46 protein-coding genes and 2 pseudogenes (1 of these 48 only partly in view) are annotated in these 46,196 nt (G+C 63.2%); 31 read left to right on the top strand and 17 right to left on the bottom strand.

What is annotated here, in order from left to right; genetic code table 11:
- Positions 1-141: 141 nt before the first annotated feature.
- The gene (gene pgi, locus AB5Y68_RS01075; RefSeq protein WP_039040994.1) at positions 142-1,791 is read right to left on the bottom strand and encodes a glucose-6-phosphate isomerase; all 1,650 of its coding nucleotides are present in this window, start codon (positions 1,789-1,791) and stop codon (positions 142-144) included.
- 421 nt (positions 1,792-2,212) lie between these two features.
- On the opposite strand from pgi, the gene AB5Y68_RS01070 reads away from it, so the two are divergent.
- Positions 2,213-2,401 carry a hypothetical protein gene (locus AB5Y68_RS01070; protein ID WP_029314882.1) on the top strand — a complete coding sequence of 63 codons (189 nt, stop codon included), beginning with the start codon at positions 2,213-2,215 and terminating at the stop codon, positions 2,399-2,401.
- A gap of 116 nt (positions 2,402-2,517) precedes the next feature.
- Here AB5Y68_RS01070 and AB5Y68_RS01065 read toward each other — a convergent pair whose 3' ends face one another.
- From AB5Y68_RS01065 to coaBC, 6 genes and pseudogenes are all read right to left on the bottom strand, one after another.
- On the bottom strand, positions 2,518-3,354 hold the full coding sequence (locus AB5Y68_RS01065) for a mechanosensitive ion channel domain-containing protein (RefSeq protein WP_039040993.1): 837 nt from the start codon (positions 3,352-3,354) through the stop codon (positions 2,518-2,520).
- A 173-nt stretch (positions 3,355-3,527) separates the two neighbouring features.
- A pseudogene (locus AB5Y68_RS01060) lies at positions 3,528-3,611 on the bottom strand (nucleoid occlusion factor SlmA); the annotation flags it as partial.
- 27 nt (positions 3,612-3,638) lie between these two features.
- Positions 3,639-3,740, bottom strand: a pseudogene (locus AB5Y68_RS01055) (nucleoid occlusion factor SlmA); the annotation flags it as partial.
- Positions 3,741-3,750: 10 nt separating this feature from the next.
- Positions 3,751-4,347 (bottom strand): nucleoid occlusion factor SlmA, encoded by a 597-nt coding sequence (gene slmA / locus AB5Y68_RS01050; protein ID WP_010676117.1) that lies wholly within the window; start codon positions 4,345-4,347, stop codon positions 3,751-3,753.
- Positions 4,348-4,416: 69 nt separating this feature from the next.
- Positions 4,417-4,875, bottom strand: coding sequence for a dUTP diphosphatase (gene dut / locus AB5Y68_RS01045; RefSeq protein ID WP_010676116.1), 459 nt, complete (start codon positions 4,873-4,875; stop codon positions 4,417-4,419).
- A gap of 76 nt (positions 4,876-4,951) precedes the next feature.
- Positions 4,952-6,154: a bifunctional phosphopantothenoylcysteine decarboxylase/phosphopantothenate--cysteine ligase CoaBC gene (gene coaBC, locus AB5Y68_RS01040; protein ID WP_039040992.1), complete on the bottom strand. Its 1,203-nt coding sequence runs from the start codon at positions 6,152-6,154 to the stop codon at positions 4,952-4,954.
- Positions 6,155-6,301: 147 nt separating this feature from the next.
- Between coaBC and radC the strand changes: the two genes are divergently transcribed.
- The 6 genes from radC to AB5Y68_RS01010 all read left to right on the top strand — a co-directional run bounded on the left by radC (position 6,302) and on the right by AB5Y68_RS01010 (position 9,950).
- Positions 6,302-6,976, top strand: a complete 675-nt coding sequence (gene radC / locus AB5Y68_RS01035; protein WP_039040991.1) for a DNA repair protein RadC — start codon at positions 6,302-6,304, stop codon at positions 6,974-6,976.
- Positions 6,977-7,112: 136 nt separating this feature from the next.
- Entirely contained in the window at positions 7,113-7,349 is a 237-nt protein-coding gene (rpmB, locus tag AB5Y68_RS01030) for a 50S ribosomal protein L28 (protein ID WP_005307492.1), read from the top strand.
- Positions 7,350-7,360: 11 nt separating this feature from the next.
- Positions 7,361-7,528, top strand: coding sequence for a 50S ribosomal protein L33 (gene rpmG / locus AB5Y68_RS01025; protein WP_005323752.1), 168 nt, complete (start codon positions 7,361-7,363; stop codon positions 7,526-7,528).
- Positions 7,529-7,618: 90 nt separating this feature from the next.
- Positions 7,619-8,074 carry a hypothetical protein gene (locus AB5Y68_RS01020; protein WP_039040990.1) on the top strand — a complete coding sequence of 152 codons (456 nt, stop codon included), beginning with the start codon at positions 7,619-7,621 and terminating at the stop codon, positions 8,072-8,074.
- Between the two features lie 14 nt (positions 8,075-8,088).
- Positions 8,089-8,901 (top strand): bifunctional DNA-formamidopyrimidine glycosylase/DNA-(apurinic or apyrimidinic site) lyase, encoded by an 813-nt coding sequence (gene mutM, locus AB5Y68_RS01015; protein ID WP_010676112.1) that lies wholly within the window; start codon positions 8,089-8,091, stop codon positions 8,899-8,901.
- Between the two features lie 176 nt (positions 8,902-9,077).
- Positions 9,078-9,950 carry a VirK/YbjX family protein gene (locus AB5Y68_RS01010; RefSeq protein WP_039040989.1) on the top strand — a complete coding sequence of 291 codons (873 nt, stop codon included), beginning with the start codon at positions 9,078-9,080 and terminating at the stop codon, positions 9,948-9,950.
- A 73-nt stretch (positions 9,951-10,023) separates the two neighbouring features.
- On the opposite strand, the gene coaD is transcribed toward AB5Y68_RS01010, so the two are convergent.
- Positions 10,024-10,506 carry a pantetheine-phosphate adenylyltransferase gene (coaD, locus tag AB5Y68_RS01005; RefSeq protein ID WP_039040988.1) on the bottom strand — a complete coding sequence of 161 codons (483 nt, stop codon included), beginning with the start codon at positions 10,504-10,506 and terminating at the stop codon, positions 10,024-10,026.
- Positions 10,507-10,727: 221 nt separating this feature from the next.
- Here coaD and AB5Y68_RS01000 point away from each other — a divergent pair, with 221 nt between their 5' ends.
- Entirely contained in the window at positions 10,728-11,771 is a 1,044-nt protein-coding gene (locus AB5Y68_RS01000) for a glycosyltransferase family 9 protein (protein WP_039040987.1), read from the top strand.
- 341 nt (positions 11,772-12,112) lie between these two features.
- On the opposite strand, the gene AB5Y68_RS00995 is transcribed toward AB5Y68_RS01000, so the two are convergent.
- The gene (locus tag AB5Y68_RS00995) at positions 12,113-12,889 is read right to left on the bottom strand and encodes a glycosyltransferase family 2 protein (protein ID WP_039040995.1); all 777 of its coding nucleotides are present in this window, start codon (positions 12,887-12,889) and stop codon (positions 12,113-12,115) included.
- A gap of 339 nt (positions 12,890-13,228) precedes the next feature.
- Between AB5Y68_RS00995 and waaF the strand changes: the two genes are divergently transcribed.
- The 3 genes from waaF (at position 13,229) to AB5Y68_RS00980 (ending at position 16,586) form a co-directional block, all read left to right on the top strand.
- Positions 13,229-14,326, top strand: a complete 1,098-nt coding sequence (waaF, locus tag AB5Y68_RS00990) for a lipopolysaccharide heptosyltransferase II (protein ID WP_039040986.1) — start codon at positions 13,229-13,231, stop codon at positions 14,324-14,326.
- A 1-nt stretch (position 14,327) separates the two neighbouring features.
- Entirely contained in the window at positions 14,328-15,596 is a 1,269-nt protein-coding gene (gene waaA, locus AB5Y68_RS00985; protein ID WP_368204320.1) for a lipid IV(A) 3-deoxy-D-manno-octulosonic acid transferase, read from the top strand.
- Between the two features lie 111 nt (positions 15,597-15,707).
- Complete coding sequence (locus AB5Y68_RS00980) at positions 15,708-16,586, top strand: DMT family transporter (protein WP_049636086.1); 879 nt, start codon at positions 15,708-15,710, stop codon at positions 16,584-16,586.
- Between the two features lie 183 nt (positions 16,587-16,769).
- Here AB5Y68_RS00980 and AB5Y68_RS00975 read toward each other — a convergent pair whose 3' ends face one another.
- Complete coding sequence (locus tag AB5Y68_RS00975; RefSeq protein WP_010676104.1) at positions 16,770-17,633, bottom strand: YicC/YloC family endoribonuclease; 864 nt, start codon at positions 17,631-17,633, stop codon at positions 16,770-16,772.
- Positions 17,634-17,779: 146 nt separating this feature from the next.
- Here AB5Y68_RS00975 and rph point away from each other — a divergent pair, with 146 nt between their 5' ends.
- The 9 genes from rph (at position 17,780) to AB5Y68_RS00930 (ending at position 27,358) form a co-directional block, all read left to right on the top strand.
- Positions 17,780-18,496, top strand: coding sequence for a ribonuclease PH (rph, locus tag AB5Y68_RS00970; RefSeq protein ID WP_039039692.1), 717 nt, complete (start codon positions 17,780-17,782; stop codon positions 18,494-18,496).
- Positions 18,497-18,579: 83 nt separating this feature from the next.
- A complete protein-coding gene (gene pyrE, locus AB5Y68_RS00965) occupies positions 18,580-19,233 on the top strand; it encodes an orotate phosphoribosyltransferase (RefSeq protein WP_010676102.1) in 654 nt (217 codons plus the stop codon).
- A gap of 179 nt (positions 19,234-19,412) precedes the next feature.
- Positions 19,413-21,842, top strand: coding sequence for a heavy metal translocating P-type ATPase (locus tag AB5Y68_RS00960; protein WP_039039691.1), 2,430 nt, complete (start codon positions 19,413-19,415; stop codon positions 21,840-21,842).
- Positions 21,839-22,228, top strand: coding sequence for a Cu(I)-responsive transcriptional regulator (cueR, locus tag AB5Y68_RS00955; protein WP_010676100.1), 390 nt, complete (start codon positions 21,839-21,841; stop codon positions 22,226-22,228). The genes AB5Y68_RS00960 and cueR overlap by 4 nt, the downstream gene beginning before the upstream one ends.
- A 153-nt stretch (positions 22,229-22,381) precedes the next feature.
- Positions 22,382-23,536 (top strand): diguanylate cyclase, encoded by a 1,155-nt coding sequence (locus AB5Y68_RS00950; RefSeq protein WP_039039690.1) that lies wholly within the window; start codon positions 22,382-22,384, stop codon positions 23,534-23,536.
- A gap of 30 nt (positions 23,537-23,566) precedes the next feature.
- On the top strand, positions 23,567-23,830 hold the full coding sequence (locus AB5Y68_RS00945; RefSeq protein WP_039039689.1) for a YihD family protein: 264 nt from the start codon (positions 23,567-23,569) through the stop codon (positions 23,828-23,830).
- A 197-nt stretch (positions 23,831-24,027) separates the two neighbouring features.
- Positions 24,028-25,476, top strand: coding sequence for a cytochrome c oxidase accessory protein CcoG (gene ccoG, locus AB5Y68_RS00940; protein WP_010676097.1), 1,449 nt, complete (start codon positions 24,028-24,030; stop codon positions 25,474-25,476).
- A gap of 74 nt (positions 25,477-25,550) precedes the next feature.
- On the top strand, positions 25,551-26,540 hold the full coding sequence (locus AB5Y68_RS00935; RefSeq protein ID WP_039039688.1) for a serine/threonine protein kinase: 990 nt from the start codon (positions 25,551-25,553) through the stop codon (positions 26,538-26,540).
- A gap of 209 nt (positions 26,541-26,749) precedes the next feature.
- Complete coding sequence (locus tag AB5Y68_RS00930) at positions 26,750-27,358, top strand: thiol:disulfide interchange protein DsbA/DsbL (RefSeq protein ID WP_010676095.1); 609 nt, start codon at positions 26,750-26,752, stop codon at positions 27,356-27,358.
- 74 nt (positions 27,359-27,432) lie between these two features.
- Here AB5Y68_RS00930 and pncB read toward each other — a convergent pair whose 3' ends face one another.
- Both pncB and AB5Y68_RS00920 read right to left on the bottom strand, forming a co-directional pair.
- On the bottom strand, positions 27,433-28,611 hold the full coding sequence (gene pncB / locus AB5Y68_RS00925; RefSeq protein WP_010676094.1) for a nicotinate phosphoribosyltransferase: 1,179 nt from the start codon (positions 28,609-28,611) through the stop codon (positions 27,433-27,435).
- A gap of 101 nt (positions 28,612-28,712) precedes the next feature.
- Entirely contained in the window at positions 28,713-29,348 is a 636-nt protein-coding gene (locus AB5Y68_RS00920; RefSeq protein ID WP_039039687.1) for a nicotinamidase, read from the bottom strand.
- A 74-nt stretch (positions 29,349-29,422) separates the two neighbouring features.
- On the opposite strand from AB5Y68_RS00920, the gene AB5Y68_RS00915 reads away from it, so the two are divergent.
- A complete protein-coding gene (locus tag AB5Y68_RS00915; protein WP_039039686.1) occupies positions 29,423-30,073 on the top strand; it encodes a DNA mismatch repair protein MutT in 651 nt (216 codons plus the stop codon).
- A gap of 76 nt (positions 30,074-30,149) precedes the next feature.
- The gene (locus tag AB5Y68_RS00910) at positions 30,150-30,635 is read left to right on the top strand and encodes a DUF523 domain-containing protein (protein WP_039039685.1); all 486 of its coding nucleotides are present in this window, start codon (positions 30,150-30,152) and stop codon (positions 30,633-30,635) included.
- Here AB5Y68_RS00910 and AB5Y68_RS00905 read toward each other — a convergent pair.
- The 3 genes from AB5Y68_RS00905 to AB5Y68_RS00895 all read right to left on the bottom strand — a co-directional run bounded on the left by AB5Y68_RS00905 (position 30,581) and on the right by AB5Y68_RS00895 (position 34,094).
- Positions 30,581-31,537, bottom strand: coding sequence for an acyltransferase (locus AB5Y68_RS00905; protein WP_039039684.1), 957 nt, complete (start codon positions 31,535-31,537; stop codon positions 30,581-30,583). The genes AB5Y68_RS00910 and AB5Y68_RS00905 overlap by 55 nt on opposite strands.
- 7 nt (positions 31,538-31,544) lie before the next feature.
- Complete coding sequence (locus tag AB5Y68_RS00900; RefSeq protein ID WP_039039683.1) at positions 31,545-32,444, bottom strand: acyltransferase; 900 nt, start codon at positions 32,442-32,444, stop codon at positions 31,545-31,547.
- A gap of 132 nt (positions 32,445-32,576) precedes the next feature.
- Positions 32,577-34,094 (bottom strand): YifB family Mg chelatase-like AAA ATPase, encoded by a 1,518-nt coding sequence (locus AB5Y68_RS00895; RefSeq protein WP_039039682.1) that lies wholly within the window; start codon positions 34,092-34,094, stop codon positions 32,577-32,579.
- 384 nt (positions 34,095-34,478) lie between these two features.
- On the opposite strand from AB5Y68_RS00895, the gene ilvG reads away from it, so the two are divergent.
- From ilvG to ompA, 6 genes are all read left to right on the top strand, one after another.
- The gene (ilvG, locus tag AB5Y68_RS00890; RefSeq protein ID WP_039039681.1) at positions 34,479-36,125 is read left to right on the top strand and encodes an acetolactate synthase 2 catalytic subunit; all 1,647 of its coding nucleotides are present in this window, start codon (positions 34,479-34,481) and stop codon (positions 36,123-36,125) included.
- Positions 36,122-36,379 (top strand): acetolactate synthase 2 small subunit, encoded by a 258-nt coding sequence (gene ilvM, locus AB5Y68_RS00885; RefSeq protein WP_010676086.1) that lies wholly within the window; start codon positions 36,122-36,124, stop codon positions 36,377-36,379. The genes ilvG and ilvM overlap by 4 nt, the downstream gene beginning before the upstream one ends.
- A gap of 12 nt (positions 36,380-36,391) precedes the next feature.
- Positions 36,392-37,336: a branched-chain amino acid transaminase gene (locus AB5Y68_RS00880; protein WP_039039680.1), complete on the top strand. Its 945-nt coding sequence runs from the start codon at positions 36,392-36,394 to the stop codon at positions 37,334-37,336.
- A gap of 146 nt (positions 37,337-37,482) precedes the next feature.
- Complete coding sequence (gene ilvD, locus AB5Y68_RS00875) at positions 37,483-39,324, top strand: dihydroxy-acid dehydratase (protein ID WP_039039679.1); 1,842 nt, start codon at positions 37,483-37,485, stop codon at positions 39,322-39,324.
- Between the two features lie 64 nt (positions 39,325-39,388).
- Positions 39,389-40,921 (top strand): threonine ammonia-lyase, biosynthetic, encoded by a 1,533-nt coding sequence (ilvA, locus tag AB5Y68_RS00870; protein WP_039039678.1) that lies wholly within the window; start codon positions 39,389-39,391, stop codon positions 40,919-40,921.
- Positions 40,922-41,169: 248 nt separating this feature from the next.
- The gene (ompA, locus tag AB5Y68_RS00865; RefSeq protein WP_039039677.1) at positions 41,170-42,300 is read left to right on the top strand and encodes a porin OmpA; all 1,131 of its coding nucleotides are present in this window, start codon (positions 41,170-41,172) and stop codon (positions 42,298-42,300) included.
- Positions 42,301-42,352: 52 nt separating this feature from the next.
- Here ompA and AB5Y68_RS00860 read toward each other — a convergent pair whose 3' ends face one another.
- Positions 42,353-42,748 carry an HPP family protein gene (locus AB5Y68_RS00860; RefSeq protein ID WP_039039699.1) on the bottom strand — a complete coding sequence of 132 codons (396 nt, stop codon included), beginning with the start codon at positions 42,746-42,748 and terminating at the stop codon, positions 42,353-42,355.
- Between the two features lie 150 nt (positions 42,749-42,898).
- Here AB5Y68_RS00860 and AB5Y68_RS00855 point away from each other — a divergent pair, with 150 nt between their 5' ends.
- Positions 42,899-43,438 carry a TetR/AcrR family transcriptional regulator gene (locus tag AB5Y68_RS00855; protein ID WP_039039676.1) on the top strand — a complete coding sequence of 180 codons (540 nt, stop codon included), beginning with the start codon at positions 42,899-42,901 and terminating at the stop codon, positions 43,436-43,438.
- On the opposite strand, the gene priA is transcribed toward AB5Y68_RS00855, so the two are convergent.
- Positions 43,435-45,642, bottom strand: a complete 2,208-nt coding sequence (gene priA / locus AB5Y68_RS00850) for a primosomal protein N' (protein WP_080769955.1) — start codon at positions 45,640-45,642, stop codon at positions 43,435-43,437. The two genes, AB5Y68_RS00855 and priA, sit on opposite strands and share 4 nt — an antisense overlap.
- A 147-nt stretch (positions 45,643-45,789) precedes the next feature.
- Between priA and rpmE the strand changes: the two genes are divergently transcribed.
- Both rpmE and AB5Y68_RS00840 read left to right on the top strand, forming a co-directional pair.
- Entirely contained in the window at positions 45,790-46,005 is a 216-nt protein-coding gene (gene rpmE, locus AB5Y68_RS00845) for a 50S ribosomal protein L31 (RefSeq protein WP_010676078.1), read from the top strand.
- Between the two features lie 116 nt (positions 46,006-46,121).
- Positions 46,122-46,196, top strand: the 5' end (the start) of a protein-coding gene (locus AB5Y68_RS00840) for a DUF2867 domain-containing protein (protein WP_010676077.1). Its footprint extends 1,359 nt past the window's final position; 75 of the gene's 1,434 nt are visible here — the first part of the coding sequence; its start codon is at positions 46,122-46,124; its stop codon lies off the right edge, out of view.

The following is a 46,196-nucleotide window of genomic DNA, read 5'->3' as shown; positions in this document are numbered from 1 at the left end:
GGAAGGCTGGCGTATCCATGATGAAGGTCCTTGCGGTGATGACCTACTTCCAGATTAGCCTTCCAACACATAATTGGGACAGCGCCATAAAAAAGCCCCGCTCATCGAGCGGGGCTTTTGCATTCTGGAGGGCGGGAGCAATCAGGCCTTCCAGGCTTTCCAGGTGTTGATCAGGCCGTTGGTGGAGCCGTCGTGGCTGGTGACGGCCTCATCGGTGCCCAGCTCCGGCAGGATCTTGTTGGCCAGCTGTTTGCCCAGCTCCACACCCCACTGGTCGAAGGAGAAGATGTTCCAGATTGCGCCCTGTACGAAGATCTTGTGCTCGTACATGGCGATCAGGGAGCCGAGGGTTTTCGGGGTCAGCTGCTTGAACAGGATGGAGTTGGTCGGGCGGTTGCCTTCGAACACCTTGAACGGCACCAGATCCTTGACTTGCTCCAGCGTCTTGCCGGCGGCCAGGAACTCGGCCTCCACCGCTTCCTTGCTCTTGCCGAAGGCCAGGGCTTCGGTCTGGGCGAAGAAGTTGGCCAGGAGCTTCGGATGGTGGTCACCGATGGGGTTATGGCTGATGGCCGGCGCCAGGAAGTCGCAGGGGATCAGCTTGGTGCCCTGATGGATCAGCTGGTAGAAGGCGTGCTGGCCGTTGGTGCCCGGCTCACCCCAGATGATGGGACCGGTCTGGTAGTCAACCGGATTGCCGTCGCGATCCACGTACTTGCCGTTGGACTCCATGTTGCCTTGCTGGAAGTAGGCAGGGAAGCGATGCATGTACTGATCGTACGGCAGGATAGCTTCGGACTCGGCACCATGGAAGTTGTTGTACCACAGGCCGATCAGGGCCAGCAGTACGGGCACGTTCTGCTCATAGGCGGCAGTGGCGAAGTGCATGTCCATCTCGAAGGCGCCTTGCAGCAGGGCCTCGAAGTGCTCGAAGCCGAGGGAGAGGGCGATGGGCATGCCGATGGCGGACCAGGAGGAGTAGCGGCCGCCGACCCAGTCCCAGAACTCGAACATGTTGTCGGTGTCGATGCCAAACTCGGCCACGGCCTTGCCGTTGGTCGACAGGGCGGCGAAGTGCTTGGCCACGTGAGCCTTGTCACCGGCGTGACCGAGGAACCAGTCGCGGGCGGTCAGGGCGTTGGTCATGGTCTCCTGGGTGGTGAAGGTCTTTGAGGCGACCAGGAACAGGGTGGTTTCCGGATCGATCTTCTTGAGCGTCTCGGCGATGTGGGTGCCGTCGACGTTGGAGACGAAGTGCATCTCCAGGTGATTCTTGTAGGGGCGCAGGGCCTCGGTGATCATGACGGGGCCCAGATCGGAGCCACCAATGCCGATGTTGACCACGTGCTGGATGGCCTTGCCGGTATAGCCCTTCCACTCGCCACCGATGACCTTCTCGCAGAAGCCCTTCATCTTGGCCAGTACGGCGTTCACTTCCGGCATCACGTCCTTGCCGTCAACCTCGATGGGACGGTCGGAGCGGTTGCGCAGGGCGGTGTGCAGTACGGCGCGCCCTTCGGTCATGTTGATCTTGTCGCCGTTGAACATGGCGTCGATGGCGCTGCGCAGATCGGTCTCGCCAGCCAGGTTCACCAGCAGCTTGAGGGTCTCTTCGGTGATCAGGTTCTTGGAGTAGTCGACCAGGATGTCGCCACCGAAGGTGAGGGAGAACTTGTCAAAACGCTTGGGATCCTGTGCGAACAGATCCTTGAGACGCATCTCCTTGTTGGCTGCAAAATGGGCTTCCAGTGCCTGCCAGGCCTGGGTCCGGGTTGGATTGATATTTTTCATAGGATTATCAGTCTTCCAAGTTGTGTTTGAACCTTGCAGGCAAGGCTCCCGCCAAACCTTATTATGCGAGCATTATACCGGGCACTCCGTGCGCCCCGTGTAACAGAGCATTACCAATTGTCTGCAACGAGGGAGTGTACAACCAAAACAGTGCGATTATGAGTCACCCAGTACCCCGGGATCTTGCGTTCGCGCATGCTTGTTCGGGTTGAAAAGGCTTTCATTTCAAGGGGAGCACGGCCGTGGCGCTGGAAAGCTGGCGTGACAGATAAAAGGGTATTCAACAGACGCTCATCGGACGGTTTTTTGAGCAGGCGCAAATGGCGGGCAACAGACGCTGGCTACCATATGAGCCGAATGGACGAGATCTCCCAGGGATGGCCAAGGTATGGAATCAATGGTGTGGAATGAGGAGATCGAGATGAAAGCCCTGTTATCCCTGTTTGCCCTGAGCCTGATCGCCACCGGCCTCATCGGTTTGCTGACCCTGACGCTGGCCAATGCGGCGCCGACGCTGGAGATCCGCGTGCTGGCGGTGATCGGTGCAGTGCTGGGGGGCTATGTGCTGATGCAGCCCCTGCTCAACCGGGTCGCACGTCGGCTGGGGTGAGAACACGGTGCGACCTGGTGCGCAAGACCGGCCTGTGGCCGGTTTTTTTCATGTCACAGAAGGCAGAAACGACAGTGCCAGCCCGAAGGCTGGCACTGGAGAACGCGCACCGAGGATCAATCCGCCGTCTTCTGCATGTGGACCACACGCTGGGGGAAGGGGATCTCGATGCCCTCGGCGTCGAAGGTGAGCTTCACCTTCTCGTGGAAGTCGAACCAGACACCCCAGTAATCACCGGTCTTGACCCAGGGACGCACCACGATGTTGACTGAGGAGTCGGCCAGCGCGGCAACGGCAATGGTGGCTGCCGGCTCCTTCAGGATGCGGGGCTCTTCGCTCACCAGCCGCTCCAGGATCTGTTTGGCCTTGCGCAGGTCGGAGCCGTAGCCGATGCCGAAGGTCATGTCGACGCGGCGGGTATCCATGCGCGAGTAGTTGACGATGGTGCCGTTGAGGATGGCGGAGTTCGGCACTACCACCATCTTGTTGTCACCCGAGGTGAGGGTGGTGGTGAAGAGCTGCACCGATTGCACAACGCCATTGGTGCCTGCCACCTCGATAAATTCCCCTGCCTTGATGGGGCGGAAGATGATGAGCAGGAAACCGGCGGCAAAGTTGGAGAGAGAGCCCTGCAGCGCCAGACCGATGGCCAGACCGGCGGCACCGATAATGGCGACGAAGGAGGCGGTCTGCACCCCGACCCGGCCCAGGGCGGCGATCACCACGAACACCAGGATGGTGTATTTGAGGATGCTGCCGACGAAGTGGGTGACGGTGGTGTCCAGCTTGCGGGTCTGCATCACCTTGACCACGCCACCGCTGAGAAGGTTGGCTGCAATGTAACCGACCAGCAGGGTGATCAGGGCGGCGGCGATGTTGACCGCATACTCGATGATCAGCCCCTGGTTGTTGGTCAGCCAGGTCTGTGCTTCGGTAATGATCTCGGGTTCCATAGGATGTCCTGTTGGTGTGAAGATTTATGGCAGATGAATCTAACATTTGAGCGCGACAAGCTGGGTCGCATCTGGTGCTTGTCTCTTCTTTTGTGCCACAAAAAGCAAGGGAGGCCAAGGCCTCCCGTTTTGTCACAACCCTGCTGGCGCAGGGACGCTGGGCATGTACGCACTCAGCTTTGCAGCAGCTGGCAGCGGATAAACTGCCACTGATCTTCAAACCCTGCGGTGGGTTTGATTGTGAGCTCGGAGCGGACGTGCATTGACTGATGCGGTCTGCTGGCTCAGCTTTGCAGCAGCTGGCTGCGGATAAACTGCCACTGATCTTCAAACCCGGCAGTGGGCTTGATTGTGAACTCGGAGCGGGACGTGCATTGGTTGATGCGGTCTGCTGGCTCAGCTTTGCAGCAACTGGCTGCGGATGAACTGCCACTGATCTTCAAACCCGGCGGTGGGCTTGATTTTGAACTCCGAGCGGACGAACTGGCTGATGCGGCCCTCGGTATAGGCCAGCAGCAGGTTGGCCAGCATGGTCTCGTCGAGCTGGAAGCCCTGGCCTTCCCGCAGCCGTTTCTCGCGCAGTACCTGCTTTATCTGGGTCTCCAGCTTGTCGAACAGAATGCTGATGCGATCCCGCAGCCGATCGTGTTCGCCCAGCAGGGCATCGCCATTGAGAATGCGGGTGATGCCGGGGTTGCGCTCGGCGAACACCAGCAGCAGCTGCAGTATGTGATGGCAGCGGGCCATGGTGTCCTTCTCTTCGGCCATGATCAGGTTGACCCGTGACAGCAGGGAATCCTCGATAAAGTCGATCAGCCCCTCGAACATCCTCGCCTTGCTGGGAAAATGCCGGTAGAGGGCCGCCTCGGACACGCCCACCTCGGCCGCGAGGCGTGCCGTGGTGATGCGCTGGCCCGGGCTGGTTTCCAGCATGTGGGCGAGTGCCTGCAGGATCTGATCGCGCCGACTCTGTTTCTGGTTACTGCTTGCCATGGATTCCCCTAAAAAACAATGGCTTGATTCTATTATTTGGCACGTGCCCCAGGGGGCCGTGTGGTCTTGTTATTGGCGACCAGAAGAACCAAACCCGCCTTCACCCCGTTCACTCTGATTGAATTCGTCGACCAACTGGAAGCTGGCCTGTACCACTGGCAGGATCACCAGCTGGGCGATGCGCTCGCCAGGCTGCATGGTGAAGCTGTCGTTGCCACGGTTCCAGACCGAGACCATCAACTGACCCTGGTAGTCGGAGTCGATGAGGCCGACCAGGTTGCCCAGCACGATGCCGTGCTTATGGCCGAGGCCGGAGCGGGGCAGGATGGTGGCGCACAGACCCGGATCCTGGATGTGAATGGCCAGCCCGGTCGGCACCAGCGTGGTGTCGCCCGGGGCCAGGGTCAGCGGGGCATCCAGCAGGGCGCGCAAGTCCATGCCAGCGGAGCCCGGTGTGGCGTAGGCGGGCAGCGGGAAGTCGGTGCCGATGCGGGCATCCAGGATTTTCAGTTCAATTTGTGTCGTCATGAATCTTTTTCAATTGGATCGCCTGGCGATCGGGTGGTACTGCAGGAGCCTGGGGCTCCCGGCATGTTCAATGGGCTCAGGGTCGATAATGGCGTGCAATCAGGGCGACAAGATGACGGGCGAGCGTCAGCTTATCGGCCAGGGGCAGGGCGGCTTGACCCCCTTGCCAGAAGACGGTCAGGGCGTTGTCATCGGCATTGAAGCCCTGGCCTGCACGGGACACATCGTTGGCTGCGATCATGTCCAGCCGCTTACGTCGAAGTTTGTCGAGGGCGTATTGTTCCACATCCACGGTTTCGGCGGCAAATCCGACGGTGAAGGGTTTGTCTGACAACGCCCCCACATCGGCGATGATGTCGGGGTTTTTGACCAGGGTCAGCTGCATCTGGTCGTTGTCGCCGGTCTTCTTGATCTTTTGCTCGGCCACCTGGGCGGGACGGTAGTCGGCGACGGCAGCGCAGCCGATAAAGAGGTCGCACTCACCGACCCGGCTCATCACTGCTTCGTGCATCTGCAGGGCACTCTCCACATCGATGTGGGTAACGCCGGCCGGGGTGGCCAGTGCCACCGGGCCGCTCACCAGGGTCACCTCCGCGCCCGCTTCGCGCGCGGCGCGGGCGATGGCGTAGCCCATCTTGCCGGAGCTGTGGTTGCTGATATAGCGCACCGGATCGAGCGCCTCGCGGGTCGGCCCGGCGGTGAGCAGCAGCCTGACGCCTGCCAGGAGCGGTTCGGCGGCGAGCTGCTGGCAGCAGCGTTCCACCAGTTCCAGGGGATCCAGCATCCGGCCCGGGCCCACGTCGCCGCAGGCCTGGCTGCCGGAGTCTGGCCCCCACAGCTGAATGCCGCGCTCGGCTAGGGTCTGAAGGTTGGCCTGGGTAGCGGCGTTGCGATACATCTGCTGGTTCATGGCTGGCGCCAGGGCGACAGTCGCTGGGGTGGCCAGGCAGAGGGTGGTGAGCAGCTCGTCCGCCATGCCGGCGGCCATGCGGGCCATCAGGTTGGCGCTGGCGGGGGCGATCAGCACCAGATCGGCCCACTTGGCCAGTTCGATGTGGCCCATGCCCGCCTCGGCAGCCGGGTCCAGCAGACTGTCGGCCACCGGGTGGCCTGAGACGGCTTGCAGGGTCAGCGGGGTGATGAACTCCTTGGCGGAGCGGGTCATCACCACTCGCACCTCGGCCCCCTGATCTTTCAGGCGACGTACCAGTTCGGCACTCTTGTAGGCGGCGATCCCGCCACTGACACCCAACAGGATGCGCTTATCGGCCAATCTCATCTGCTGCTTCTCTTCCGGCTCACTCTGACTGGTCGGCTAAGATAGCACAGGCAATGGGTGGCGACAGAGGCTGACATGGGGGAGTTGTGGTCGGGCTCGCGGGATTCTTTGCTATGTTTTCTCTCAATAGCCATCAGGGAGAGACAAATGAGCATCAAGGAGTGGCCGGAAGAGGAGCGCCCGAGGGAAAAGCTGCTGCGCCGAGGGGCGGCGACGCTCTCCGATGCCGAACTGCTGGCCATCTTCCTGCGCACCGGGGTCAGCGGGTTGAGTGCGGTGGATCTCTCTCGCCAGTTGTTGCAGCAGTTTGGTTCCCTGCGGGCACTGCTGGGAGCCGAGCAGCAGGATTTTTGTGGCGCTCACGGGCTGGGACCTGCCAAGTATGCCCAGTTGCAGGCGGTGCTGGAGATGGGGCGGCGCCATCTGGCCGAACAGTTGCAACGGGGAGAGGCGCTCACCTCGCCCGGGCTAACCCGGGACTTTCTGCAAGCCCAGTTGCGGGATCGGGGGCGGGAGGTGTTCGCCCTGCTGCTGCTCGACAACCAGCACAGGGTCATCCGGTTTGTCGAACTTTTTTACGGCACCCTCGACTCGGCGAGCGTCTGGCCCAGAGAAATCGTGCAGATCGCGCTCAAACATAATGCAGCCGCCGTGATTCTGGCGCATAATCACCCGTCCGGCGTGGCCGAGCCCAGTCGGGCGGACCGCCAGATCACGGATCGGATCCTGGCCGCCCTGGCCCTGGTCGATATCAGAGTGCTTGATCACCTGGTGATCGGTGATGGCATCACGGTTTCTTTCGCAGAGCGTGGTTGGTTGTGACTGGGCTCTGGCACTGTATTAGTTGATCTTTGATCACGGATGCTGTATAAAATGCCGCCTTCTGTTTGCCCCGCAATCGAAGGCCAGCGGGGCAGATATTTGCTCGAGCAATGAAGTAAGATTTGGAGAGACTGACATGTCTAGAGTATGCCAAGTAACCGGCAAGCGCCCGGCAGTTGGTAACAACCGTTCGCACGCTAACAACGCTACCAAGCGTCGTTTCCTGCCGAACCTGCACACTCACCGTTTCTGGGTTGAGAGTGAAAAACGCTTCGTGAGCCTGCGCGTATCCGCAAAAGGCATGCGTATCATCGACAAGCGCGGCGTTGAAGTGGTTCTGGCTGAACTGCGTGCCAGCGGCGTTAAGGTATAAGGAATTAGATCATGGCTAAAGGTATTCGCGATAAGATTCGCCTGAACTCCAGCGCCGGTACTGGTCACTTCTATACCACTACCAAGAACAAGCGCACCATGCCCGAAAAAATGGAGATCAAGAAATTTGATCCCGTGATTCGTCAGCATGTGATCTACAAAGAAGGCAAAATCAAGTAATTACTTGGTTTCGCTGCAAAAACCCGGCCTCGTGCCGGGTTTTTTTATGGCTGGAATTCAGTACACTGCCGATTCGAAGGGAGGCTAGCCATGTTCAAACTGAGCCGCAAAGGCTGGAACAACGTGATCATCGTGGTCGTGTTGATCGTCATTACCCTGTTGCACCGGCTGGAGCAGGCCCAGCAGGAGAACAGTGCCAAACGCGCGCGTCCGCTGTTGCCGGAGAGTGCCGTGGTGTTGACCTGGCAGGGGCCGAGCTGGCAGATAGAGCGTATCGGCCAGGGCTGGCGCAGCGCGCCGGATCTGGGGCTCGGCAGCGCCCAGCTGGCGGCCCGCATCGAGGCGTGGCAAGGCTGGCTGCTGCCCCCCGGCGAGCCCGTGCGCGGCACCCCGGTGACCCTCAAGATCTGGATCGCCGGACAGAGCGATCCGGTGGAAGTCGGGCTCTATCAGGACGACGGCAAGTTTGCCGCCCTGCTGCCCTCCTCGACCTGGCTCAGCCTGAGTCAGGCGCAATACCGTGACCTGATGCGTCCCATGCCCTGAACGAGAGATCGCCCATGCCTGAATTACCGGAAGTCGAAGTCAGCCGCCAGGGCATCTCCCCCTGGCTTACCGGCATCAAGGTGACCCGCGTGGTGGTGCGGGACGGCCGCCTGCGCTGGCCCGTGCCCGGCGAGATCCAGGAGCTGGTGGATCTCGTCATCCACCGCGTCAGCCGCCGCGCCAAATACCTGTTGCTGGAGACCGACTTCGGCACCGCCATCCTCCATCTCGGGATGTCCGGCAGCCTGCGGGTGCTGGACATCGGCACCCCGGCCGAGAAGCACGATCACGTGGATATCGAGCTGGCCAACGGCAAGCTGCTGCGGCTCAACGATCCGCGCCGTTTTGGCGCCCTGCTGTGGACCCGCGAACCGGCCGAGGCCCATGCCCTGCTCGCCAAGCTGGGGCCGGAACCCCTCACCGATGCCTTCCATGCCGATTACCTGCGGGAGCGGGCGAAGGGGCGCAGCACCGCCATCAAGCAGTTCCTGATGGACAACCACGTGGTGGTCGGGGTGGGCAACATCTACGCCAACGAGGCGCTCTATGCCGCCGGCATTCATCCCAGGCGGGCGGCAGGCAACATCAGCGCCGAGCGGCTGGGCACCCTGGTGAGCGAGATCAAGCGGGTGTTGGCCGAGGCCATTCGCCAGGGGGGCACCACCCTCAAGGATTTCACCAGCGCCGACGGCAAGCCGGGCTATTTCGTCCAGCAGCTGCAGGTTTACGGCCGTGGCGGCCAGCCCTGTTTCCACTGCCACACCCTGCTCACCGAGGTGAAGATGGGCCAGCGAACCACGGTGTTCTGCTCCCACTGCCAACGCTGAAAGCGGGATTTTTGAGCCGGAACCGGCCAAGTTGTAAGAGAGTATTTCCGGTCTGTTGAAGCGGCGTCAGCCCATGACTACTATCTCGCCAGTTCAGGCTGCGAGGTAATAAAATGACAGCTAAATCAATAGACTGGGAACATTTATCCCGGCAGGGGCACTATTGTGCCCACGATATGGCCCGCTTCCTCTATCCCGAAGACAGCGCCCGCAAGACCTTCAATCGCGGCAAGTTTTTGCTGCGCAGTCTGCTCTACCGTGCGCAGTTGAACCGGGTGTTCGAGCTGTTCCAGAGCGCCCCCCTGCGGGCGCTTCCCGCCCGCCACCCCGAGCTGCTCGACAAGCCGATGCGCCCCTATCGCTTCGCCTGCTCGACGGTGAACCAGCGGGTCAAGATGGTGGAGGATCACTACCGCCTGCTGCTGGGCCTGTACCCCGAGCTCATCGACCCGCTCTATCTGGGGGAGGGGATAGTGCTGGGCCATTATCCCGATGGCGGCTGGCGCATCGTGCTGCGTCACGACGGCACCTTCCGCAGGGAGGCGGAGCTGGCGCTCTCCATCGTCAACGCGCGGGGGAAGCGACTCTACAGCTGTGCCTTCTCCCTGGCGGGCAACGAACAGGAGCTGGCCCTGGTGATCGGGTCGGTGCAGGGGCCAGAGCCCTGTGTCGAGCAGCCCCAGGAGCAGGTGCGGGCATTGACCCGGGCGGGTCAGGGTCTGAGACCCAAGTCGCTGGTGGTGATGCTGGTGATGGCGCTGGCCGGGGCCATGGGGGCCCACCGGGTCTGTGCGGTGCGCATGAAGGCCCACATCTTCCAGGCAAGAAGGTACAGCAAGAAGAAGAAAGCCTGCCTCCAGGCGGACTACGACGAGCTGTGGCAGGAGTTTGGCGCCCTCGATCAGGACGCCAACTTCGTGCGGCTGCAACCCGTGGTGCGCAAGCCGCTGGAGGAGATCGCCTCCAAGAAGCGGGCCATGTACCGGCGCCGTTACGAGTGGCTCGATCAGTTGGAGCGGGCGATCCGCCAGCAGTTTGCCCGCAGCTAGGCGTGCAGTGCGTTGATGCAACAAGGGCTACCCGCGGGTAGCCCTTGTTCGTTTCTGCCCATCAGGGGAGGGATTAGCGCTGCTGCTTGGTGGCGATGGCCTGGGCCACCAGGGGGTCGACGAACTGGTGGATGTCACCTCCGTGCAGCGCCACCTCCTTCACCAGGGTGGAGGAGATGAAGGAGTTCTCCTCCGCCGGGGTAAGGAAGACGCTCTCCAGGGTGGGCATCAGGCGACGGTTCATGTTGGCGAGCTGGAACTCGTATTCGAAGTCGGAGACGGCGCGCAGGCCGCGGATCAGCACGTTGGCCTGCTGCTCCCTGGCAAAATCCACCAGCAGGCCGGAGAAGCCCACCACCTTGACGTTGGGCAGGTGAGCCGTCACCTGCCGGGCCAGCTGAACGCGCTCCTCGAGATCGAACAGCGGCCGTTTGCTCGGGCTGTTGGCCACCCCGACCACCACCTCGTCGAACAGTCTGGCGGCGCGGCCAATGAGATCGGTATGGCCGTTGGTGATGGGGTCGAAGGTGCCGGGATAGATTACCTTGTTGGTCATGCTGCTGATTCCTGAAACCGGAAAACTGGTCGCATTATAGGGGCTGTTGCCGGTTTGTCGCGACCGGGATGGCGCGGATTTCTGGCGCTGATCGGCGGTCGGGGTCGCACAAATCGGAGCCCCGTGGCGTCTTCGCTTGAGAATCGCCCTGCATCAGGCAAGAATACCCCCATCGCGCATCAAGCCTCCTTCGCTGGTGACAGGGAGCATAGGGATTTTTTATGAAACGTATTCTGGTAGTCCGCAATGACAAGATTGGTGACTTCATGCTGGCGTGGCCGAGCTTTGCCATGCTCAAGCGCTCCATGGAGTGTCATGTGACTGCCCTGGTTCCCGCCTACACGGCGCCCTTGGCCCGCCTCTGCCCCTGGATCGACGAGATCATCCTGGATCCGGGCGCCCGGGCCGACAAGGAGCAGCAACGCGCCCTGCTGGCGCGCATCAAGGCGGCCGCCTTCGATGCCTCCATCTGCCTCTTCTCCAACACCCGCAATGCCAAGCTGGTGTGGAAGGCGCACATTCCCTACCGGCTGGCACCAGCCACCAAGCTGGCCCAGGTGCTCTACAACCAGCGCCTGGTGCAGCGCCGCTCCCGCTCCCAGAAGCCGGAGTACGAATACAACCTGGATCTGGTGCGCCGCTTCCTCGCCGATCAGCATCAGACCGTGGTAGAGCCACAGGGCCCCTACCTCGACTTCGACCCCGAGAGCCTGCTGCAGGTGCGCGAGCAGGTCGCCGCCCGTCTCAGGCTCGACGCCAGCCGCCCCTGGCTGATGGTGCATGCGGGCAGCGGTGGCTCGGCCAACAACCTCTCCATCGAGCAGTACTCGCGCCTCATCATCAAGCTCAACCAGGCCTGTCCCGAGTTGCAGTGCGTGTTGACGGCAGGGCCGGGGGAGGAGGGGAAGGCGGAGCAGTTGGCGGCCGAACTGCTGGCCCATGGGGGCAACGGCTGGATCTATCGCTCCGACGAGGGGTTGCCGAAGTTCTGCCTGGTGATGGCCAACGCCGCCCTGTTCGTGGCGGGCAGCACGGGGCCCCTGCACATCGCCGCGGCCATGGACGTGCCGACCGTCGGTTTCTTCCCGGCACACCGTTCGGCGACGCCGCTGCGCTGGCGGCCGCTCAATGGCGAGGGGCGCCATCTGCCCTTCAGCCCGCCGGAAGACAGCGACCACCCGGAGGACATGAGCCAGCTCGATCCCAAGGCCATGGCGGCAGAGATCGCCCGCTGGGCGCCGCCCTTCTGGCGCGCCGAGCGCTGAGAGCGCACACAGAACATACAGACAGGGCCCCGCGGGGCCCTGTCTTGTATGGGGATGAGCCCTGCTGGTAGACCGGCCTACCGGGCGTGGTCCCCGACAGCCCCCTTGACGGGCCTGCCCGGGCCCCGAGCAGGGGAAACCTGTCGGTATAAGCCGGAGTCGGGTCATGTTGCCAATATCCATGCATTCGGCTTATAGCGGCCAGTTTTCGTCCGTGGCGCCCGGGTTTGCGCCGTGAGCGGCCCCGCGAGGGCTGCGCTCGCTCCATGGCAATAGGGTTTGCCCCTTGTCCCGCTGGAACAAGGGGTGAGTGATTAATGCGATGTTTGAGGCGCGATGCCCTATTTCGGCTGCTGGGGCTGCTGGCGAACCCAGAGATCGGCGTATTTGACGAAGGTGGAGTGGGCGGAGAGGATGGCCAGCAGCAGGCCCTGCTTGCCGTCGAGGAAACCGGCCTTAAGCAGGTACATCTTGAGGAAGCAGCCGACGGCGTGGACCAGCCCCTGGCCGAGGGATCCCTTCTTGCCGCGGGCGGTGCGCTGATCGGCCCATGCGCGGGCGTAGCCGGCGGATTTGACCAGGTAGTGTTCCAGATCCCGGTAGGTGTAGTGGAGGAGGTCGCCCTGCAGGTTGACGATCTTCATGTTGGCGCGCACCTCCACCTTCTCGTGTACCAGCGCCTCGTTGTAGCCGGTCAGCGCCTTGGGGTAGAGGCGCAGCACCCGATCCGGGTACCAGCCGCTGTGGCGGATGAAGCGGCCGAACACCCAGGAGAGGCGCGGGATGGAGTAGATGGTGTCGCTGGCCGGGTTGGCCATGACCTCCTGGATGGCTTCCCTGAGTTCCGGGGTGAGCCGCTCGTCCGCGTCCAGCCACAGCACCCATTCCGACTGGACATGGGACTGGGCGAGGCGGCGCTGACGGCCGAAACCGGGCCAGGTGGTGTTGACGAAGAAGCGGGCGCCAAATTCGGCGGCGATGGCCGGGGTGTCATCCTGACTGCCGGAGTCGAGAATGACGATTTCATCCGCCAGGCCTTCGAGGGAGGCGAGGCAGGCACGGAGGTTGTCGGCTTCGTTCTTGACGATCAGGACGGCCGCCAGGGTCGGTTTTTTCACAGGCAAGGGACTCTTGTTGGTGCCCGGCGGGCGGGTCATGCTCGGATTGGCGCCCATTCTAGCCTAAAACCCCGCGCGGGGCATGACCCGAGGGCCCGGTGGGCCCGCTTTTGAATGAGGGGAAAGGGGGATCTTTGCTACCCGGCAGTCGGTGGCCCAGGGCACGCCGTGTCCGGGTCGAAGAGGGCCTCAGGAGGGATGCGCGGGGGAGCAGATCCTGCCAGGTAGGCGTTTTGCGGGAGCAGACGGGTATCTTCTGTTATTTCTTCGGCCTTTCTTGGGGCATAATCTCGCCCAGTAATGATCAACAGCCGGGCCAGTCCCGAGAGAAGACGCGCGATGAAGATATTGGTGATCGGCCCCTCCTGGGTCGGCGACATGGTGATGTCCCAGAGCCTCTACAAGGCGCTCAAGAGCAACCACCCGGGCAGCGAGCTCCATGTGATGGCGCCGGCCTGGTGCGTTGCGCTGCTGGAGCGCATGCCCGAGGTGGACAAGGCCATCCCCATGCCGCTTGGCCACGGTGACTTCAAGCTGGGGGCACGCCGCCGCCTTGGCAAGCAGCTGGCCACGGAGCAGTACGATCAGGCCATCATCCAGCCCAACTCCATGAAGTCGGCCCTCATCCCCTGGTTTGCCAGGATCCCGGTGCGCACCGGCTGGAAGGGGGAGCACCGCTTCGGTCTGCTCAACGACATGCGCAGCAACAAGCAGGCCTTCCCGCTGATGGTGGAAGGCTATGTGGCTCTGGCCTACCCCAAGGGGCAGATGAAGAGTCGGGACGACATTCCCGCTATTCCCCATCCCTCCCTGCACGTGGATCTCATCAACCAGGGCAAGGCGCTGGAGCGGCTCGGCCTGAATCGTGCCCGCCCTGTGCTGGTACTCTGTCCGGGGGCCGAGTTCGGCCCGGCCAAACGCTGGCCGGAAGGGCACTACGCCGTGGTGGCGCAAAAGCACCTCGACGAGGGATGGCAGGTATGGATCTTCGGCTCGGGCAAGGACGTGGACGTGGCCAACACCATCCGCGATCGGATCAACCCCCTGTCGCGCCCCAACTGCCACGTGCTGGCGGGCAAGACCAGCCTGCACGAGGCGATCGACCTGATGGCGCTGGCCGGTCGGGTCATCGCCAACGACTCGGGCCTGATGCACGTGGCGGCCGCCCTCAACCGGCCGCTGATCGGCGTCTACGGTTCCACCTCGCCCCTCTATACCCCACCGTTGGCGGACAGGGTCGAGATCGTCCACACCGACATCGAGTGCCGCCCCTGCTTCAAGCGCACCTGCAAGTTCGGCCACCTCAAGTGCCTGATCGAACTGATGCCGGAACAGGTCATCGAGGCGGGAAATCGGCTGGAGCGTGGGGAAACGGCAGATCTGACCATAGTGCGGCAGCCGGTGGAATCCTCCGCTGCTGTACCAGGTAATAGCTAGCATGATCTACCGGTTGCTCTACAACCTGCTGATCCACTTGGGGTTGCCCCTGGCGCTGCTGGCGCTCTACAAGCCCAAAAAAGGCAAGCCCGGCTTCGGGGCACGCTGGGCCGAGCATCTGGGACGATTGCCGCCGACCGGACAGGAGGCTCCCCTCTGGATCCATGCGGTGAGCGTGGGGGAGACCCTGGCCATCACCCCCTTCATCCGCGCCCTCAAGGCCGAGCGCCCCGAGCTGCCCATCCTGCTCACCACCACCACCCGCACCGGCGCTGAACAGGCGGCTAAGCTCGGGGATCTGGTGGTGCACCGCTATGCGCCTCTCGACTATCCCTGGGCCATCTCGGCGTTTCTGAGCACCGTCAAGCCCCGTGCCCTCTGGGTGATGGAGACCGAACTGTGGCCGAACTGGCTGGCGGCCTGCGAGGCACGGCACCTGCCAGTGACCATCCTTAATGCCCGCCTCTCGGAGCGATCCTGTCAGCGCTATGGTCGCCTCCAGGGGGCCTTCGATGCCTTGAGCCGCCCATTGACCCACCTGCTGTGCCAGCATCAGGACGATGCGGATCGCTTCCATCGGCTGGGCATAGCGCGCAACCGGCTGGCGGTGACCGGATCCATCAAGTTCGACATCCAGTTTGGCGACGAGGTGCAGGCCAGGGGCCGTGCCCTGCGCCAGCAACTGGGGGAGGCACGACCTGTCTGGATCGCCGCCAGTACCCACCAGGGGGAAGACGAGCAGGTGCTGGCCGCCTTCGATCGGGTGCTCAAGGCCCATCCCTCCGCCCTGCTGATCCTGGTGCCGCGCCATCCCGAGCGTTTCGATCGGGTGGCCGAGCTGTGCGCCCCCTACGGTTGCGTGCGGCGTACGGCGGGCAGAGCGGTCGGCGAGAGGGACAAGATCTACCTGGGTGACACCATGGGCGAGCTGCCGCTGATGCTGGCGGCGGCGGATCTCGCCTTTGTCGGTGGCAGCCTGGTGCCCGTGGGCGGTCACAACCTGCTGGAACCGGCGGCGCTGGGCAAACCCTGCTTGACTGGCCCCGTCTATTTCAACTTCAGCGACATCACCCGCCAGCTGGTGGCCCAGGGGGGCGCCGCCGTGGTGGCGGATACAGAGGCGCTCGGCGACAAGGTGAACGCCTTGCTCGCCGATGTGGGCGCCCGCCGCGAGATGGGGGAGCAGGCCCGCGCCGTGGTGCTGCGCAATCAGGGGGCGCTGGCGCGCACCCTCTCCCATTGCCTCGCCAGCCTGGAAAGTGACGACTGAGGCGGGGCGGCGTGGTGGCCGCCCCGCCAGCATGTTTGCCAAACCCCGGGAGACAATCCGCGTCCCTTTCCTTTATGCTCTTCCCTTTGCCCCTGACCCTGTGATGCTCCGATGAACCGCGCTCCCCTGCTGTTGATGATACTGGTCACCCTGCTGGCCGCCGCTGGCTGGCTCTTCTCGAAAGAGGCGATTCGTGAACTGCCCACCGCCGCCTTTATCGGCAGCCGCTTCCTGCTGGCCGCCCTGCTGCTGTTGCCGCTCGCCTGGTTGCGCGAGCCGCCCCCCAGTGGCTCACAACTGCTGCGCGCCGCCGGGTGCGGCACCTTGCTCGGGGCCAGCCTGCTGTTCTGGGTTACCGCCATCAGCCAGAGCGATGCCCTCGGCAGCGGCGCCTTCATCATGAGCGTGGCCACCCTGATGGCGCCGCTCGCCGCCTGGGCCGCCTTCAAGGCCAGACCCGGCCGCCACTACTGGCTCACCCTGCCCGTCGCCGTGGCTGGCCTGCTGCTGCTCTCCAGCAGCACCCACTGGGGTGTGTCGCTCTCCCTGTTCTGGTTTCTGGCGGCGGCCGCAACCCTGGGGGTCCAGCTCGCGGTGCACCGCCACTTCGCCCAGTCCATCCCTCCTACCTGGCTCACCTGCATCCAGTTGGCGGTGACCGGACTGCTCGGCACCCTGCTCTCCCTGCTGACCGAGCAGTGGCCCGCCAGCATCGGCACTGGTATCTGGGGCTGGTTTGCGGCCAGCGTCCTGATCGCCACCACATTGCGTTACTGGCTGCTCACCCACGCCCTGAGCCGGATGACCACGGCCCACGCCGCCCTGCTGATGCTGCTCGAACCGGTCTGGACTCTTATCCTGAGCACCCTCTTCTATGACGAACCCCTGGGCCCCGCCAAGCTGGCCGGCGCCGGCCTGGTGCTGGGCGCCCTGGTGCTCTACCAGCTTCCCCTGCTGCTGCGCAGCCGAAGGCTGAAGTCACCGGTCTAGCCTGCGCGGGTGGGGGATGCATAGAAAAGAAGGAGAGGGTCTGCATGGCAGACCCTCTTTGCGTGATGGTACATGTCGGGCTCCCTTTGCTTGGGGCTGCCATCAGTCAGGCGGCTGAGCGCTGCGGGAAACGAGCATAAAAAAGCCCCCGGGTGGCGGGGGCTGGTGCATCGATGAGGGGGATCACTCGATGTTTTGGATCTGCTCGCGCATCTGCTCGATGAGCACTTTCAACTCGACGGCGGACTGGGTCACCTCGGCGTTGATCGACTTGGAGCCCAGCGTGTTCGACTCGCGGTTGAACTCTTGCATCATGAAGTCGAGACGACGGCCGCAGGCGCCGCCCTTCTTCATGATCTTGTTGGTCTCGCTGATGTGCATCTCCAGGCGATCCAGCTCTTCGGCCACGTCGATCTTCTGGGCCAGCAGCACGATCTCCTGCTCGATGCGGGCCGGGTCCAGCTCCACCTTGGCTTCGGCCAGCCGGTCGGTGAGCTTCTGGCGCTGCCACTCGATGATCTGCGGCAGGTGCTCGCGCACCTTCTTCACTTCTACCTGGATGCCGGCCAGACGCTGTTCGATCAGCGCCTTGAGGTTGGCCCCTTCGCTGGCGCGGGAGGCGAGGAAGTCTTCCATGGTCAGGTCGAAGCCGGCCATCAGCTCGGTGGCGACCACGTCCATGTCCTGCTCGGCGGCAGCCATGACGCCCGGCCAGCGCAGCACGTCCACCGGGTTGAGCTGACCCTGGCCCGCCTCTTTCATCACCCAGTTGGCGCTCTCGATGATGAGTTTGGCCAGCTCTTCATTGATGTGGAGCTGGCTGGCAGCGGCCTGGGCGGCCTCGAAGCGCAGGTTGCACTCCACCTTGCCGCGCTGCAGCTTGGCGCGGAAGCGCTCACGCAGAACCGGCTCCAGGCTGCGCAGTTGTTCCGGCAGGCGAATGTAGGTCTCCAGATAGCGCTGGTTGACCGAACGAATTTCCCAAACGGCTGTGCCCCAGTCGCCCTTGAGTTCCTTGCGGGCGTAGGCGGTCATGCTGTGAATCATTGATTGTTCCGGGCTTGATGAAGTGTGCGGCCAGTATACTCAGCCAGGCCTGCTCCGTCAGCCGACGAGGTGGTTTTAGCGGCTGATATTTGAGTAGCGATCGCTTATACTCCTGCGCCAATTCAGCCAGCCCAGAGGTCAGTCCCATGTCCCGTCCCAGCGATCGCAGCGCCGCCCAGGTGCGTCCGGTAACCATCACCCGCCACTTCACCAAGCATGCTGAAGGGTCCGTGCTGGTGGAATTCGGCCACACCCGCGTGCTCTGCACCGCCAGCGTCGACACCAGCGTGCCGCGCTTCCTCAAAGGCAAGGGGCAGGGGTGGGTCACTGCCGAGTACGGCATGCTGCCGCGCTCCACCCACTCCCGGATGAACCGCGAAGCGGCCTCCGGCAAGCAGAGCGGCCGTACCCTGGAGATCTCCCGTCTGATCGCCCGCTCCCTGCGCGCGGCGGTGGACTTGAGTGCCCTGGGCGAGCACACCATTACCGTTGACTGCGACGTGTTGCAAGCCGACGGTGGTACCCGCACCGCCGCCATCACCGGGGCCTGCGTGGCGCTGGTGGATGCGCTGAACTGGATGGTGGAGAAGGGGCTGCTCAAACAGAGTCCGCTCAAGCAGATGATCGCGGCCGTCTCCGTCGGTATGTTCGAAGGGGAGGCCATCTGCGATCTGGAGTACATCGAAGACTCCGCCGCTGAGACCGACATGAACGTGGTGATGACCGAAGATGGTCGCATCATCGAGGTGCAGGGCACCGCGGAGGCCGAACCCTTCACCCACGAGGAGCTGCTGGAGATGCTGGCGCTGGCCAAGGGCGGCATCGCCGACATCATAGCGCTGCAGAAGCAGGCGCTCTCCTGAATTTCTGATTTGAAAAACGCGGCATTGACCGCGTTTTTTTATACCCCCACACAAGACAACGACAAGCCAAGCAAGGAGCCAGAATGAAAGCCTACCAGCGTCAATTTATCGAGTTCGCCCTAGAGAAACAGGTCCTCAAATTCGGTGAATTTACCCTGAAATCCGGTCGTAAAAGCCCCTACTTCTTCAACGCCGGCCTGTTCAACAGCGGCCGCGATCTGGCCCGTCTCGGCCGCTTCTACGCCGCCGCCCTGATGGATGCCGGCATTGAGTTCGACGTGCTGTTTGGCCCGGCCTACAAGGGGATCCCCATCGCCTCCGCCACCGCGGTGCAGCTGGTGGAGCAGCACGACGTGGACGTGCCCTGGTGCTTCAACCGCAAGGAGGCCAAGGATCACGGCGAGGGTGGCAATCTGGTGGGCAGCCCGCTCAAGGGGCGCATCATGCTGGTGGACGATGTCATCACTGCCGGCACCGCCATCCGCGAATCCATGGATCTGATCCAGGCCAACGGTGCCTCCCTGGCTGGCGTGCTGATCGCGCTGGATCGTCAGGAGAAGGGCAAGGGCGAGCTCTCCGCCATTCAGGAAGTGGAGCGTGACTACGGCGCTCACATCATCGCCATCATCCAGATGAGCGACTTGATCCAGTATCTGGAAGAGAAGCAGGCCGAACAGCCGGAGCTGGCGGCGCAACTGGCCGCCATGAAGGCTTACCGCGCCCAGTACGGTATCTGAGTCGCCGCGTATACCGCGCAATAGTTGAAGGCGGCGCCCGTTTGTTCTCTGGCAGCAAACGGGCGCCGTTTTTTCATCTGCAAAAAGTGGATCATGTGGCTTGAGCTTACCCTTACAGTAAAGGTTAGGGTTTGCCAGTCGGCGTTTTGTGGTGCCGACGGGTTCCGGGGAGGAACAACATGAGCACTCATCTTCAATCACCCATTCATCTGCAGTTGCCGCTCAGCGGCATGAGCTGTGCCAACTGCGCCAGCCGCATCACCGCCGCCCTCAATCAACTCGACGGGGTGCAGGCCAGCGTCAACTTCGCGCTGGAGCAGGCGGCCATCGAGCTTGCCAGCAGCGATCGCCTGCCCGAGGTGCTCGACAGCATCAAGGCCCAGGGCTATGGCTTCGGCCATGAGACGATCTCCTTCCAGATCAGCGGCATGACCTGCGCCGGTTGTTCGGCGCGGCTAAACAAGATGCTGGCGGCGCTGCCCGGCGTCATCTCCGCCGACGTCAACTTCTCCATCGAGCAGGCTCGTATCGTGCTGGTACCCGGGATGCAGACGCCCGCCGCCCTGCGCGAGCAGATCGAAGCCCTCGGCTTTGGCGCCCAACTGGCGCAAGGTTCCGCCAGCGGCCGCCGTCAGCAGTTGCTGGAGCGGGAAGCGCAGGAGGCCGCCACTGCCCATCAGGCGCAAACCCGGGTCATCGTCTCGGCCCTGCTGACCCTGCCGCTACTGGTGGGGATGCTGGCCATGGCCGGTCTGCTGCCCTGGCATCTGCCCGCCTGGCTGGAGCTGCTGCTCGCCACCCCGGTGCAGTTCTGGATCGGGGCCCGCTTCTATCGCGGCGCCTGGCTCGCCATCAAGAACCGCTCCGCCAACATGGATGTGCTGGTGGCGACCGGTACCAGCGCGGCCTACTTCTACAGTCTCTATCTGTTGTTGACGCTGGGGATGGCTGCCAGCGGCAAGCTCTATTTCGAGGCGAGCGCCATCATCATTACCCTGATCTCCCTCGGCAAGTTGCTGGAAGCGCGGGCCAGACGCAGCACCCAGTCCGCCATTCGCGAACTGATGGCGCTGCGGCCGGAAACCGCCACCGTCTGGCGCGGCGAGCGCTGGCAGATCGTCGCCATCGACGAGGTGCTGCGCGGCGACAGGCTGCAGGTGCTGGTGGGGGAGCGGGTGCCGGTGGACGGCAGAATCGCGAGCGGCGAGAGCGAGCTGGACGAGTCGATCCTCACCGGCGAGAGCCTGCCGGTGCCGCGCGGCGAGGGCGACAAGGTGCTGGGCGGCGCCATCAACCGCTCCGGCGTGCTGGAAATTGAAGCCACTACGGTGGGGGAGGACTCCAGCCTCAGCAAGATCATCGCACTGGTGGAGAACGCCCAGATGGGCAAGGCGCCGCTGCAACAGCTGGTGGACAAGGTCTCCGCCGTGTTCGTGCCGGTGGTGATGGCCATCGCCCTGTTCACCCTGCTGGTGTGGTACGCCATCAGCAACGACTTCGGTCAGGCGCTGCTGGCGGCGGTGGCCGTGCTGGTGATCGCCTGTCCCTGTGCGCTGGGGCTGGCAACGCCGGCGGCCATCGTCACCGGTACCGGGGTGGCGGCGCGCCACGGCATTCTGATCAAGGATGTCGATACCCTACAGAAGGCCCACGCCATCAAGGCGTTGATCTTCGACAAGACCGGCACCCTGACCCAGGGCCGGCCGGTACTGGCGAGCTGGAGCGGCAACGACGAGCAGCTGCGTCTGGCCGCCGCCCTGCAGCAGGCGAGCGAACACCCGCTGGCGCTGGCCATGCGCGAGGCGGTCGGCAAAGAGGCGATGCTGCCCCAGCCGGAAGTTGTCGAGGTGCGGGTCGGTGCCGGCATTGTCGGACAGGTGGCGGGCCACAGGGTCGCCATCGGCAATCGTTCTCTGCTGGCCCAGCTCGGCATTGAGCTGCCACAACAGGATGAACAAGCCGCTGACGGTGCGACCCGGGTCTGGGTGGCCATCGACGGCGTGGTGGCCGGCATTGCGGCGCTGGCTGATACCCTGCGCCCCGAGAGCCCGGAAGCCATCGCCACCCTGCGCCAGCGCGGCATCGCCAGCTGGCTGGTGAGCGGCGATGCGCCGGCGCCGGTGGCCCATATCGCCGCCAAGCTGGGGCTGGACGGGGCCTTCGACTCCGTACTGCCGGCCGGCAAGGTGGAGAAGGTCGCGGCGCTGCGGGCACAAACCCGCGGGCTGGTGGCCATGGTGGGGGACGGGGTGAACGACGCCCCGGCGCTGGCGGCGGCGGATGTCGGCATCGCCATGGGCTCCGGCTCCGATGTGGCGATGGAGACCGCTTCCATCACCCTGATGCGATCCGACCCGCGGTTGGTGGCCGATGCCATCGATATCTCGGCGGCGACCTGGCGCACCATCCAGCAGAACCTGTTCTGGGCCTTCGTGTTCAATATCATCGGCATTCCGCTGGCGGCGCTGGGTTACCTCAGCCCCGAGCTGGCGGGGGCGGCCATGGCCCTGAGCAGCATCACCGTCTTGAGCAATTCCCTGTTATTGAAGCGCTGGCAGCCCCGGGCGGGCAGCCTGCGTGCATCTGAATCCCAAAGGAGTCATTCATGAACATCAGCAAGGTCGCCAAGGCCACCGGCCTGACCGCCAAGACCATCCGCTACTACGAGAGCATCGGCCTCATCTCGTCGCCAGTGCGCAGCGACAACGGGTATCGCAGTTATACGGATGCCTCCCTGCGGGAGCTGCGCTTCGTCAAGCGGGCGCGGGAGACCGGCTTCAATCTGGAGGAGTGTCAGGAGCTGCTGGCGCTCTATCGGGACGAGCACAGAACCAGTGCCCAGGTGAAGAAGCTGGCCCAGGAGAAAATCGTCGATCTGCGCTCCCGCATCGCCGGTTTGCAAGCCATGCTCAGCGCCCTCGAGGAGGTGGTGAGCTGCTGTCACGGAGATGCGAATCCCCAGTGCCCCATCCTCGACGAGCTGGAGAAAGGGTGAGGGAGGGTTGCGCCATTCGGCCCTGTAGAAAAGGGTCTGTCGGGGCCTGTACGGGAGAGGACGCGCTGAGTGGCAGCTTAATAGCGGTCGATTGATTGTTGAGCAGGAAAGGGGAGTGTTAAACTGTGCGGCTCTTGTACAGGGAGTACCCAGTTGACACAGAGTGTGAAATATCAGGTGCGGCGGGCCATCATGGTCCAGCTCTATACCCACGCCTCCTTCAGCCTGCCTTGCCTGGGGCTGCTGGCGATCAGCTGGAGCCTGCTGTTCCACGATTACCTGCCGGCCAGCGAGTCGCTGGGCTGGCTCGGTCTGGTCCTGCTGCTGTTGCTGGGGCGCTGGTGGCATTTGCGCTGGCGCCAGCCCAGGCTAGCGGAGCTTCCGCTGCCGGTGCTCGAGCGCGAACTCTTTGTCGGGGTGACCATCACCTCCATCGTCTGGGCACTGGGCGTGCTGCTCTATATGGACAAGCTGCCCGACACCTATCGTGCCGCCATGATGATGCTCTCCAGCCTGATCCTGACCGGCAGCGCCATCATGCTGTTCGGCAGCCGTCGTACCCTCTATGGGGCCGTGCTGCCCCTCGGGTTTGCCATGTTGTTCGAGCTCAGTGGCGGCAACACCCAGGAGCGTATCGTCTCCTGCATGCTGGCGGGGTATCTGTTCGTCTTTCTGCCGACCCTGCTGCGGCGCCTGCGGCGGGATCAGGTGGCCTCTCTCTACCACAGTTTTTCCAATGCGGATCTGGTGGCCGAGCTGAAGGCGGTCTCCGAGCACCTCAAGCTCACGTCCCGCCTCGACGGTCTGACCGGCATCGCCAACCGGGCCCATCTCGACGACTCCCTGGCGCGCGCCTGGCGTCGCTGCCACCGTGCCAGGGCGCCTCTTTCTCTGGTGCTGGTGGATGTGGACTACTTCAAGCAGTTCAATGATCACTATGGTCATCAGGTGGGGGACCAGTGCCTACAACAGGTGGCGAGCCTGCTGGCCGAAGTGCTGCGGCGGGAAGACGATCTCGCTGCCCGTTACGGCGGAGAGGAGTTCGCCCTGCTGCTGCCCTGCACCACCTTGCAGGGGGCCATGCAGATCGCCGAGCAGGTGCGTACCTCGTTGCGAGCCCTCGGCATTCCCCACCACAAATCCCGGGTTTCGGGGCGGGTCAGTTGCAGCTTCGGGGTGGCGACCCTGGTGCCGGATCAGCATCACTCCATTGCCGAGCTTATCCAGAAAGCGGATGCGGCGCTCTATCAGGCCAAGCATAATGGCCGGGATCGTATCGAAGTAGCCTTGATGGGTAAGGTTGCCTGAGTTTCACAAGACAGATTAAAGAGGTCGTCTATGCAATGTCATCGTATCGAAGAGCTGCTGGAACTGCTGCAGCCTGCCTGGATCAAGGAGCAGGATCTCAGCCTGGTGCAGTTTGTTGCCAAACTGGCCAAGGAGGCGGGATTTGACGGTCCCCTGTCCGCACTGACCGACGACATGCTGATCTACCACCTCAAGATGCGGGAATCCGACAAGCAGGCGATGATCCCGGGGCTGGCCAAGGATCACGTGCCCGACTTCAAGGAGGCCCTGCTCAAGGCACGCGGCATCAAGTAATCCGGCCGTCACATCGCCATCAGAGAAAGGTTTCAAGAGAATCTGTGAAAAGGCGCATAGTCAACTGGCTATGGGCCTTTTTTGTTGCCTGAAATTGCGACGGGACTCGAACTATAGATACATTTAACCCACACAATTAGCAGGTTGTTTAAGATATAATCGCTTTCATAACAATATGAGTGGAGCGATGTGTTGCAATGGCCGACAAGGACAAGATCGACATCAAGGATGTGACCGGTGACGTCACCGGGACCTTCAATCCCAACACCTTCAAGGCGGGAGATGACAGGTTCAACCCCGGCAACCGCATCTATGTCCGCTCCCAGACCGGCTACTGGCAGCGGGTGCGCAAGGCCATGGGCTGGTTCTTCGTCGCGCTCTTTGTCCTCCTGCCCTGGCTGCGTTATGACGGCCGTCAGGCGGTGCTGTTCGATCTGGAGCACCAGCAGTTCCACATCTTCGGTGCCACCATCTGGCCGCAGGATCTCACCCTGCTGGCCTGGGTCTTCATGATCGCGGCCTTCGCCCTCTTCTTCGTGACCACCTTCCTGGGCCGGGTCTGGTGCGGCTACCTCTGTCCCCAGACGGTGTGGACCTTCCTGTTCATCTGGTTCGAGGAGAAGCTGGAAGGGGCCGCCAACAAGCGTCGCAAGCTGGATGCGGCACCCTGGAGCGGCGAGAAGCTGGCCCGGAAGGGCGCCAAGCACCTGGCCTGGATCCTGCTGTCGCTGGGCACGGGGCTGACCTTTGTCGCCTACTTCCAGGATGTCTTCCACCTGGTGCCCGATTTCTTCACCCTGCAGGCGGGAGGCTGGGTCATCTTCTGGGTGCTGTTCTTTGCCGCCTGCACCTATGGCAACGCCGGCTGGATGCGCGCCATCATGTGTATCCACATGTGCCCCTATGCCCGATTCCAGTCCGCCATGTTCGACAAGGACACCTACATCGTCGGCTATGACAGCCAGCGTGGCGAGACCCGCGGCGCCCGTGGTCGCAAGGCCGATCCCAAGGCTCTGGGGCTGGGGGACTGCATCGACTGCGACCTCTGCGTGCAGGTCTGCCCGACCGGCATCGACATCCGTGACGGTCTGCAGTACGAGTGCATCAACTGCGGCGCCTGTGTCGACGCCTGCGATCAGACCATGGAGCGGATGGGGTATCCGAAGGGGCTCATCAGTTACACCACCGAGCACAAGCTGGCCCACAGTGAAACCCAGGTAGCGCGGCCCAAGCTGATTGGCTATGGCCTGGTGATGGTCGTCATGCTGGGGGTCTTCGTCTATAACGCCATGTCCATCATGCCCATGGGGCTCGATATCCTGCGGGATCGCAACCAGCTGTTCCGGGAAAACAGTGAAGGGCTCATCGAGAACACCTATACCCTGAAGATCCTCAACAAGACCCTGAACTCCCAGACCTACCGGCTGGACGTGGAAGGGCTGCCGGAGTACCAGTGGTTCGGACCCCGCGAGGTGACACTGAAGGCGGGCGAGATCTATACCCTGCCGGTGAGCCTGGCGGTGGATCCCTTCAACCTGAAGCGGCCCACTCTGGACGTCCAGTTCGTGCTCAAGCGGGAAGGCGCGGCGCCGGATGACAGCAAGGGGACCTTGCGCCAACCGAGCAAGTTTATCAGCAGGTTGTGACGGCAAGGCGCACCGCCATGCACGGCAACGGCAGACAGTGGTGATAGAATGGGGCGCAACAGCGCCCCTTTTCTATGGTGGATGACATGCGTTTCAACTATTCCGACCTCAATCCCGATCTCATCATGGATGCCATCGATCTCAGCGGCTTGCGCATCGACTCCGGCCTTATCGAGCTCAACAGTTACGAGAACCGCGTCTATCAGTTCCAGGATGAGGATCGCCGTCGCTACGTGGTGAAGTTCTACCGCCCCGGTCGCTGGAGCCGGGCCCAGATCCTGGAAGAGCACGCGTTTGCCGCTCGCCTCTGTGAAGCTGAGATCCCGGTCGCCGCTCCCATTGCCTTTGCCGGCGAGACCCTGCTGGAGCATCAGGGCTACCCGTTTGCCATCTGGCAGAGCGTTGGGGGGCGTCAGTTCGAGGTGGACAACCTGGACCAGCTGGAGTGGGTGGGGCGTTACCTCGGTCGCATCCACAGCGTCGGTGCCAGCCATGCCTTTCATCACCGGGTTCCGCTGGATGTGGAGAGCATGCTGCACGAGCCGCGTCAGTTGCTGGCGGCAGGCGAGTGGTTGCCGAGCGGGCTGGCCAAGTCCTTCTTCGGGGTGCTGGATGAGCTGATCCGGCACGTATGCGACGCCATGACCCTGGATGTGGCGCGCATCTCCCTGCATGGGGACTGCCACCCGGGCAACATCCTGTGGCGTGACGGCCCCCTGTTTGTCGATCTCGACGATTGCCGCACCGGCCCTGCCATCCAGGATCTCTGGATGATGCTGAACGGGGAGCGTCATGAGCAGCAGATCCAGCTCGATACCCTGCTGGCGGGGTATGAGGAGTTCATGGAGTTCGACCCGCGGGAGCTGGCGCTCATCGAGCCGCTGCGCGCCATGCGCATCGTCCACTACATGGCCTGGCTGGCAAGACGCTGGGAAGATCCCGCCTTCCCCCGCCACTTCTCCTGGTTCAACACCGAACACTACTGGCGCCAGCAGATTGCGACCCTGCATGATCAGCTCGAGGCATTGAAGGCCCCGCCGCTCAGCCTGATGCCGCAGTGGTAGGGGCGCGAACCCGGCAGATCGCCACGCCACGGGGCGTCCGTTGGTGGTGTCGCCCGCACCATTGCCACAGCGGCAAGGTGCCCGTGGGAGGCGGGATGGCGGTCCCGCCTGTCTGCCTTTGCCATTGACGGCACGAGGGTGAGGCAATAGGCTTGGACTGCTTCGGTTCGCCGGGCGTGCCTCACAGTGATCCCTTAACAGGAAACGTCATGAAAAAAGTACTATTTTTCCTCGCTGCCATGCTGATGATCCCCATGGTTCACGCCGCCCCGCAATTCAAGGAAGGTGTCAACTATGACGTGGTCAGCCAGACCGGCAGCGCCCAGCCGGAAGTGATGGAGTTCTTCTCCTATTTCTGCCCGCACTGCGCCAAGTTCGAGCCGATTGCCGAGGATCTGAAGAAGAGCCTGCCGGAAGGCGTGCCGATGAAGAAGAACCCGGTGGCCTTCCTGGGCCGTGAAATGGGCCCCGAGATGCAGCGTGCCTACGCCGTCGCCAATCTGCTGAACGTGGAAGGCAAGCTGACCCCGGCCATCTTCGACAAGATCCACACCCAGCGCCAGATCCCCCAGAGCCGTGCCGACGTGAAGCAGGTCTTCGTGGACAATGGCGTGCCGGCCGAGGAGTTCGACGGTGCCGTCGACAGCTTCGCCGTCTCCGGCATGGTCTCCCAGTTCGATCGCAACACCGAGAGCTACAATGTGCGCGGTGTGCCGGCCTTCCTGGTCAACGGCAAATACATGGTGAAGATTGAATCCATCACTTCCCAGGAGCAGTTCAACCAGCTGGTGAAATTCCTGCTGGCCAAGAAGGACTGATCATTCCTGAGTCGATACAAAAGCCCGCCGGTGCAAACCGGCGGGCTTTTTGTTTGGCATCTCGCGGGCCTGACTCAGACCCCGACGTGGAAGGCCTGCTTGAGGTTGCGAATGAAGTCCGCATCCCGGCAGAGGGTCTTGCCCGGGCTGTCGGAGATCTTGGCGACCGGGCCGCCGTTGCACTCCATCAGCTTGAACACGATGTTCATCGGGCTGACGCCGGGCAGATCGCAGGTGAGCTTGGTGCCGATGCCGAAGCTGGTGTTGATGCGGCCACGGAAGTGGCGCAGCAGCTCGACGGCCTTGTCGAGGTTGAGCCCGTCGGAGAAGACCAACGTCTTCTCGGCAGGGTCGATGCCGAGCCGCTGATAGTGGCTGATGGCCTTCTCGCCCCATACCACGGGATCGCCGGAGTCGTGGCGCAGCCCCTGGTAGCGGCTCGCCAGCTCGAAGTCGAAGTCACGCAGGAAGGCATCCATGGTGATGCAGTCGGTGAGCGCGATACCGAGGTGGTTGGTGAATTCGTCCAGCCAGCTGGTGAGGGCGGCGCGCTGGCTGAGCTCCAGCGGGAAGCCGAGCTGCTGGTGGGCCTGGAACCACTCGTGAGCCTGGGTACCCACCGCGGGCAACCGGTACTTCTGGGCCAGCAGGTAGTTGCTGGTGCCGCGAAACGCCGGCAGCCGCTCCTTGAGGCGACCCACCACGGCGTCTTGTACCGCGAGGGAGAAGCGGCGACGGGTGCCGAAGTCGATGAGGTTGAACTCGCTCATCTCCTCCCGGCTCAGTTCCCGCTCCAGCTTGTCGATCTTCTGATCGAGCCGCTCCAGTGCCTGGCTGACACCGAACTGGGGATAACGGAAGCGGTTACGCATCTCGCTGATGATGGCGAGCACCGGGATCTCCCACAGGATCACGTCCTGCCAGGGGCCTTCGACCCGCACATTGATGCGGCCATCCTGCTCGAACACCTTGAGCAGGGAGGCGTCCAGCGGCTTGCGGCGCAGGTGGTCCAGGTAGTCGGGCGTGAAGAAGGGGCGTTCGGCCAGAAAGTCGAGTTCGGACCGGGTCAGGCGCAGGGAGCCGGCGAGGCGCAGTTGTTCCTCGATCTGGCCCATCATGGGCAGCAGATCTTCTTCGTTGCGGCTGTGGAACTCGGCGACGACGTCGGCATCCGGATAGCGATGGAACACCGCCTGCTGCATGTGCAGCTTGTAGGCATCGGTGTCGAGCAGGCTGTGGAGGATGGGAGGCATATCAGGCTCCTGTGATGAGTGCTGCGCGGGCAACGCACTCTGGCTGCATCTGTGACGGGTGGGCGCCGGTGTCGGGTGGGCAGTGGAAAATGGAAGGCATATCAGGCATCCAGCAGGCGTTGAATGTCGGCCAGGGTCTGGGCCAGCTCGGCGCCGGCCTCGATCATCCGGGTGCGGGCCTGGTCGATTGTCTCGGGGGCGATGCCGCGGCAGGCGTCGAGGTGGACGATGACCCGGAAACCGGCGCGACGCAGTTGCAGCACGCTGGTCTTGACGCAGTAGTCGGTGGCGAGACCGCCGACCAGCACGGTAGTGACGCCGCGGGCGTGCAGAAACTCGATGAGCCCGGTGCTGCGCCGCTCTGCCAGGTCGTGATAGCAGGCGCCATAGGGATGCAGATCCGGCTCGACCCCCTTCCAGACGAAGAAGTCGTAGTCGATGGGGGAGGGCAGGCCGTCGAGCAGCTCGAACCCAGGTGTGCCGGGCACGCAGTGGGCCGGCCAGGTGAGATCGGCATTCGCCAGTGCAAGGGGCTGCAACATGGCGCCGGGTTCGGTCACCACCCAGGGGGCGTTCGCAGGGTGGGCATCCTTGCTGCCGACTCGCAGGGTGGCGAGGGCAGCCTGGGCATTGAGCGCCGCCACTATGGTATCCCCGCCAGCGACGGGCAGCTCGTTCGGGCAGAGGGGGGTGAATCCCTTCTGCGCATCAATATCCAGGCTGGCGATGATTCCCATGGATGGCTCCTTCACATAATATTCTTGTGATATTATCTACCAAACATTATTAGAAGGCGAGCAGGTCGACCAGGATGCCGAGAATGAGTCTGGATATGGTGGTGCTGCGGTTGCGCGAGGAGCGGCTCGAGCTGCTTCTCGAGACCCGGGATCGCCCCCCCTTTGCCCACTGCTGGCAGTTGCCGGCCCTGCGCATCGACGAGACCCGGGATCGGGATCTGGACGCGGCTCGCCATCGCCTGCTGGCAGAGTGGGGGCTGGAGCACTGCTACAGCGAGCAGGTCTGTACCCTCGGCAACCTGGAGCGGGATCCCCGCGGCTGGTCCACCACCCTCGTCTATCTCTGTCTGGCGGATCCCGATGGGGGGGTGGTGCGCGGTCGCTGGCATCCTCTGGACGATCTGCCCGGCCTGCAACTCGCCTTCGATCACGGCAAGCTGGTCGCCATGGGGCTGGAGCGGCTGCGCATCAAGAGCCGTTACAGCACCCTGCCGCTGCATCTGCTGGGGGCAGAATTCACCCTCTCCGAGGTTCAACGGGCGTTCGAGATCGTCCTGCAGACCCCCATGAACACGGCCGCATTTCGCAAGCGGCTCCACCGTGCCGACATCCTGGTGGACACAGGACGCAAGCGCACCGGCAAGCAACGTCCCGCCATCCTCTATCGGCTGGAGACCCCCTGCTGCGTCATGTTCGATCAGGTGATGCACGGTGCGGAAGCATAAGCCGATGTCTGCGAAAGCCGGATTGTCGCCCCATAGCGGGTCTGGTGCACTGGCACCTCACACAGGAAGTGAAAACATGGGAGAGACGGGAATGCACAAGGTGCTGGTGAGCGCCTGCCTGCTGGGTCAGCCGGTGCGTTACGACGGCCAGAGCAAGGGGATTGTCAGCGACTGGCTGCAGGCGCTGGGAGCCGAGGGACGTGCACTGGCCTTCTGCCCCGAGGTGGCGGGTGGCCTGCCGACGCCACGCCCCCCTGCCGAGCGCCAGGGGGAGCGGGTGGTTACCGAAAGCGGGCTGGATGTGACGGAGGAGTTCGATCGGGGCGCTGCCCTTGCGCTGGCCCTCTGTCAGCAGCAGGACATTCGCTTCGCCCTTCTGAAGGAGGGGAGCCCCTCCTGCGGCAGCGGCCGCATCTACAATGGCCGCTTCGAAGGGGTTTCACTGGCGGGAGAGGGCAAGACCACGGCTTTGCTGCGCCGCCACGGCATCGGGGTGTTCAGCGAGGATCAGCTGCCCGAGCTGGCCTCGGCGCTCGCCTTGGCTGCCTGCGGATCGGTCTGAGCCGCCGCATCGGCCGCCTGCCACTGCGCCAGCACCTCGTCTTTTTCCTTCCAGCGTGCATTCAGCCACTCCTGGAAACCGCGTTTGAACTGCTTGTCGTTGAAGTAATCCCCCACCAGTTGCTCGTCCACCGGCAGCTCCTCGATCCGCACCCGGATGCGCTTCATCTTCCCCATCAGGAAATCCTTGAAGGGGGTGTCGGGGTTGTCCGGGTAGCTGATGGTGACGTTGATCAGGCTGTCGAACTGATCGCCCATGGCTGCCAGGGTGAAGGCGAGTCCTGCCGCCTTGGGGGGCATGAGATGGCGATAGCGGGAGCGGGCGGCCTCGCGCTTCTGATCGGTGAAGCGGGTCCCCTCCACGAAGTTGATGACAGTGGTGGGAATGTGGCGAAACTTCTCGCAGGCGTTGCGGGTGGTCTCGATATCCTTGCCCCGCAGATGCGGATTTCTTAACAGAAACTCTCTCGAATAGCGGCGCATAAAGGGCATGTCCAGCCCCCAGCAGGCGAGCCCCAGCAGCGGTATGTAAATGAGCTCGTGCTTCATGAAGAACTTGGGCACCGGCAGCCGATTGCGAAACAGGTGGCCGAGCACCACGATATCGGTCCAGCTCATGTGGTTGCTGATGATGAGATACCAGCCATCCTTGCGCAGCCGGGTATTGTCCTCAATCTGCCAGTCTATGCGGGTAGTGAGGCGGATCACCAGGGCGTTGCAACCGAGCCACAGGCCCATGAAGCGATTGTTGAGCCGGCTGCAGGCGCGACCAAAGGCCGGCACGGGCAGCAGCAGTTTGGCCAGAGAAACCAGCAGGATCAGGCTGGCACACAGGGCGGTAAACAGTATGGTCAGGCCGGCGCTGATGAACAGCACCAGGGGGCCCGGGAGCAGGTTTGGCATGAGTGTCTTACTGCGTCTTGTCCGCCAGCAGCTTATCCAGGGTCTGGTCCTTCTCGTGCCAGATCCCGTTCAACCACTGTTGAAACTCTTGTTGGAACTCGGGGTCATTGAAGTAATCCCCCACCAGATTGCGTTCGATCGGCAGAAAGCGGACCCGAACCTTGATCTCCTTGACCCGACCGCACATGAAGTCCCAGTAGCTGGGGACGCCGCCGGGATAGGCGATGGTCACATCCACCAGCTTGTGCAGTTGATCCCCCATGGCCGCCAGGGTGAAGGCGATGCCCCCTGCTCTCGGGTGCAGCAGATGACGATAGGGTGCCCCTTGCCTGTCGTGCTTGCCGACGGTGAAGCGGGTCCCTTCCACGAAGTTCATCACACTCACCGGCATATGGCGGAAACGGGCACACGCCTTGCGCGTGGTTTCTATGTCTTTTCCCCTCAGATGCGGGTGCTTTTCCAGAAATTTTCGGGAATAACGCCGCATGAATGGGAAATCCAGCGCCCACCAGGCCAGACCGAGAAAAGGTACCCAAATCAGTTCTTTCTTGAGGAAAAACTTCAGGAAGGGGATTTTTTGATTAAAAATCCGCTGCAATACCAGTATGTCGACCCAGGATTGGTGGTTGGCAATCACCATATACCACTCATTCCGGCGCCCTTTGTCCACTCCGACCACATCGAAAGGGGTGTTGATGATGGTTTTCTGGATCAGATTGTTAAAACCTATCCAGTGGGTGGCGCAGCCGTCCAGGAGTGTGTTGCAGAGACGTCGCGCCCCCTTGAAGGGCAGCAGCAGCTTGATGAGGCCAAGCAGCAGGACGGGGACAAACCAGAACAGGGTGTTGATGAAATAGAGCAGGGTCGAGAGGCTGCCGCGCAGTCGCTCTATCAGCTTGTTGGGCATGGTGGAATCCGTCTTCGTATCGGTGGATGGCAACCAAGTGGTCAGATCTGTTGCCATAATATCAGCCGGCCCACGACTAGACCATGGTGGCGCCCTTTCCGAGTCGGGTGGTGGCTGCTGCCGTTCCCCCGCTCACTGGCCCCCGCGCAGCCGCGACAACAGCCTGTCCATGGCACGATAGCCCAGGGCTTCGATCAGATGGGCTCTCTCGATGGTGGCGTGCCCCGCCAGATCGGCGATGGTGCGCGATACCCGCAGGATGCGGTGCCAGGCCCGGATGCTGAGCCCCAGCTTCTGGATGGCACCTTCCAGAAACTCGGCATCCTGTGGCGATAATCTGCAAACATCTTCGATTTCACGACTATCCAGCAGGTTATTGAGTTTTCCGCTGCGACTCAGCATGCGCTCTCGCGCCCCCAGCACCCGTTCGCGTATCTGCTGGCTCGATTCCCCCCGCTCCGCCTTGCCGGTCAGGCTCCCCCTGGGCAAGAGCGGGACCTCTACCGTCAGATCGAACCGGTCGAGAAAGGGGCCGGAGAGCTTGCCCAGATAGCGCAGGATCTGATCCGGGCTGGAGCGGGTCTGGCCGTCGCCATAATGGCCGCAGGGGCTGGGATTCATGGCACCCACCAGCTGGAAGCGGGCGGGAAAATCCACCTGGCGGGCGGCACGACTGATGGTGATGTGCCCGGTTTCCAGCGGCTCGCGCAGGGAGTCGAGCACCTTGCGCTCGAACTCCGGCAGTTCATCCAGAAACAGTACCCCGTTGTGGGCGAGGGAAATTTCGCCAGGCCTGGGATGGGTACCCCCGCCCACCAGCGCCACCGCCGAGGCGCTGTGATGGGGCGTGCGATACGGCCTGTGGTGCCAGTGGCCGGCGCGGGGGGTGAGGCCGCCGATGGAGTGGATGGCGGCGGTCTGCTGCGCCTCCTGTTCGCTCAGCGGTGGCAGAATGCCGGGCAGACGGCTGGCCAGCATGCTCTTGCCGGTGCCGGGGGGGCCGATGAACAGCAGGTTGTGGCTGCCAGCTGCGGCGATCTCCAGCGCCCGCTTCGCCTGGGACTGACCGATCACATCCTGCAGATCCGGCACGTCGGGCAGGATCTCCGCGCTCTGGGGTTCCGGCAGCGGTAGTTCGTACTGGCCCGCCAGCCAGGCGGTGACTGCCAGCAGCTGGTGGGCGGTGCGCACCTCGGCATCCTGTATGAGGGAAGCCTCCGGACCGTTCTCCCGTGGGACCAGCAGGGTGCGCCCTGCGTCGCGGCAGGCGAGCACCGAGGGGAGCACCCCAAGCACGGGGCGGATCTCGCCCGTCAGGGCCAATTCCCCTAAAAATTCGTGATCGAGCAGGTATCTTGCGGGTATCTGCTTGGATGCGGCGAGAATGCCGATGGCGATGGCCAGGTCGAAGCGACCCCCCTCTTTGGGCAGATCCGCAGGGGCCAGGTTGACCGTGATGTGTTTGCTCGGGAACTCGAAATTGCCGTTGAGCAGGGCGCTGCGCACCCGATCCCGCGACTCCTTCACCGAGGTTTCCGGCAGCCCCACCATGTTGAAGGCGGGCAGGCCGTTGGAGAGGTGCACCTCCACCGTGACTTGCGGCGCCGCTATCCCCAGGCTGGCACGGCTATAAACAACAGCTAATGACATAAATACCGTCCTTGGTTTGATGTATATGCTGGTTAACCGTTTTTTATTAGTTTTTTGTTCCAGTTGTCAGGTTTCAGAGCAGTTAAAATCAGAGTCTTGTCAGGTAAAAAGTGCTTGCCCAATAAAAATCACCGTGCTAGTTCTAATAGCCATTCGCGGCAAGCTCCGCTCCCATTTCACAGGATTTCCGGTTGTAACTATGAACATGGCCTCCCGTTTCGTCAGCATTATTGTGGTCCTAGTGGTGATTATTATCTCACCGCTCGGGGCTCGTTTGGCTGCACGGAACAAGGGATAGACCCACCACCGGACAGAACGAAACAAGCGACCCCCGAGCCTCACGGCCCGGGGGTTTTTTTTCGACCAAAGGACAGGATTTTCCACATGAACGGCGCGCAGTTTTTGGTACAGGCTCTCAAGAAACAGGGTGTGACCCAGGTGTTTGGTTACCCGGGCGGGGCCATCATGCCGGTCTACGACGCCCTGTATGACGGTGGCCTGGCCCATCAGCTCTGCCGCCACGAGCAGGGGGCCGCCATGGCCGCGGTGGGTTATGCCCGCGCTTCCGGTCAGGTGGGGGTCTGCATCGCCACCTCTGGCCCCGGCGCCACCAATCTGGTCACCGGCCTCGCGGAGGCACTGCTCGACTCTGTACCGCTGGTGGCCATCAGCGGCCAGGTGCCCTGCGCCGCCGTCGGTACCGATGCCTTTCAGGAAGTGGACGTGCTCGGCATGTCCCTCTCCTGCACCAAGCACTCCTTCATGGTGACTGACCCGGCGGATCTGGGACGGGTTATTGCCGAAGCCTTCGCCATCGCCACCGAAGGGCGTCCGGGTCCCGTGCTCATCGACCTGCCCAAGGATGTGCAGCTGGCCGCCGTTCCTTCTCAAAGCCCGCTGTTTGCCGTGGAGGAACCCGAGCCCCTGAATCCGGCCGAGCTGACGGTCGCCCGCACCCTGCTGGCCGGTGCCGAGCGTCCGGTACTCTACGTCGGTGGTGGGGTGGGCATGGCCAATGCCGAGCAGCAGCTGCGCGACTTTGCCGCCACCACGGGGATGCCGGCGGTCACCACCCTCAAGGGGATAGGTGCCCTCGACCCCGACAGCCCCGTCTATCTGGGCATGCTCGGCATGCACGGTACCAAGGCCGCCAACCTGGCGGTACAGCAGTGCGATCTGCTGGTGGTAGTAGGCGCCCGTTTCGATGATCGGGTGACCGGCAAGCTGGAAGAGTTTGCCCCCGAGGCGAAGGTGATCCACCTGGATGTGGACGCCGCCGAGTTCGGCAAGCGTCGCGCCGCCGATGTGGGGATCACCACGGATCTCAAGCGTGTGCTGCCCGCCCTGGCGATGACGCTGACCCTCGACCCTTGGCGCGAGCACTGCGCCACCATGGCTCGGGAATACGCCTTCCGCTACGACCATCCGGGTCAGGCCATCTACGCCCCGGCCCTGCTCAAAGAGCTTTCAAGCCAGCTGCCTGACACCAGCGTGGTGGCCTGCGACGTGGGTCAGCACCAGATGTGGGTGGCCCAGCACATGCGTTTCACCAGCCCGCGCAACCACCTGTCCAGTGCCGGCCTCGGCACCATGGGCTTCGGCCTGCCCGCCGCCATCGGCGCCAAGATGTCGCGCCCCGATGACGAGGTGGTGCTGGTGAGCGGGGACGGCTCTTTCATGATGAACGTGCAGGAGCTCGGCACCATCCGCCGGGCCCGGCTCAAGGTGAAGATGGTGCTGCTGGACAACCAGCGCCTCGGCATGGTGCGCCAATGGCAGGAGCTGTTCTTCGACGGTCGCTACAGCGAGACCAATCTGTCCGACAACCCCGATTTCGTCGCCCTGGCTGCCGCCTTCGGCATCCCCGGCGAGACCATCACATGCAAGGAAGAGATAGGTCCGGCACTGGATCGCCTGCTGGCGAGCGAGAGTGCCTATCTGCTGCATGTGGCTATTTCAGAGGAAGAAAATGTCTGGCCCCTGGTGCCGCCAGGAGTCGCCAACCACAAGATGATGGAGCAACGCCCATGAACCAGCTCAATACCAGCACCCTGGAAATCCATGCCCAACCCAGACCCGAAGTGATGGAGCGGGTGCTGCGGGTGGTCCGTCACCGCGGTTTCAATCTCTGCGCCCTCAACATGGAGCAGGATTGCCAACAGCTGCGGATCACGGTTACTGTCGAATCGGTACGTCCCATCCAGCAGTTGTGGAGCCAGCTGGTGAAGCTGGTGGATGTCTCCCGGGTCGATGCACTGGAACAGCAACCCCGGATCAGAGCTTAAGGAGCCAAGCCAATGTCACAGCCTTCCCAATCCGCCGCCCACCCTCAATACATCTGGTTCAACGGCAAGCTGGTCCCCTGGCAGGATGCCCAGGTGCATGTCATGAGCCATGCCCTGCATTACGGATCCTCGGTGTTCGAGGGGGTGCGGGCCTATGACACTCCCAAGGGGACCTGCATCTTCCGCCTGCAGGAGCACACCCGCCGCCTGTTCGACTCCGCCAAGATCTACTGGATGGACGTCCCCTACAGCGAGTCCGAAGTGAATGAAGCCTGCCGCACCGTGGTGCGCGAGAACGGCCTGAAGAGCGGCTACCTGCGCCCGCTGGCCTTTGTCGGCAACGTGGGGCTGGGGCTGCATCCGCCGCTGGATGCCAAGGCCGACCTCATGGTCGCGGCCCTGCCCTGGGGCGCCTACCTCGGAGAAGAGGGGCTGAAAAACGGGGTGGATGTGTGCGTCACCTCCTGGAACCGGCTCGCTCCCAACACCATCCCGACCGGTGCCAAGGCGGGGGGCAACTATCTCTCTTCCCAGCTCATCAGCCGCGAGGCCAAGCGCAACGGCTTCGCCGAGGGGCTGGCGCTGGATGTGAACGGCTATCTGAGCGAAGGGGCGGGGGAGAACCTGTTCCTGGTGAAGAACGGCGTGCTGTTCACACCGCCCGCCACCGCCGCCATCCTGCCCGGCATCACCCGCGACACCATCATGACGCTGGCGCGCGACTTGGGTTACGAGGTACGCGAGCAGGCGCTGCCCCGTGAAGCGCTGTACGTCGCAGACGAAATCTTCATGACCGGCACCGCCGCCGAGGTGACCCCGGTGCGCTCGGTGGATCGGATGAAGGTGGGCGCCGGTTGCCGTGGCCCGGTGACCGAGCAGTTGCAGAACGCCTTCTTCGGCCTGTTCAACGGCAAGACCGAAGACAAGTGGGGCTGGCTGACGCCGGTCAACGACTGATGATAGCGGGGAGGCGTCACGCCTCCCCGAGTCGCTTCCGGTGAAGGCTCCCCGAGGTGCCTTCACCAGGATCGATTCCCGATCCGCGAATCACACATTCATGTTGAAAGACAATGCGCCCCAGGGGCATTCAGGGAGTAGAGACAATGCCGAAGTTGAGATCCGCCACCACCACCCACGGACGTAACATGGCCGGGGCCCGCGCCCTCTGGCGTGCCACCGGCATGACCGATCAGGATTTCGGCAAGCCCATCATCGCCGTGGTCAACTCTTTCACCCAGTTCGTGCCGGGCCACGTCCACCTCAAGGATCTGGGCCAGCTGGTCGCCCGCGAAATCGAGGCGGCTGGCGGGGTCGCGAAGGAGTTCAACACCATCGCCGTGGATGACGGCATCGCCATGGGCCACGGTGGCATGCTCTATTCCCTGCCGTCCCGCGAACTCATCGCCGACTCGGTGGAGTACATGGTCAACGCCCACTGCGCCGACGCCATGGTCTGCATCTCCAACTGCGACAAGATCACCCCGGGGATGCTGATGGCTGCCCTGCGCATCAATATCCCGGTCATTTTTGTCTCCGGCGGCCCCATGGAAGCGGGCAAGACCAAGCTCTCCGACCAGATCATCAAGCTGGATCTGGTGGACGCCATGATCCAGGGCGCCGACCCCAAGGTCTCCGACGCCCAGAGCGATCAGATCGAGCGCAGCGCCTGCCCCACCTGCGGCTCCTGCTCCGGCATGTTCACCGCCAACTCCATGAACTGCCTGACCGAGGCACTGGGTCTCTCCCAGCCGGGCAACGGCTCCCTGCTGGCGACCCACAGCGACCGCGAGCAGCTGTTCAAGCTGGCGGGCCAGCGTATCGTCACTCTGGCCAAGCGTTGGTATGAGCAGGACGATGCCTCGGCACTGCCGCGCAACATCGCCACCAAGGCGGCGTTCGAGAACGCCATGGCGCTCGACATCGCCATGGGCGGTTCCACCAATACGGTATTGCACCTGCTGGCGGCAGCCCAGGAGGCGGGTGTCGACTTCACCATGGCCGACATCGACCGCATGTCCCGCAAGGTGCCCCAGCTCTGCAAGGTGGCGCCCTCCACCCAGAAGTACCACATGGAAGACGTGCACCGCGCCGGCGGCGTGGTCGCCATCCTGGGTCAGCTGGAAAAAGCGGGCCTGGTGCACGGGGATACCCGCAACGTGCTGGGCACCTCCCTGGTGGAGCTGCTGGCCGAATATGACGTCAGCCGCAGCAATGACAAGGGGGTTCACGACTTCTACCGTGCAGGCCCTGCCGGCATCCGTACCACCAAGGCGTTCAGTCAGGATTGCCGCTGGCCCGAGCTGGATCTGGACCGCGCCGAGGGGTGCATCCGCTCCTTCGATCACGCCTACAGCCAGGAAGGTGGCCTGGCGGTCCTCGCTGGCAACCTTGCCCTCAACGGGGCCATCGTCAAGACCGCCGGGGTGGATGAGGAGAACCTCACCTTCCGCGGCCCGGCCCGGGTATTCGAGAGCCAGGAGAGCGCGGTGAGCGGCATTCTGGACGGCACGGTGAAAGCCGGTGAAGTGGTGGTGATCCGCTACGAGGGCCCGAAAGGGGGCCCCGGCATGCAGGAGATGCTCTATCCCACCACCTATCTCAAGTCCATGGGATTGGGCAAGGCGTGTGCCCTCATCACCGACGGTCGCTTCTCCGGCGGTACCTCGGGTCTTTCCATCGGCCATGTCTCCCCGGAGGCGGCCTCTGGCGGCACTATCGGTCTGGTGGAGGATGGCGACATCATCAACATCGACATCCCGGCCCGCAGCATGGTGCTGGAGGTGGCCGACAGCGTGCTGGCTGCCCGTCGCGCCGCCGTCTCTGCCCGTGGCTGGAAGCCGGTCGATCGTCAGCGCGAGGTCTCCTTTGCCCTGCGTGCCTACGCCATGTTCGCCACCAGCGCCGACAAGGGCGCGGTGCGCGATCGCACCCTGCTGGGGGAGTGAGAGAATGAACAGTCATGATATGGGCGCATTGCGCGCCCTTCGCCACGAGACGGGGGTATAAACCATGGTCTCTGCGGCGGATTATCTACGCAAGGTACTGCTCTCCCCCGTCTACGAGGCGGCGAGAGTCACCCCTTTGCAAACCCTGAAGAAACTCTCCGACAGGCTTGGCAATCACGTCAGCCTGAAGCGGGAGGATCTGCAACCGGTTCACTCCTTCAAGCTGCGCGGCGCCTACCACAAGATCGCCACCCTGACCCAGGAGCAGAAAGAACGCGGCGTCATCGCCGCCTCCGCCGGCAACCACGCCCAGGGGGTCGCCCTGTCGGCCGCCAAGCTCGGCATCAAGGCGATCATCGTGATGCCCAAGACCACGCCGGACATCAAGATCGACGCGGTGCGCCGTCAGGGCGGCAACGTGCTGCTGTTTGGCAACAGCTTCGATGAGGCCTACGGCGAGAGCCGCCGACTCGCCGAGTTGGAGGGCTATACCCTGATCCCGCCGTTCGACGACGTCGAGGTGATCGCCGGCCAGGGCACCATCGGCAAGGAGCTGCTGGAGCAGGATACCCACCTCACCCACGTCTTCGTGCCGGTGGGCGGCGGCGGCCTGGCCGCCGGGGTGGCGGTCTACATCAAGCAGCTGCTGCCGGATGTGAAGGTGATCGGGGTGGAGGCGGAGGGCTCCGCCTGTCTCAAGGCTGCGCTGGCGGCCGGCGAGCCGGTCAATCTGGAGCGGGTCTCCCTGTTTGCGGACGGGGTGGCGGTCAAGCGCATCGGCGAGGAGACCTTCCGCCTGTGCAACCAGTATCTGGACGAGGTGGTGACCGTCTCCAACGACCAGATCTGCGCCGCACTGAAAGACATCTTCGATGACTGCCGCGCCATCGCCGAGCCGTCGGGGGCCTTGTCCCTGGCGGGCCTGAAAGCGTACAGCGAGCGCGAGCAGGTCAAGGGTGGTCGGATGGCGGCCATTTTGTCCGGCGCCAACGTCAACTTCCACAGCCTGCGTTACGTGTCGGAGCGCTGCGAGATCGGCGAGAAGCGCGAGGGCATGCTGGCGGTGACCATCCCCGAGCGCAAGGGGGCCTTCCTCGACTTTTGCCGTCAGCTGGGGCCCCGCATGGTGACCGAGTTCAACTACCGCTACGCCGATGCCGAGCAGGCGTCGCTGTTCGTCTCGGTGCGCCTCACCGGCGGTGACGAGGAGCTGGGCCAGATCATCGATCAACTCGGCGGCAACGGTTATCCGGTGGTCAACATGACCGAGAGCGAGCTGGCCAAGAACCACGTGCGCTACATGATTGGCGGCCGCCCGGCCCGGCCCCTCGGTGAACGCCTCTACAGCTTCAAGTTTCCGGAGCAGCCGGGTGCCCTGATGCGCTTCCTCGAGACCCTGGGCTGCCGCTGGAACATCAGCCTGTTCCACTACCGCAACCACGGCGCCGACTACGGACGGGTGCTCTGCGCCTTCGAGCTGCCGGACGAGGACGTGGCCGCCTTCCACGACTACCTGCACGAGATTGGCTACGGCTGGAAAGAGGTGAGCGAGGATCCCGCCTACCGCCTGTTCCTGGCGAGCCAGGGCAGTCAGTGAGCGGGGAGCCATCCCCTTGCCAGATGAAAAACGAAGAGCCCGGCTCTTCGTTTTTTTATGGGCAACGCGCCGGCCCCCATGATTGGGGGCACGGTGGCTGATAATGTCGCCAATATCACACTCCTGAGTCCCTGGTCGTTTGAGGCTGGTTGCAGATGGGATAATCTGAATGCGGGGCTTGGGTTCAGAGCCCCGTCAGGGAAGAGAGACGCAGCAGCGTCATAACAATTCATTGCAGGGGCTCATCCATGAACAGATCTATGCTCGCCGTCCTGATCGGCGCTTTGATGGCAACAGGGACGGTGCATGCTGCCGCCCAGGACAACACCTGGTATGTCGGCGGCAAGGCCGGCTGGTCAAATTATTACGGGGTGGATTACAACGCTCAGGTCGAAGAGCTGTTCGATGCAACCAAGGTGAACGAGAACAGCGATGATCTCGGTCTGGGGCTGTTTGCCGGTTATCAGGTGAACAGAAACGTGGCGATTGAGCTCGGCTATGACTGGCTCGGCAAGTATCAGGTGGACAAGCACTACTCGGGTAACGGGGTTGATTTCGCACTCGATGGCGAGGCCAAGGCCCAGATGGTGCAGGCCACCATGAAGATCATCCTGCCTGCAACCTCGGCACTGGATATCTACGGCCGTCTCGGGGGGGCCTATGCCTGGACCGAGAGCTCACTCAACGTCAGGGCCAGCGATGGCACCAGCAGCCTCTCCGAATCCCATGAGGGCAACAAATATCATGGTGCCGCCTTTGTCGGGGCGCTGGGGGTCGAATACGCCATCGACAAGGATTGGGCCGCCCGCCTCGAATACCAGTACACCACACCCCTTGGCAAGACTTCCCTCGACGAGTCAGGCATCGAGATGGACAACGGCCTGCTGTCGGTCGGCATGCTCTATCGCTTCGGCCAGATCGGCGACGAGCCGGTGGCACCAACGCCTGCGCCCGAACCTGCGCCCGCCCCGGCCCCCGTGCTGGTGGAGAAACAGTTCAGCCTGGATTCCGATGTGCTGTTCGAGTTCAACAAGGCGACCCTGAAGCCAGCCGCCAGTCAGGCCCTCGACAACCTGTTTGCCCAGATCCTGGCGGCCAATCCGAAAGACGGGGTGGCGACGGTGATCGGTCATACCGACCGCATCGGCTCGGAGGCCTACAACCAGTCCCTCTCCGAACAGCGTGCCCGCACGGTGGCGGATTATCTCATCGCCAAGGGATTGTTTGCCGACAAGGTGCGTGCCGAAGGGCGGGGAGAGTCTTCGCCTGTGACCGGGGGCAGCTGCCCGGATGGTGCCAAGGCTCAGATGATCGCCTGCCTGGCCCCGGATCGCCGGGTCGAGGTGCGCCTGACCGGGGTCTCCCAGATCGCCGAATAAGCCATCTTTGCCTTGCTATTAAACAACGAGGGGGCCTTGGCCCCCTCGTTGTTTATGTGGGTGTGAGTCGTGACGTTTGCAGCCGCCTGGCGCAATGACTCACCATGATCAGCAGCAAGGCGCCGGGCAGCACTGTTTGCCAGAGGAAAGGCCAGGACTGGGTGGTGAGCAGGATCAACAGTGGATTGGCTCCGGCGGGTGGGTGGATCAGGCCCAGTCCCTGCATGAGTGCAATGGACAGGCCCACACCCAGCGACAGCTTGAGTTCCATCGGTAGCGGGAGCAATTGCACCACCAACCCCACGGTGGCCGATAACAGGTGGCCTCCCAGCACGTTCTGCGGACGGGCCAGCGGACTGTCCGGCAGGGAGAAGAGCAGCACACAGCTTGCCCCGAACGGTGCCATCAACAGGGTCGACTGCCAGCTCATGTCCAGCCAGCCGAGCAACATTATGGCCAGGCAGGCACCGAGCCCTGCCAGCCAGGCACTTCGCCATCGTCTTGTTTCCATCTCCTGTCTCCTTGTCTGTGCCGGATCACTTGATCCAGCCTGCGACATTAGGTAGACAGATCGGTGTACTTCAAGAGGAAAGTCACCATGAGCGACAAACGGCAACAGCTGATGACGACAGCCTATCGGTTGTTCAATCGTCACGGCTTTCACGCCACCGGCATCGATCGCATCTGGGCCGAGGCAGGCAGTACCAAACGCACCCTCTATCGCCACTTCCCCACCAAGGATGCCTTGATCGAAGCGGTGCTGATGGCGCGGGATGCGGAGTTCTTTGCCCTGCTCGATGCCAGGATGGATGGGGTGTCGGGGCGGGAGGCCAGGTTGCTGGCGCTGCTCGATGGCTTTGCGGACTGGTTTGGTCGCAGTGACTTCTACGGCTGCAACTTCATCAACGCGAGCGCCGAGTTCTCCGATCCTCGCCATCCGGTGCGCAAGCTGGTGGTGGCCCACAAGCGGGCGTTGCTGAACTGGGTCAGGGAGGCCCTCGAATGCACCGAGGTGCAGGCCACCGGATTATGCCTGCTGCTGGAAGGGGCCGTGGTGATGGCCCACAGCTATCAGCAGCCCCTGGCTCTGGAACAGGCCAGGGTGTTGGCGGAGGCCGTGCTGGCAGAGCCGCGCTAGTTCAGTTCCGTGGGGTCGATATCCAGGCTCCAGCGCACCCGCTTGGTCTCGGGCCACCCCTCCAGCTCCTTCACCGCCCAGTCGAGCAGCTGGGCCAGTGGCGCCCGGCTGGGCCCCTGCACCAGCAGCTGCATGCGAAACTTGCCCGCCTTGCGCTCCATGAAGCCGCTGATGGGCCCCAGCACCTGCACCTGGGGATAGCGGGCGCTGCGCAGGGTATCGGCGAGACGGCTGAGGAACAGCTGCACCTCGTCGCGACCGTTGGCCTCGGCCCGGAACAGTCCCTGATGGCTGAACGGTGGCAGCCCCAGCAGGCGGCGCTCTTTCAGCGCCGTGTCGGCGAAGTGGCCATAGCCGTTCTGGGTCAGATCCTGCAGCAGGGCGTGTTCGGGATGGTGGCTCTGCAGCACCACCAACCCGGGTTTGCTGGCACGACCAGCCCGGCCCGCCACCTGGGTGTAGAGCTGGGCCAGTTTCTCGGCAGCGCGAAAATCGGCGCTGAACAGGGCGCCATCCACATCCAGCAGGCCCACTAGCGTCACGTCCGGGAAGTGGTGGCCCTTGGCCAGCATCTGGGTGCCGATCAGGATCTTGTACTTGCCCGCCTTGATGTCGCCGAGGTGCGTTTCCAGCTCCCCCTTGCGGCGGGTGTTGTCCCGGTCGATGCGCACCACCGGATATTGCGGGAACACGGTGCCGAGCAGCTGCTCCAGCTGCTCGGTGCCGACCCCGGAGCCGATGAGCTCGCTGCTGCCGCACTCGGGGCAGTGATGGGGCAACGGGCGCACGCTGTCGCAGTGGTGGCAGTGCAGCCGTCGCCCGGCCTGGTGCCAGGTGTACCAGGCGTCGCAGCGCTCGCAGGCGGCACTCCAGCCGCACTGGTGGCAGATAAGAGCCGGGGCATAGCCACGACGGTTGAGAAACAGCATTACCTGGTTGCCCGCCGCCAGATGCTCTGCCATCAGCTGTTCCAGCTGGGGGGAGAGCCCGGCCTGTAGCCGCACGTTCTTGATATCCAGGATCACCTGACGAGCAGTCTGGGCGTTGCCGGCGCGGCGAGTGAGCGTGAGGTGGTGATACTTGCCGCTGCGGGCGTTGTGCAGCGTCTCCAGCGACGGGGTAGCCGAGCCAAGCAAAATGGGGATACCGGCACGATGAGCCCGCATCACCGCCAGATCCCGCGCGTGGTAGCGAAAACCGTCCTGCTGCTTGAAGGAGCCGTCGTGCTCCTCGTCGATGATGATGATGCCGAGGTTGTGAAATGGGGTGAACACCGCGGAGCGGGTGCCGATCAGGATGGCGGCGCCGCCGTCGCGGCAGGCGAGCCAGGCGTCGAGCCGCTCCCTGTCGTTCATGGCGGAGTTCATCGCTACCACCGGTACGTTGAAGCGGCGGCGAAAGCGGTTGATGGTCTGCGGAGTGAGGCCGATCTCGGGCACCATCACCAGCGCCTGCTTGCCTGCCTTGAGCAGGGGCTCGAGGATGCTCAGGTAAACCTCGGTCTTGCCGGAGCCAGTGATGCCGTCCAGCAGGAAGGCGCCAAACTGGTCGCTTTGGCTGGTGACGGCGGAGACCGCCAGCGCCTGCTCGCCGTTGAGGCGCAGCCCCTCACCCGGCTCGAAGCGGGTGGCCCAGTCGCCATCATGGCTCGGCTCCAGCGAGCGCTTCTCCAGCAGTCCCTTCTTCTCCAGCGCGGTGAGGGCCGCGCTCTGGATCTCCTCCTGCTTGAGGGCGGAGGGGGTCTGCGGCCCCTTGCGCAGCAAGGCGAGGGCCTGCTGCTGCTTGGCCGCCCGCTTGAGCTCGTTGAGGTCGATGGCCATGCCGGCCTCGGTGGCAAACCAGAACTCCAGCTCCCGATAGGCGGCGGGCTCCCCCTTGCGCACCAGCACCGGCAGGGCGTGGGGCAGTACCTCCCCCAGCGGGTGCTGGTAGTAACCGGCGCTCCAGGCCATCAGCGCCAGAATGTCGGGCCCCAGCACGGGGGCGCTGTCGAGCACCCTCTTCAAGGGCTTTAATTTGTTGCGGGGGACCTGGCTCTCGGTCGGGTGATCCACCACCAGACCAACCAGGGTCTGCGGGCCGAACGGGATCTCGACCCGGCAACCGGGGGCAGGCAAGGGCAGGGGAGAGAGATAGTCGAAATGACGGCGTAACGGCACCGGCACAGCCACACGAACCAGATCCAGCGTTTGGGAAGAATTCACCAGGGGTTGCCTATTTTTTCTGCGAAGCCACTTGCCTGATCTCAGGCGTTTCCTATATTATTCGCAGCCTTTGAAACTGTGTTCAACAATCGTGTGGTGTCCGACAAGAGATCGGATGGCGACACGGCCTGATAATTGAGGTTGTCCATGAAAGCTGGTATCCATCCTGACTACGTAGCCATCACCGCCAAGTGCTCTTGCGGTAACGTCATCAACACCTTCTCTACCATCGGTAAAGATCTGAACCTGGACGTGTGCTCCGAGTGCCACCCGTTCTACACCGGCAAGCAGAAAGAAGTTTCTAGCGGCGGCCGCGTAGACAAGTTCAACAAGCGTTTCGGTGGCTTGACCTCCAAGAAGTAATCTTGCTTCTGAAGAATTCTGAAAAAGGCGCCCATCGGGTGCCTTTTTTATTGGCCGCCATTCTGTAATTCCCCGCTTTGCCCTATGGTGTTGGCTCAACCAAGGGAGAAGAGCCGATGCGCACATGTCTGGTGATGGGAGCTGCCGGGTACATAGGATCCTACCTGGTGCCCCATCTGCAGGGTCTGGGG

The organism is Aeromonas sp. R6-1, from assembly GCF_040908165.1.
Classification (GTDB): domain Bacteria; phylum Pseudomonadota; class Gammaproteobacteria; order Enterobacterales; family Aeromonadaceae; genus Aeromonas; species Aeromonas caviae.
The sequence above is the reverse complement of the archived record's forward strand: the minus strand, read 5'-3'. Positions and strand labels throughout refer to the sequence as shown.

Bases quoted from the DNA above. Each gene is read 5' to 3' on its own strand.
- dut (WP_010676116.1), bottom strand. From the start codon at position 4,875: ATGACGACACAAATTGAACTGAAAATCCTGGATGCCCGCATCGGCACC.
- AB5Y68_RS01020 (WP_039040990.1), top strand. From the start codon at position 7,619: ATGTTCAAACTGAGCCGCAAAGGCTGGAACAACGTGATCATCGTGGTC.
- ilvM (WP_010676086.1), top strand. From the start codon at position 36,122: ATGAACCAGCTCAATACCAGCACCCTGGAAATCCATGCCCAACCCAGA.
- AB5Y68_RS00915 (WP_039039686.1), top strand. From the start codon at position 29,423: ATGCCGAGAATGAGTCTGGATATGGTGGTGCTGCGGTTGCGCGAGGAG.
- rpmB (WP_005307492.1), top strand. From the start codon at position 7,113: ATGTCTAGAGTATGCCAAGTAACCGGCAAGCGCCCGGCAGTTGGTAAC.
- ilvA (WP_039039678.1), top strand. From the start codon at position 39,389: ATGGTCTCTGCGGCGGATTATCTACGCAAGGTACTGCTCTCCCCCGTC.
- cueR (WP_010676100.1), top strand. From the start codon at position 21,839: ATGAACATCAGCAAGGTCGCCAAGGCCACCGGCCTGACCGCCAAGACC.
- ilvD (WP_039039679.1), top strand. From the start codon at position 37,483: ATGCCGAAGTTGAGATCCGCCACCACCACCCACGGACGTAACATGGCC.
- AB5Y68_RS01010 (WP_039040989.1), top strand. From the start codon at position 9,078: ATGGCCCGCTTCCTCTATCCCGAAGACAGCGCCCGCAAGACCTTCAAT.
- slmA (WP_010676117.1), bottom strand. From the start codon at position 4,347: ATGGCAAGCAGTAACCAGAAACAGAGTCGGCGCGATCAGATCCTGCAG.
- mutM (WP_010676112.1), top strand. From the start codon at position 8,089: ATGCCTGAATTACCGGAAGTCGAAGTCAGCCGCCAGGGCATCTCCCCC.
- AB5Y68_RS00855 (WP_039039676.1), top strand. From the start codon at position 42,899: ATGAGCGACAAACGGCAACAGCTGATGACGACAGCCTATCGGTTGTTC.
- AB5Y68_RS01000 (WP_039040987.1), top strand. From the start codon at position 10,728: ATGAAACGTATTCTGGTAGTCCGCAATGACAAGATTGGTGACTTCATG.
- rph (WP_039039692.1), top strand. From the start codon at position 17,780: ATGTCCCGTCCCAGCGATCGCAGCGCCGCCCAGGTGCGTCCGGTAACC.
- pncB (WP_010676094.1), bottom strand. From the start codon at position 28,611: ATGCCTCCCATCCTCCACAGCCTGCTCGACACCGATGCCTACAAGCTG.
- AB5Y68_RS01070 (WP_029314882.1), top strand. From the start codon at position 2,213: ATGAAAGCCCTGTTATCCCTGTTTGCCCTGAGCCTGATCGCCACCGGC.
- AB5Y68_RS00935 (WP_039039688.1), top strand. From the start codon at position 25,551: ATGGTGGATGACATGCGTTTCAACTATTCCGACCTCAATCCCGATCTC.
- AB5Y68_RS00975 (WP_010676104.1), bottom strand. From the start codon at position 17,633: ATGATTCACAGCATGACCGCCTACGCCCGCAAGGAACTCAAGGGCGAC.
- AB5Y68_RS00920 (WP_039039687.1), bottom strand. From the start codon at position 29,348: ATGGGAATCATCGCCAGCCTGGATATTGATGCGCAGAAGGGATTCACC.
- coaD (WP_039040988.1), bottom strand. From the start codon at position 10,506: ATGACCAACAAGGTAATCTATCCCGGCACCTTCGACCCCATCACCAAC.
- AB5Y68_RS00945 (WP_039039689.1), top strand. From the start codon at position 23,567: ATGCAATGTCATCGTATCGAAGAGCTGCTGGAACTGCTGCAGCCTGCC.
- AB5Y68_RS00930 (WP_010676095.1), top strand. From the start codon at position 26,750: ATGAAAAAAGTACTATTTTTCCTCGCTGCCATGCTGATGATCCCCATG.
- AB5Y68_RS00880 (WP_039039680.1), top strand. From the start codon at position 36,392: ATGTCACAGCCTTCCCAATCCGCCGCCCACCCTCAATACATCTGGTTC.
- coaBC (WP_039040992.1), bottom strand. From the start codon at position 6,154: ATGAGATTGGCCGATAAGCGCATCCTGTTGGGTGTCAGTGGCGGGATC.
- ilvG (WP_039039681.1), top strand. From the start codon at position 34,479: ATGAACGGCGCGCAGTTTTTGGTACAGGCTCTCAAGAAACAGGGTGTG.
- AB5Y68_RS00905 (WP_039039684.1), bottom strand. From the start codon at position 31,537: ATGCCAAACCTGCTCCCGGGCCCCCTGGTGCTGTTCATCAGCGCCGGC.
- rpmE (WP_010676078.1), top strand. From the start codon at position 45,790: ATGAAAGCTGGTATCCATCCTGACTACGTAGCCATCACCGCCAAGTGC.
- AB5Y68_RS00900 (WP_039039683.1), bottom strand. From the start codon at position 32,444: ATGCCCAACAAGCTGATAGAGCGACTGCGCGGCAGCCTCTCGACCCTG.
- rpmG (WP_005323752.1), top strand. From the start codon at position 7,361: ATGGCTAAAGGTATTCGCGATAAGATTCGCCTGAACTCCAGCGCCGGT.
- AB5Y68_RS01065 (WP_039040993.1), bottom strand. From the start codon at position 3,354: ATGGAACCCGAGATCATTACCGAAGCACAGACCTGGCTGACCAACAAC.
- ompA (WP_039039677.1), top strand. From the start codon at position 41,170: ATGAACAGATCTATGCTCGCCGTCCTGATCGGCGCTTTGATGGCAACA.
- ccoG (WP_010676097.1), top strand. From the start codon at position 24,028: ATGGCCGACAAGGACAAGATCGACATCAAGGATGTGACCGGTGACGTC.
- pyrE (WP_010676102.1), top strand. From the start codon at position 18,580: ATGAAAGCCTACCAGCGTCAATTTATCGAGTTCGCCCTAGAGAAACAG.
- waaF (WP_039040986.1), top strand. From the start codon at position 13,229: ATGAAGATATTGGTGATCGGCCCCTCCTGGGTCGGCGACATGGTGATG.
- AB5Y68_RS00960 (WP_039039691.1), top strand. From the start codon at position 19,413: ATGAGCACTCATCTTCAATCACCCATTCATCTGCAGTTGCCGCTCAGC.
- AB5Y68_RS00980 (WP_049636086.1), top strand. From the start codon at position 15,708: ATGAACCGCGCTCCCCTGCTGTTGATGATACTGGTCACCCTGCTGGCC.
- pgi (WP_039040994.1), bottom strand. From the start codon at position 1,791: ATGAAAAATATCAATCCAACCCGGACCCAGGCCTGGCAGGCACTGGAA.
- AB5Y68_RS00910 (WP_039039685.1), top strand. From the start codon at position 30,150: ATGGGAGAGACGGGAATGCACAAGGTGCTGGTGAGCGCCTGCCTGCTG.
- waaA (WP_368204320.1), top strand. From the start codon at position 14,328: ATGATCTACCGGTTGCTCTACAACCTGCTGATCCACTTGGGGTTGCCC.
- radC (WP_039040991.1), top strand. From the start codon at position 6,302: ATGAGCATCAAGGAGTGGCCGGAAGAGGAGCGCCCGAGGGAAAAGCTG.
- AB5Y68_RS00895 (WP_039039682.1), bottom strand. From the start codon at position 34,094: ATGTCATTAGCTGTTGTTTATAGCCGTGCCAGCCTGGGGATAGCGGCG.